Raw genomic sequence first — 57671 nt, forward strand, 5'->3', positions numbered from 1 at the left:
TGAAGTTTCTAAGTTTTTAATCGAAAAGCTTAACAGTTTTTAGTTGGCAATTTATAGTTTGAAATAGGCTGTTTACAATTATCAGTTTGGAATACGCTAACAAAAAACGAACTAAAGCCTCATTCCTCTTAAAAAATCTTCAACCAGCATTCGTTTCTTGCCTTCATATTGAATATCCAAAAGCTTTATAAAGCCATCTTTGGTAGCAAATTTTAGAAAGGTTTTTCCATCAGTTAAAAATCCGCCGGCTGCGATACCCGGTTCTTTATCTTCGATTTCTGCTTTAAAAATTTTAAGGGTTTTATCATTTAATAAAGTGAAAGCAGTAGGGTAAGGGCTTAACCCTCTGATAAGGTTGTGAACCTGTTGAGCAGGATTATTCCAGTCTATTTTACAATCATCCTTAAATATTTTGGGCGCATGTCTTAGAACTTCACTTTGTGGCTGCGGTTGTTCGGTAAAATTCCCTTCAGCAATTGCGGTAACCGTTTTAACCAGTAAGTTCGCCCCGATAATCATTAATTTATCATGTAATTCCCCTGCTGTTTCATCATTGGTAATAGGTGTACTATCACTAAGGATGATGTTACCGGTATCAATTTCGTGTGTTAAAAAGAAGGTTGTTACACCGCTTTCTTTTTCGCCGTTTATAATGGCATGATTAATAGGCGCTGCGCCCCGGTACTGAGGTAATAAAGAACCATGTAAATTAATTGTTCCTTTTGGAGGCATGTTCCAAACCACTTCGGGCAGCATTCTGAAAGCAACTACTACCTGTAAATCGGCCTGGTAAGATTTTAATTCTTCCAGAAAGCCTGGATTTTTGAGTTTTTCGGGTTGTAAAACAGGAATTCCTTTTTCTAGAGCATATTTTTTTACAGCACTTTCGTTAAGTTTTTGACCACGTCCGGCAGGCTTATCCGGTGCAGTGATTACGGCAACAATGTCAAAATCCGCTTTAACTAAGGCATCTAAAGAAGCAACGGCAAAATCGGGCGTGCCCATAAAAACTATTTTCATAAGAAAGTGTTGTGTTTCTAAAATAATGTGATTCTTCACATTAAGTTTTTTACAAAATAACTAAAAATAAATCATCCTGACAGGTTAAAATGATACAAGGCAAAGAGGTAGTTAAAGCGAGCGGACTGGTTTATGTAACCGATTCCATGCCTGGGATTTATCGGAAAGGCAAGCCGGGTAAATTCCATTATGAAGATAAAGACGGACATAAGATTACGGATGAAAAGCATTTGGCCAGGATAAAATCATTGGTTATTCCGCCTGCATGGCAGAATGTATGGATTGCCAATAAACCGAATGCGTATCTGCAGGTTACCGGAATTGATGCAGCCGGAAGAAAACAATATAAATACCATACCAAGTGGACCAGCAGGCGTTCGGATGATAAATATTTCAGGCTTCATGAGTTTGGGAAAGCTTTGCCCGATGCGAGAAAAAAATTAGCAAAAGATTTACATCGTAAAGAATTGGATGAACGGAAAGTTTTGGCCATTTCCGTTGATGTGCTGCAAAAAACTTTAATCCGTGTTGGAAATGAAAGTTATAAACAACTTTATGGTTCGTTTGGTTTAACCACTTTAAGGGATAAACATGTTAAAATAAACGGTAATAAAATTAATATTGATTTTATAGGCAAAAAAGGCGTAAAGCAAAATGTAGAATTGAATGACAAGTCGTTGGCCAGGCTGGTAAAAAAATGCCGTGATATTCCGGGTCAGGAGTTATTTCAATTTTATTCCAATGGAAAGGAACATAGAGGGATCGATTCTGGTAAAATAAATAATTACATCAAAGAAATAACCGGAAGTGATTTTACGGCAAAAGATTTCCGCACCTGGGGTGGAACACTGGAAGCTTTAAGGCAGTTTTCAAAATGCAGTGCCGACAAAAATTTTCAGTTGAATAGTAAAAAAACCGTTGTAAGCGTTTTAGATTGTGTAGCAAAAAAACTTGGTAATACCAGAGCCGTTTGCAAAAGTTCTTATGTTTATCCGTTATTGATTACCGCGTACGAAAATAACGAACTGGAAAAATACATGAAGAAAATGAATAACAATAAAACTGTTGGTAAACTTGGGTTAGAACATGACGAAAAAGTATTGCTGTCTTTCCTCAAATCGACGGGAAGTAAGTAAAAGCTTACACCACAAACATTCATTTTTCACATTAAGGGTAGCCTATGCTGATCCTATAAACCCTTAAAATGCAGTTTAAAAATTTTTTCACCCTGCTCCACTATATGCAGGATAATATTTCATGTTCATGATGCAGCCTATCATTTACTCTTTTGGTGCTTTCTTTATCGAATGAACCGGCTGTTCTTCGTTTTCCCTTTGTTTAGCAGGATTATCGGTTTTAACTGGTTTATTCGGCGAACTGTCATCAGGTTTTCTAACGGTTTTATTATCTACCGGTTTTCTTCCTTTTGGCACCTCTTCCTGATAATTACTTCCAGGTTTATCGCTTGTAACTTTTGGTCCGCTCATGTTTTTTAGGATTGAATTTGAATGACAGATGGATTGAATGCCTGGAAAGTGTCCAATGACTCAATCGTGATTATAGAAGAAGAACAATCGCCATTTACACATTGTTTTAATTGATTGTGTTATCAGCAAACTAATTCTACCTTCAATCCGTCTTTCATCAATCATTAGTTGTAGAGCAAATACTTCTTACGCATGGTTTTGTAGGCAGACAATCCAGGTTCCCAACTTGCTCTGATTTCCTTTTCACTTTTGCCGGCAATTATCTGTTGTCTGAAACTCGCAACACCAATTAACCGCTCAATTGGCATGGTCTGATTACTCAATTTGGAATTAAAAAAATCCTCCTTTTTAGGTGAAGCTTTATATAATTGAATAACCCAATCGATGTTTATTTTCCGTTCTTTTCTTAAAATGGAAATATCATAATTTCTTAAATCTATTCCGTAACAAAGCTCATCTTTAAATAATGGTGTTTCTGCCATTCCTTTTATTCCGGTAGGTGTATAAGAGAATTTGTAAATTCCTTTTAAATATGGTGCACCTATTACGGTAAAGGGAAATTGCGTTCCGCGACCGTGGTTAAGGTAAATTCCTTCAAATAGACAGGTAGATGGATATAAAAGAATTGATTGTTGCGTATTTAAGTTTGGGGATGGTTTAACAGGCAAAGTATATTCCATGTCATGATTATAATTCGCATTTTTGATAATTGTAATTTTGCATTTCGCTTTATCTTTTAACCAGCCCTCACCATTAAGCATTTGGGCATATTCGCCAATAGTTAAGCCATGGGCGATTGGAATAGGCTGAATGCCTATGCCTGATTTAAATTGCGGATCCAGAATCGGCCCATCAATTAAATAACCATTAGGATTTGGACGATCTAAAATCAGCAGTTCTTTATTATTTGCTGCACAGGCTTCCATAACGTGTTGTAAGGTATTTATATAGGTGTAGAAACGAACACCAACATCCTGTATATCAAAAACCATCAGGTCTATATCTGCGAGATCTTCCTGCGTTGGTGTGCTGTGCTTGCCATATAAAGAGACGGCTTTAATACCTGTTTTTGCATCAATAGCATCATCAACTTTAACGCCGGCACTTGCATCGCCTCTAAAACCGTGTTCAGGACCAAATATCTTTTGGATTTTAATACCTCGTTTTAATAAACTATCAACAGATGTTGCCCCGCCTATTATTGAAGTCGGGTTAACAACCATACCTATACGTTTTCCTTCCAGTAAGGGTAAATATTTTTCAGTTTGTTCTGCACCGGTTTTAATAGCAGGCAATTTTAAGTTATCTTTTATTAATGCTTTACGGTTTGCAGGGGTTTTGCTGCCCAGCTCCTGGTTTAAAGGTTTTTGCTCTTGTCCGCAAGCGGATACTGCAAGTAAAACAGATAAGGCAAAGCTGATGTATATTTTCATATTCAGAATAATTTTTAATCAATTAAATTAAAAACAAAACAATTTAACAATTTTTAAATTATTGTTAAACGCGTATTGATTATTTTACGAATGCTTATTTATTTTCAAAAATGCCATTTTTAAAAAGGATTTAAGCATTTTTGTTCCAACAAATTTATCAAATTGAATTTCGAGTATTTCATAGCCGGGCGAATCGCCATAAAATCAGAACGAACTTTTTCAAAGCTCATAGTGCGTATTGCCATTGCAGGTGTAATGTTAAGTCTTGCGGTTATGATTTTATCTATTGCCATAATCAAAGGCTTTAAAACTCAAATTCAGGATAAAGTCCGTGGTTATTTAGGGGATGTTCAAATCACCCGTTACGATTTAAATAATTCTTTCGAGCATTCGCCATTTGTTTTAGATGCCGAGACTCAAAAAAAACTCAAAAGCAATCCTGATATAGAATACTTTTATCCGTTTGCTACGAAGCCGGCTATTATTTCTGCAAATGAAGAAATAGAAGGCATAAACTTTAAGGGTGTCGACAAAGGCTATAACTGGGATTATATCAAACAACATATTATCAGCGGAACCATTATTGATTTTTCTGACAGTACTGCCGCTATGCAGGAACTCCTAATTTCTAGCTATACGGCAAACCGGTTGAAACTTAAAACCGGTGATGATTTTATTATGTATTTTGTTCAAAATCAGCTGCGGCCACGCAAATTTAAGATTGTAGGGATTTACGATATCGGTGTAGAGGATATTGATAAAGGATTCGTACTTGGTAACCTGAATATTATAAAGCGATTAAACAGCTGGAAAACAAATGAAATCGGTGGTGTTGAAATCAGAATTAAAGATTTTAATAAATTAAAAAACGTAGCAGATAGCATATTTGAAGAATTGCCGCAAAATCTGCGTTCTTATTCCATTAAAGAAAACTTTCAGAATATATTTACCTGGTTAGGGTTACTTGATGTAAATACAAGCGTTTTACTTATCCTGATGCTTATTGTTGGCGTTATAAATATGATTACCGCGCTTTTAATTATGATATTAGAGCGCACCAATATGATTGGCATGCTAAAATCATTTGGTGCAAGTAATTGGAGCATCATGAAAATTTTCCTTTACAATGCTGCTTATTTAATCGGTATCGGTTTATTGCTGGGTAATGTTTTAGGTATCGGTTTAGGATTGATTCAACAATCAACACATATTTTTAAGCTCGATCAATCTTCGTATTTTTTAGCTTATGCGCCAATAGAACTTCATTTTATTGATGTACTTGCACTAAATTTTATTACAGTTGTGGTGTGTTTAACTGTTCTATTAATACCTTCCTTATTAATCAGCAAAGTTTCGCCATTAAAAGCCATCCGATTTAAATAGGCTAATAGTTTCTTGCGATATCGAACGCGAAAACCTGAATAAGTTCTGAATGAGGTTTATACATGTTATTAAACATCGTTGCTACAACTTAACTTAGGATAAATGCACTACGACTAAGCTAATTTCCATTCTATACCCTGAACTGCAGAAATAATTTCGGTTCTCGGTTCGAGATTTAAATATGGGTAAGTAACCTTTGATAAATATAAACCTGTTGGATGTGCAGGTAACGAAAGTTTGGAAGCCTTGAGGTTTATCAGTTCACTTTCGAATTCATCAAAACTCAGTTCGCCTTTTCCAACCATCAAAATTTTACCCATTGTAATCCGAATCATTTTACCGAGAAAACGATTGCTGGCGATGTGAAATCTAAATCTGTCACCTTTTGGATTTACAAATAAATCAGCAGCCATCACATTGCAAATGGTATGTTCGTATTTATCCGGATGGGTACAAAAAGCCCGGTAATCTTTGTATTTAGGCAGTAGTTTTACTACCGCCTTCATTTTATCAAAATCGAGGTTTTTCAATTGGTAAAAAGAACTTTGATTACTTAAAAATGGATCTTTGTAAGTATGGATAAAGTAATCGTATTTCCGTTGAACGGCATCAAAACGGGCATGGGGCTTTCCTTCCATTTTAATAATGTCGAAAATTGCAATATTATATGGTAAAGCTTTATTTAAAATGTAGAGCAAATCAAAATCGAAGTCTTTTTCTATGTCTGCATGGAAAAAAAACTGACTTGCGTGTACATGTGCATCAGTTCTGCCGCAACCAATAATCGGGATGGGTGTTTTAAAGATTTTAAAAAGCGTTTGTTCTATAACTTCCTGTACGCTTTTAACGCCAGGTTGTTTTTGCCAGCCACTAAAATATTGGCCCTGATATGCAATATGAAAGAAATACCTCATTTTTCGAATTGCAATTTTACGGAAAATAAGCGGAGTAGAGGGGGCGTTATCGTTACAATAACTTAACTTTCTTTAACATTAAGCTATTCAAAGAAAAATATCTTTGAGTTCACCTGAAATAAAAGCCTGAAAATGTAAGCAACTATACCTGATTTAAATTCGAGAACAACCATGATAAGTTGCAATAATTTAATTTGGGATGAGCAGTTGCATTGTCAGATTTCGCTTCAATTAGCCGCAGAAGAACTTTTTGACTCCCTGGATGAACGCCTTCACCCTAAAGTATTTATGATTGGCGTTCGGATTGCTGATGATTCGAACAAAGCGTTTATTAATCTGGAATGTAAGGATTGCGATTACTGCGTTGCTGATTTTTTAAGCTTACAGGCCATTCCGAAAATTATTCATCCAACCCAGAAAGATGTTAAAATTGGTGTTTCAGCTTATGTGGCAAATGGTTATCTATCAAAAATTCAACAGGTTTTAAGAAATCATTCAAAGCGTAATGTTGTAGAAAGCTTTATTTCCAATCCGGCTTACATTAATGGATATCTGGTTTTTGTCGTTACGGAACTGAGTCGGGCTGTGATGAACACTTACTATACACTAACTAAAGATTTTTCAACTGCCGCTAAGACACTAAAGATAAGTCGTTCGTTTATCGAAAGTATCATCAAAACCTATCTGAATGCCAGTACAAATGCTTTAAAGGCAAAGTCGCAATCGGAATTTAAAATTTTATCTAAAAGCAGAGACGAACTGGTGAGCTCTGCAGCGCATGATTTCATGGTAACGGTTTCGGCTGCAGGGCAGAATACACAGCACCTTCATATGTTATACGACGCCTGCAATACCATTTCATCTTTAAAATATGAGGGTGAAGAGGGCTTAGGGAAAATGATTGTCGCCAGTATAAACCATAAAAATGTTGAATTAATTATTGCTTTGGAAGAGCCGATTCACATCAAGGATTTTAGAAAGGTCAGAAAATTTTTAGAGCTTGCTGACCATAAAAACCTGCTGATTTCTGATTCGGTTTTTATTTACGGATTAGGGAAACTTACGGGAAAATACAATTATCATGAAGAATCTTTATTTGTGATACATTTTACCAAACATTTCCATTGGGAGGTTTTGCATCATGATAAAATTATGCTTTCTGTCGCTTTCAGGATGCCGAGTTTCTACAGCGAACAAATTAATAAAGAGCGGTTTTATTCTACATTGAGCAGGGTTTTTAAAACTATTCAGCGGGGAAAACTGAACAAATTATGGGGAATTACGGTTGAGGCCACGAAGCAAAAACATGGTACAATTCTAGTAATTTCTGATGCCGCAAAGGAAGAATCCAGCAGGTTAGTTGATCAGTCTTTCAAAATAAAACCTGTAGTATTAACCAAAAATATGGTTCATCAGGTTACTTCAATTGATGGTGCCGTATTGCTAGATACAGATTGCTTTTGCCACGGAATTGGCGTTATTTTAGATGGAATTGCCAGTTCTTATGGCGACTCCTCGAGAGGAGCGAGGTTTAATTCAGCCGTGCGTTATTATGAATTTATGGAGAAAAAGGCAGGAATTGTGGTGGTGGTTATTTCTGAAGATGGCATGATAAACCTGATTCCGGAGTTAAAGCCACAGGTAATGCATTCCCATATTTTAAAAAAGATTGGAGAACTGAGAGCTTTGGTACATGCAGATTATAATGACAGGCGAAGATTTAATATTATTATGGAGTTTTTCAGCCATAATCATTTTTATTTCAGCGAAAAGGAATGCGAAGTGATTAATGCTTTAAAAGCAACTCTGGAACATAAATACAGATTTATTGATGGCGTTAAGATGATTTACGATAATTTTGAACCTAATAAGAAAATGAATTCATCTTATTACCTAAAAGAAATTAATCAACAGTAATATGAATTGTCCGTGCGGAAATAATTTGTTGTACAAAAATTGCTGCCAGCCTTACCATTTAAAAATCAGGATTGCGCCAACTGCCGAAGCCTTAATGCGTTCGCGATATTCGGCTTTTGTAGTGGCCGACGGGGATTATCTTTATGAAACCACACATACAAGCAAACGAAAGGGAAATTCGAAAAACGCATATCTAAAAAGCGCAAAAAATATTAAATGGATAAAGCTCGAAATCGTTTCGGCTGGTTTTGATACAGTAGAGTTTAAAGCTTTTTACCTGAATAAACAGTTTGAAACAGAAGTGCTGCATGAAAAATCCAACTTTAAATTTGAAGGAGGGAAATGGTATTACGTAGACGGGGTGTTTTATTAGAAATTCAGTCTAAAAGTCGTTAATTGCGAGGCACAAGGCAGTCCTTCTTTTTGTCTTAAGGTGTTTTTCTGTCAATGTAATAGGATTTACGTAAATCATAATCGCATATTTAATACAATAAGTGTGTTAAACATCAATATCCAGAGTAAGTTCTATTTTGCCGGAATTAGTTTGGTAAACATCTAAAGCAACTAAATCCAGGCCATAAACATCAAATGATTCGACTTCTGATTTTGAAAATTCCAAAAATTTTTCCCTGATTTCGATTAATAATAATTTTCTTGAGAAGCCAATTGATGAAAATAAATGAAAAGATGTTGGCTTCGCCAGCGGATAATCAACAGAAATCGTAATTTCATGCGCAGCAATTACAACTTCATCCGCATCAATAAGGTTTAAAATTTCTTCATTTGCCTTGCCAATGTTTACCCATGGAATAATCCCGCCATCAATGGTTTGTGTAGCGGTAACATTAAAAGTGATGATGTTAATCAGGTTTTTTGGGACTTGATTATCGTTTAGGGCTGAACTCATATTACAATTTCTTTGCCTCGTTCCAATAAATATCCATTTCAGCAAGTGTCATGTCTGCTAAAGCTTTGCCGTTTTCTTTGGCCTTGTTTTCTAAATATTGAAAACGCTTGATAAACTTTTTATTGGTTTTCTCCAATGCATTTTCGGGATTGATGTTGATGAAACGGGCGTAATTAATTAATGAAAAAAGCACATCGCCAAACTCAGATTCTGCTTTTTCTACGTCGATAGCAGTATTATCCTCTACATTAAATTCGGCTTTAAATTCTTGTAATTCCTCTTCAACCTTTTCCCAAACCTGATTTTTATTTTCCCAATCGAAACCAACACCACGCGCTTTTTCCTGAATTCGAGCAGCTTTGACCAAGGCCGGTAAAGAACCTGGAACACCCGCTAAAACGGATTTGTTTCCCTCTTTTAATTTAATTTGTTCCCAGTTCCGCTTAACATCTTCTTCGTTTTGCACTTCGATATCGCCGTAAATATGTGGATGGCGGGTAACCAGTTTATCGCAAACACCATTTAAAACATCAGCAATGTTAAAGTCATTTGTTTCTGAAGCGATTCTAGCGTAAAAAACCAGGTGCATCATTACATCGCCCAATTCCTTTTTAATTTCATTTAAATTACCCTCCAGAATGGCATCACTTAATTCGTAAGTTTCTTCGATAGTTAAATGGCGCAAAGTTTCCATAGTTTGTTTTTTATCCCATGGACATTGTGTACGTAGCGTATCTAAAACAGTGAGCAAACGGTTAAAGGCATCGGCAGGATTGTGTGCGGCAGCTGGAATCGGGTTATTAGGCATAGTTGTGTTTTTATGGTTCACCACAAAGGTGTAAAGACTACTAAGAAGATTTGCTATATATTTCTTAGATTTTGATAAAGGTGAAAATAAATCTTCGTGCCTTGGTGGTTAAATAATTTATTGAACGCTAAAGTACCAAACCTAAGTGATTAAGAAAAATGGAATTCTCGACGTTCACCACAAAGGCGCGAAGGCACAAAGAAGATTTGCTATATATTTCTTAGATTTTAATAAAGGCGAAAATAAATCTTTGTGTCTTGGTGCTTAATAATTTATCGAACGCCAAAATGCTAAATCCGGATAAAAATTCCCGGTAAATTGGCTGAAACACTCAAATCTCAGCTGCCAGCTTTTAGGCATCATTAATCTTTTTCCTCTAGTTTAATCTTTTTCGTAATTCTGTAAACACGTTTCTTTTTGTCTGGTTTATGTTCTTCGCCCATTAAAATTCCCCATGGTTTAAGCGTATCAACCCGGTCGAATATAATTTTAAGCATAGCTAAATAAGGAATACACAAAAACATACCTGATATGCCCCAAATCATTTCCCCTATTACGATACCGATAAAGGCAAACAAGGCATTTATTTTTACTTTGGAGCCTACAACCAAAGGCATTAACACGTTCCCGTCAACAGCATGCACACCAACAAAAGCAATCAAAACCAGTAAAACTTTACCGGCACCGGCCGTTGCAAAGGTGATTAAGCAACTGATAAGCAGCGCGAAAAATATGCCTAAGTATGGAACTACATTAAAAATACCGGCTACTAAACCCAAAAGAACAGCGTATTTAACGCCCAGTAAACTTAAAATTGCAATTATCAAAACAGTAACAATTAACATTTGTAAGAACAAACCAATAATGTATTTCTTAATGATGTATTGAATCTGACTAACGATTTCAGTTACCTTTTCTTTGTGTTCCTCTTTGAAAACTGATGTCAGAAATGTAAATAAAACCCTGCGGTAATTTAAAATGAAAAAGGTAAACAGCAATGTAAAACCTAAAAAAAGCAGTGTAGAGGAAAGTGTTGCTAATGTTGTAGCAACGATAGTTGCACTCGTTGCCAAAGCTTTTTCGGTACTGTCATTTAAATAAGCGAGCTGCTTTTCAGAATTCACATGGAATGTAGATGAAATCCACTTTTGCAATTCATGATAGGAAATGCTTGCTTTTTCTTTCAATAATGGCCAATCGGCCCATAAATCACTTAGTTGATTGCCAAAGAAATAGATAATTCCGCTAATTACCGCAATCATTAAAATCACGGAAACGATAGTAGACAAACTTCTTTTCAACTTAAATCGTTGTTCTAAAAAGCTGCCAACCGGTAGCAGTAAAATGGCCATCAGAAATGAAAATAGTAATGGCGCTAACAACGACTGCCCTAAAATGGCGATGTACGTTAAACTGATTAAACAGAACAGAACAAGTGCCAGTTTCGGGAGAAAAGATAGTTTTTCTTTCATGGTAATTTAAATCCTGTTTAATACAAAGTGCCCGATTAAATGTTTTACCAATCGGGCACTTAAATATAATGGATTATTCTTAATAGATGCTAGCTTTATCTAAAATCGAAATATCTTCTGTGTTTAACTTCAAATCAGCAGCTTCTTTAAATGATTTTAGCTGATTCAGATCCGTTACGCTTGCAATTGGAGCAGTGACGGATGGATGATGAATTAACCAGGCCAGAGCTACCGATGCTGGCTCAACACCATATGTTTGGGCAACTTTATCTAATCCCTCTAAAATTTTAAAACCTCTATCGTTCATAAATTTCTTTACTCCGCCACCCCGCTGACTTTTACTCAAATCATTTTCACTGCGGTACTTCCCAGTTAAAAATCCGCTTGCTAAAGAATAATATGTAACCACGCCTAAGCCATGGTCGAGACAAATTTTTTCATGTTCCCACTCAAATTCTTCCCTGTCGTATAAATTATAACCAGGTTGATAAACTTCATACCGGGGCAAATTATGACTGGCAGAGAAAAGTAAAGATTCTTTTAGTCTGTCTGCTGAGAAATTTGATGCACCAATCCAGCGTACCTTTCCGGCTTTAATTAGGGTTTCATAAGCACTTAAGGTTTCTTCAACAGGTGTCGATTCATCATCAAAATGAGAAAAATATAAATCGATATAGTCGGTCTGTAAGCGGGAAAGCGAATGTTCAACTTCGTTAATGATATAATCTTTTTTTAACGATTTTCCACTTCCCATATCAGAACCAACTTTGGTCGCAATAATAACTTCCTGACGTTTGTTGCTCTTTTTTAACCAGTTGCCAATAATGGTTTCCGATTCGCCGCCTTTATTTCCCGGCACCCAACGCGAATACACATCTGCAGTATCGATAAAATTAAATCCACTTTCTATAAAATGGTCTAATATTTCAAATGATTTTTGCTCGTCGATAGTCCATCCGAAAACGTTTCCTCCAAATACAATTGGCGCGATATTTAAATCTGTTTTTCCTAAGGTTCTTTTTTCCATGACATGAAATTTAATAGTGGTTTAACAAAGAAAGGATGTTGAGGTTTTAAACAGGGGTTGGAATTTGTCAGATTAGAAACCCGACTAATAAAAATTCGAAAAGCAATCCAGCATTTCATTTTAAAGTTCGACCCGTGTTACAGTACAAGTTTTTTTAACTCGGTCACTCTATGGTTTAAAGCAATTTTTTCATCGGTTGCAGATGCTTCGTGCCTCAGCATGACAATAATATTTAAGGAAGTGTTAAAAAAAGCTATCCGCTGCACCGGGTTTAGGTACTCCTGTTCTTGCTAATATTTAAGTTTTTTACTGGAAGATGGCCATCATCCATTTTACATCTTCCATCCACTACATCCCTTTAATCGCCCTAAGCATTTCTCTTTTTCCAGGCGCTCCAGGTAATTTCTCGATGTTAAAACCACAGGCCTTTACTGCTCGCTTAAGTTTTCCGGTAATTGCGTAAGTGACAAAAACGCCACCAGGTTTCAGGAAACTGCAAGCGTGAGCGATAATTTCATCGCTCCACATTTCAGGTTGATGCTGGACTGAAAAAGCATCATAGTAAATTACATCAAATTTTTTTTCGGTACCGAATTCGGCTAAAGTAGTATGTGGGATTTCCAATTCGCAAAGTGGGGATAACGTTTGTGATGATGTTAAACTTCTTTCATAGTTGGATATGAAAGCTGTCCAGATTTGTGAAGAAACGTAATTTGAGTAACCCGTTTGGTTGATTATATCTATTGTTAATGGAAAAGGTTCTACACTGGTGTAATCTAATTTGATATTGTTCTCGTTGCAATATTCGAAACTTAAGATAAAATTTAAACCTGTTCCGAAACCTACTTCCAAAACCGAAATTTCAGTTTTCCCCTCAGATATAAACTTTAAGCCTGCGTCAATAAAAACATGTTTGCTTTCTTGTAATGCGCCGTGTTTGCTATGGTAATGTTCGCCTATGGTTTCATTGTAAAGGGTATTTGAACCATCGGCAGTAAGGGTTAAAATATTCATGTATGTATCAGGATTTAAAAGATAAAAAGATTTTCAAGATAAGAAAGCAAAGGTAAACCAGGATTAATAGGATTTAAGATTTTAATAAAGAATTACTATTTTCGTTCTTCAAGAATTAAAGTGTAAACATAGTGAAATTCGTATTTGTTTACCCCAAAACCATAAACGCTAAAATGGATATCGAATCTTTTAGAGCATATTGTTTAAGTCTGCCGGGCACAACCGAAGGCATGAAGTGGGACCATCTTTGTTTCATGATTGAGGAAAAAATCTACGTTATTGTTGCTATTGATGAAGGAAGCAGGTTTTCTATAAAATGTAACCCTGATGATTTTGATGCATTAACGGCAAGAGATGGGATTGCACAGGCCTATCATCTGGCAAAGCGACAATGGATACAAGTTGAAAACCTGGATGTGTTAAATGATAAAGAGTTAAAAAGCAGAGTTGCCGACTCAAGAGCAATGGTGTTAGCCAAATTACCTAAGAAAACGCAAGCAAAATATGCTGAAAATTTATAATCGGCAGATAGCTCTTATTGTTTAGTGTCGGTATTCTTAATTCCTTTATCTGCATTTAATGCTTTCGATTTCATGATGTTAAAACGATACATTTCTTCAATACCCACAAGCTTTCTCGTGCATTTTTCAATATCAGTTCCTTTTTCCCATAAATAAGGTCGAAAGCTGTAGGTTTTTGTGCCATCCAGGTTATTGATAAATTCATTCCAGTTGCTCCAGCGTAAACCTTTGTAAAATTGGGATAAATCACTGTCAAAACAAAACACGAGAAATTCGCCATAACCTGCACCTAATGGTTGCCAGGTTAACGTATTTGGTTCGAGGTAATAAACATTTTTAATGTCTTTTCCCAAACCGCCATAATTAATCGCGAAAAAACCACCAACTGCATCATCAGCAACTAAAAGATAAGGCACATTATCACCATATTCTTTTATTGTTTTTCCTTTATTCCATTCAGCAATATTACGGTTTAGCTTTTCACTGCCCGAACCTAAAATTCTAATCCAGCCATTATCAACCATAATACCACCCGTATTATAAATTACTGACCCCAGTGTGGCATAGGTTGTTATTTGAGAATTATGCAATACTGCTTTGGCCATTGCAGAATCAACCGGTAAAACCTCAACCTTGTTTTTTGCGGAAGCGATCCACTTTTGAACAAGCGGCCAGGCTGGGTCCGTATTGTTTACTAATTTGTCAATACTTATCAGTTTATTTTGGGCTTTAACATTTAGCGAAAACAAAAACAGACTGAAAATAAAAATGACCTTAAATATTTTTTTCATGATTTAGGTGGTTCGTTCTCAAAGATAGAATGATAACTATGAATTAATAAAAGATAGCCTTGTTTATTTTTGAAAGGATCGCCATCTCCAATTTAATTGATAATCTTAATGCAAAATATCATGTGCCTGAAGATTTCTCCTTAAGTGTGAATAACGTGGCGCAGCATTAAAAGAGCCCTTTAAACAAAACGTCCCGATTTATTCGGGACGTTCGCATTATAGATTGATATTTATTTCGAGGATAAAATCTTTATAAGGCCTGGAATGGGGAAACCTTTTCCTTCAGCCTTTAAACCTTCAACCTTAAAACTACCACATTCTGATTCTGTCTTCTGGTTTTTTATATAATTTATCGCCGGGCTTAACATCAAATGCAGTATACCAGGCATCCATATTTACCGGTGCACCAATTGTACGGTAAGGGCCCGGTGAATGTGGATCAGTTTTAATCAATTGAGCAGCACTTTCCGGTAAAATATTACCTCTCCAAACTTGTGCCCAGGCTAAAAAGAAGCGCTGGTCTGGTGTGAAACCATCAATTTTTTCATTGCTCTGTCCTTGTTTAGTCATCTTGAAGGCCGTATAAGCTGCATTTAAACCGCCTAAATCGCCGATATTTTCGCCCATGGTTAGCTTACCAATTACATGAACGGTATCCAGAACAGTATAAGCATCGAATTGTTCACCTAAAGCTTTTGTTTTTTCTTCAAATTTTTTGCGATCTTCAGCTGTCCACCAGTTTTTCAGGTTACCTGAAGCGTCGTACTGACTTCCGCTATCATCAAAACCATGGCTCATTTCATGACCAATTACGGCACCAATTCCGCCATAATTTAAAGCATCATCTGCATTTGGATCGAAGAAAGGAAATTGCAGAATTCCAGCAGGGAATGTGATTTCATTCATTGTCGGGCTATAGGATGCGTTAACCGTTGGCGGCGTCATTCCGAAACGGTTACGATCTACAGGTTTACCCAACCTGCTAACATTTTCGTTGTAACCCCATTTACTAGCATTGCGTAAGTTTTGGAAATACGTATTTCTATTAATGTCTAAACCTGTGTAAGTTTCCCATTTAGTTGTGTAGCCAACTTTTGGTCTGAAAGCAGCAAGTTTTTCCAAAGCTTTTTTCTTGGTTTCATCGCTCATCCATTCCAGACCTTTAATTCTGATTTCGAATGCCTTGCGCAAATTAACAATCATTGCATCCATTCTCGCTTTAGCCTCAGGCTTAAAGTATTTGGCAACATATAACTGGCCTAATAATTCACCAATAATGCCATCGGTTAATGATGACATACGTTGCCAGCGAGGTGTTTGAACTTTTTGACCGGTTTGTGCCTGTTGGAAAGCAAAACTTGCTTTAACAAACGGAGAACTTAAACTTCCGGCAGAACCTTTTAAAATATTCCACTCTAAATAAGTTTTCCAGTCTGTTACAGAAACCGATTTCAACATACCATCTACACTTGCCAGAAATTTAGGTGAGGCAACTAACAAAGTATCCTGCCCTTTAATATTAAATTTTGGTAAATAAGCAGACCAATCAATATCAGGCGTTTTTTTATTTAATTCAGCAATAGTTAGTTTATTATAAGTTGCGTAAGGATCACGCATTTCCAAACGGCTCATTTGTGCTTCAGCAAATTGTTTTTCAATTTTAAAAACGGTTTCTGCTTTTTGTTTGGCAACTTCAGGTGTGCTTCCTGTTAAGGTAAACAGTGTAGTCATGTAAGTATTATATGCCTCGCGGATTTTAACACTTCTGGTATCATCTTTCAAATAATAATCACGGTCGGGCAAGGTTGTGCCACCCTGACTGATGTTAACCATGTATTTGTTTACGTTTTTGCGGTCTTGCCCAACGCCAACGCCAAACATTGCGCCGCCTAAACCATTAACCCGCATGTATGCAACCTGGTCTAAAACACCCTGGATATCTTTAATCTGTTGAATTTTAGCTAAATCAGCTTTGATAGGCGTATAACCTAACTTTTCGATAGTAACGGTGTCCATTGCGGCTGCAAAAAAATCGCCAACCCGGCGTTTTACAGACCCTGCAGGTGCAGATTTATCAGCAGCTGCGTCTTCTACAAGCGATTTTACCGCATTAATGTTGAAATCGCGAAGTTCGTTAAATGAGCCCCAGCGTGTTTCTTTAGCCGGAACAGGATTGTTTTTTATCCAGGTACCACTTGCGTAGGTGTAGAAATCATCTCCCGGCTTAACGGATAAATCCATATTTGCAGGGTCGATAAATTTTTTGGTGGTTTGTGCATTTGCAGAAAAGCCGGCAGCGACTATACCCAGTGCCGCAAAATATCTTTTCAAATTTTGGTATTTCATTCGCTTAAATAAGTTAGTTATAACAGCGAAATTTATGAAATACTAATTAATACTGAAACAATATATTAAGAATATTACTTATTAAACCAGTAGTAAATTTTTGCTAAACCTAAGCGCCTGATAAATTCGGATGGCGAGAAATGGAATTTCAGAGATTTCATCATTTTTAAATCTTATTACAGTATTAACATTTTTTAACATATTTTATTGTGTGGCTATAAAAAATTTCGTTATTAAGAATGATTCACAATAATGTGCTAAATTTGAAATATTGTATATTTAACCATACCGGATTCAGAGAAGAACGTTTGGCTTTCATTTCAAATCCAAAGGTTTTTATTAATTTATAAATGTTAATCACATCTTAATTGTGTTTAATTAACAAAGTTTAGCACTTTTATATATTAAACTTAAGCGCTAATACAATCAATAACTGCGTACAGAATAGTATTATAATGAGCCATACCCACGATAAAGAAGATAGCTGTTGCAGTAGTAAAGCACATCAACATACCCATTCCCATGTGCATGCACACAGTCACGATGACGATGAGCATGACCATGGTGGCGACCCATCGGCTATCAAAACCTACTTACCTGCTATAGTTACTTTAGTGATGTTGCTTATCGGCATTGCTTTTGACAATATTTTCAGGGTAGAAGCTTTTAAAATAATCCGTCCCTATTGGTATATCGTTGCGTATTTGCCTGTCGGTATTCCTGTTTTGCAGGAAGTATGGGAAACCTTTAAAGCCAAAGATTTCTTTACTGAATTTTCTTTAATGTCTATTGCTACCATTGGTGCATTTGGCATTGGCGAATATCCGGAAGGGGTAACCGTAATGCTTTTTTATACCATTGGAGAACTTTTTCAAATGGCTGCGGTAAATAGGGCAAAAAGAAATATTGCTGCCCTGCTCGATGTACGTGCAGATGTAGCCAATGTATTACGTAACGGTAAATACGAAAATGTTAAACCCGAAAAAGTAGAAATAGGTGAAATTATTCAGATTAAAGCGGGGGAGAAAATTCCACTGGATGGTGAAATGCGCTCAGAAAAAAGCAGTTTTAATACCGCTGCGTTAACCGGCGAAAGCAAACCTAAAACCATCAATAAAGGTGAAAATGTACTGGCGGGAATGCTAAATTTAGATAAAGTTATCGAAATAAAAGTAACAAAAGCTTTTGCTGATAGTGCCTTATCCCGCATTTTGGAAATGGTTCAAAATGCGACAATACGTAAAGCTAAAACGGAGTTGTTCATCCGCAAGTTTGCAAAGATTTACACACCAATAGTTTTTTTCCTGGCGCTGGCATTGCTTACCATCCCTATTTTAATTTTGGGCAGCGAATATCATTTCCAAACCTGGTTATATCGTTCGCTGGTTTTTCTGGTTATTTCTTGCCCTTGTGCATTGGTGATATCCATTCCGCTGGGTTATTTCGGCGGAATTGGTGCAGCATCGGCCAGTGGCATTCTGTTTAAAGGTTCCAACTTTTTAGATTTAATTACAAAGCTTAATATAGTTGTAATGGACAAAACAGGAACACTTACCAAAGGTGTTTTTAAAGTCCAAAAGGTCGAAAGTAATATTGAAGAAAAAGATTTTCTGAATTATTTAACTGCTATTGAAGCAAAATCTACCCATCCTATTGCCAAAGCCATTGTAGAGTTTGTTGGCGAAACAGCAATGCATCCTGCAGACAATATCGAAGAAATTGCCGGAATGGGGTTAAAAGGAGCGGTTAATGGTAAAGAAATTCTGGCCGGAAATGTTAAACTTTTAGAGAAATTTAACATCGATTTCGATTTAAAAATTACTGATATTGAAGAAAGCATTGTGGCAGTAGCAATAGGCGGAAAATATGTAGGTTACGTTTTAATTGCCGATGAAATTAAAGAAGATGCGGCAGAAGCCATAAAACAACTGCATGCCAATGGCGTAAAACAAGTAGTTATGTTGAGCGGTGATAAAACTTCCATTGTTAAAAAAGTTGCCGGTGTTATAGGTATCGATTCTTTTTTTGGCGATTTACTGCCAGAAGATAAAGTGGCCAAACTGGAAGAAATTAAAAAGGATAAAACAAAAGTTGTGGCTTTTGTTGGTGATGGCATAAATGATACGCCAGTTTTAGCCATCAGCGATATTGGTATGGCAATGGGTGCAATGGGAAGCGATGCCGCTATTGAAACTGCGGATGTGGTGATTCAGACAGACCAACCTTCAAAAATTGTTACCGCAATTAAAATTGGTAAAGCTACCAGAAATGTGGTAATCCAAAATATTTCCTTAGCTTTTGCCGTAAAAGCATTGGTTTTAATTTTAGGTGCCGGGGGTTTGGCAACGATGTGGGAAGCTGTTTTTGCCGATGTTGGTGTCGCATTTTTAGCAATTTTAAATGCAGTAAGGATTCAGAAGATGAAATTTTAACAAACTCATTTTAAGGAAAGGTTTAAATACTATAAATTTTAGTATATTTGAGTATGTCAGAACCAGTCCCTTACAAAACGGATTTGCATGACGGCCCGGTTATGCAGTTTAATGATATCGATGTATCATTAACTTATAGCTATGCAAATTATCTTAACTGGCTTTTCGAAGACAGGGTAGAGCTCATTAAAGGAAAAATCTTTAAAATGAGTCCTGCGCCGTCGAGATTGCATCAGGAAATTTCGATTAATTTGTTAAAACCTTTCCTGAATTTTTTAGATGGCAAACCTTGTAAAGTTTATTCTGCTCCATTCGATGTTCGATTTCCAAAAGAAAGTAAAGCAGATAAAGACGTATTCACCGTCTTACAGCCCGATATCTGTGTAATTTGCGATAGAAGTAAACTGGATGCCAGAGGTTGTATTGGTGCGCCTGATATTGTAATCGAAATCCTGTCGCCGGGAAATAATAAAAAAGAGTTGCTGAATAAATATCAGGTTTATGAAGAATTCGGCGTGAAAGAATATTGGGTGGTTAGCCAAAGCGACCAAAGTATTTTAATTTATACGCTAAACGATCTGTGTAAATTTCAACCTTCTAAAATATTTACACTTAGTGAAAAAATTACCTCGTCTGTTTTGCCGGGTTTTGAACTGGTTTTAGATGAGGTTTTCGGAGATTTGGATTAAAAGCTTATTTGTATTGTTTTCCAAATTCTTCAACTACGTCTTTTAATGTCTTTCTTCGTTTTCTTTGAACCAAACCAGAAAGCTCCGGTTAATTTTCCAATCTGCATCAAAATGTGGCTAAAAAATAATACCTCATATTTTGTATGTTTTTGTAACCTTTAGTGATTACAGTTTAATCGTTTAATGGCTCGGAATGTCAGTTATATCTGCTTGTATACTAATTTGGTGAGTTTATTTTGGTTTCTCGGTACAAGCCTGAATTTCTAAACCTGATTGAAGTGTAAAGCCCACAGCGCAGCGAGGACTTGCAACGAAAAGCAGGACTGGCTTTAAAATGAAAAGCGGATACTGCTTTCCGAATTGATTTAATATAAAAATTATAAATAGAAACACCCTGCCTTTCAGACGCCCCTCCGGGAGTGGGAACTGCATGCCGCCAAACTTCAGCATTCTTTGCTTTAGTCTTTCAACTTTGGGCTTTCAGCTTAATTAGCTATTTTTGGGCTTTTAATATAATTCATGAGCATTTCCACACATTACAATCCTGCAGAAACAGAAGATAAATGGTATAGCTATTGGCTGTCGAAAAAGTTTTTTCACTCAGAACCTGATGAGCGTGAGCCTTACACCATCGTCATTCCGCCGCCAAATGTTACAGGAGTGCTGCACATGGGGCATATGTTGAACAATACGATTCAGGATGTTTTGGTTCGTAAAGCCCGTATGCAGGGTAAAAATGCTTGCTGGGTTCCGGGAACTGACCATGCATCTATTGCTACCGAGGCGAAAGTGGTAGCCATGCTGAAGGAACAAGGCATCAATAAAAAAGACCTTTCCCGTGAAGAATTCTTGAAATATGCATGGGAATGGAAAGAGAAATACGGCGGGATTATTTTAGATCAATTGAAGAAACTTGGAGCAAGCTGCGATTGGGACCGTACGCGTTTTACAATGGAAGACGACCTTTCTGAAGCCGTTATCGATTCGTTTATTCACTTGTATAAAAAAGGCTGGATTTATCGCGGCATCCGTATGGTGAATTGGGACCCGGCCGGTAAAACAGCGGTTTCGGATGAGGAGGTTATTCGTAAGGAAGTAAACCAGAAGTTGTATTATATTAAGTATCAAGTATCGAGTAGCAAGTATCAAGAATCAAATAGCAAGAATCAAGAAGAGCCGGAGTACTTAACGGTTGCGACTACTCGTCCGGAGACAATTATGGCTGATGCAGCGATTTGTATCAACCCGAACGATGAACGTTTTACGCACCTGAAAGGCAAGAAAGTTTTTGTGCCTTTGGTTAACCATGAAATTCCGGTTATTGAGGATGAATACGTAGATATTGAATTTGGTACAGGTTGTTTAAAAGTTACGCCAGCGCATGATTTGAACGATTATGAGTTGGGTGTGAAACACAATTTGCCTGTTACAGATATTTTGAACGATGATGGAACTTTAAATGAATTGGCAGTTATTTTAGTAGGCGAAGACAGGTTTGTTGCCCGTAAAAAGATTGCTAAAATGTTGGAAGAGGCCGGTCATTTAGACAAGGTTGAAGATTATAAATCGCAGGTTGGTTTCTCTGAACGTACCGATGCGGCCATCGAACCAAAGCTTTCTATGCAATGGTTTGTGAAAATGAAAGAAATGGCTCAACCAGCTTTGGATGATGTTTTGAATGGTGAAGTAAACCTGATTCCGAATAAATTTGAGAATACTTACCGCCACTGGATGGAAAACGTGCGGGATTGGAATATTTCCCGTCAGCTTTGGTGGGGGCAAAGGATTCCGGCCTGGTATGATGATAAAGGAAACTGGGTTGTTGCTAAAACTAAAGATGAGGCTCTCGAGGAATTCTGGAAGAAAAAACATTTGGATGAGAGCTGTTTTGAAGCGGAAAAAGCCGGATTTAAACATCAGCTAGAGCCCTTTTTAAGGCAGGATGAAGATGTAATGGATACCTGGTTTTCTTCTTGGCTATGGCCGATATCTGTTTTTGATGGATTTAAAAATCCTGATAATGCAGCTATTAATTACTACTATCCAACCAATGATTTGGTTACGGCACCGGAAATTTTATTCTTTTGGGTGGCTCGTATGATTATGGCCGGACACGAGTTTATGGGCAAAAAACCATTTACGAATGTATATTTAACCGGTATTGTTCGTGATAAATTGGGGCGTAAAATGTCTAAATCGTTAGGTAATTCGCCAGACCCGATTGGACTGATTGAAAAATATGGGGCCGATGCGGTTCGTGTGGGCATGTTAATGTCATCACCTGCGGGCAACGATTTAATGTTCGATGAAGGTTATTGCGAACAAGGACGTAATTTCGCATCGAAAATATGGAACGCTTTTCGCCTGGTTAAAGGCTGGGAAGTTGATGAGCAATTAGAAAACCCGAATACACAAGCAATCTCCTGGTTTGAAAACCGGTTTAATGAAGCTTTAGTAGAAATTGAAGCTAACTTTAAACAATATCGTTTATCGGAAGCTTTAACAACCACCTATAAATTGGTTTGGGATGATTTCTGTGCCTGGTACCTGGAGATGGTTAAACCTGCGTATCAGCAACCGATTGATGCCGAAAGTTATAAAGCGACCATCGCATTTTTTGAAAATATTATCAGGTTGCTACACCCGAATATGCCTTTCTTAACGGAAGAGCTATGGCACGATGATTTATTTGGGGAACGCGGTGAAATGGATTGTTGTATTGTTGCTGAATTTCCGAAGGGTGGAGCAATTGATGAGAAATTACTGAAAGATGCTGAAATTATCAAAACGGTTATCGCTGAAGTCAGAAATGTTCGCAACCGGAAGCAAATTTCACCAAAAGAGGCTTTGCCTTTAAGTTTAAAAGTAAATTCCGATATCGACTATGAAAAATGGCTAAATATTGTTTTCAAATTAGCTAATGTTTCAGAAGCTGAAATTGTAAATGATAAAATCGCCGGTGCAACGGCTTTTATGGCCGGGAAAGATGAATTTTTCATTTCCTTAACTGAGAATATTGATGTTAATGCTGAGCGGATTCGCTTAAATGCTGACCTGGTTTACCTGCAAGGTTTCTTGAAAGCTGTTGATGCAAAACTTGGAAACGAGCGCTTCGTGCAAAATGCTAAACCTGAAATCATTGCAAATGAGCGTAATAAAAAAGCCGATGCTGAAGCTAAAATCAGGATAATTGAAGAAAGTTTGGAACTATTGGGGTAGATTTTCTGTATAATAAACCTTATAAATTTGGCGAAGTCCTTTAGAATTTATTTTCTAAAGGACTTTGTTTTTTAAGCGGTTGTTATCCGGGATTCATTTTATGATCTTAATATCACTTAATGGTCGGTAAGATAAGGAATTGAATTCAGTATCGCGCTTATCCTTTAATGATGCGAAGTTTCTAAATTGTTACCAAACCATTCATAATCTCTAAATTTAAAATCCTATTTTGTGATGATGAAACTTTAGCTTTCTAACCAAATCTAAACCTATTATTTGCATTGAATTGCAATTGGGTATTTTCTGAATAAATTTAATGACCAACCTGATTTGTAATGAAATTAAAAACAACACTTGTCTTACTTTTATTTTCAACAATATTATTTAGTTTTCAATCGGGCAAAAAGCCTTATATCCGCCTGGGTATCGTAGCACCAATAGAAAAAGATAGTTTAATATTTGCATCCGGTTTTAAAATGTTTGGTGAATCTGTTGGCAAAATGATTTCTCCGGCTTTATCAGAAGAAAAATTTAAACAAAATCTCGATTTAATCAAAAAAGCAAAAGGCAAACTTTATATGTGCAACGTTATGTTTCCTGGTCAGATGAAAATTGCAGGACCTGATGTTATAGAGCAAACGGTTTTAACATATGCAGAGGGTTTATTTTCGAGGGCGGAACAAGCAGGTGTTGGCGTAATTATTTTAGGAAGCGGCACTGCGCGCAGATTACCAGATAATTATGATGTGAACAAGGCGCAGGCAGATTTCGTTTCTTTGTTTAAAAAAATTGCAGTATTAGCGGCGAAACATAAGGTTAAAATAGCACTCGAAAACCTGCAAAGCTCGGAAACAAATTTTTTAACGAGTTTGAAATCTGCAGCAGAAGTTGTCAGGTTGGTTAACCATCCGAATTTTAGACTTAATGCGGATATTTTTCACATGCGTCGCGAGGGCGAATCGCCTCAAAGTATTATTGATGCAAAAGATTTATTGATTCACTGTGAAATTGCCGAAAATGAGGCAAGAACCCTACCGGGTATTAAGGGTGATGACTTTAAACCTTACTTACAGGCGCTGAAAAAGGCGAAGTACAAAGGTCCGATATTTATAGAAGCGAATACAAATTTTTCGCCATCTGATATTGCATTATCCTTTAAATTTTTAACCAAAGAAATTGAAGCCGTTTATGCGGATTAATAATACATTCATTTGCCATTTATAAAAACCATTATATGGAAAATTCTAGAAGAAAATTCATTAAACAATCGGCGATATTTGCAGCAGCTACCTACGCAGGCACAATGGGAATGAGCGCCAAAAGTTACGGAAGAATTATTGGCGCAAACGACAGGGTTCGTGTGGGTGTTGTCGGTTTTTCTGATCGTTTCAAAGACGCACTTTTGCCCAGTTTTTTAAACCATAACAAAGAACTAAATTTTGATATTGTCGGTCTTTCCGATTTATGGAATTATCGCAGAGATTTAGGAATTGCCCATTTAAAAGAAAAGCTCGGTCATGATATTAAAGCTTTCCGAAATAATGATGAGCTTTATGCAAGCAAAGATTTAGATGCGGTCATTATCAGTACAGCAGATTTTCAACATGCGTTACACCTTATTGAAGCAGTTAAAGCCAATTGTGATGCTTATGTAGAAAAGCCATTTGCGGAAACGATGGACGACGCTAAAGCGGCGCTAAAGGCTGTTAAGGCAACCGATAGAATTGTTCAAATTGGTTCACAACGCAGAAGTGGAGAGAATTATGCAAATGCAGCCAAATATATTCAGGAAGGAAAATTCGGCCCGATTACCGCAGTAGATTTGGTTTGGAATGTAAATCAACCAGGCCGCTGGCGCAGACCGGATTTAGTGGCTAAGCTTAAGGAAGAAGATATCGATTGGAAACGATTTTTGTTAAATCGCCCGAGTGAAGCATTTGATCCCCGGAAATATTTAGAGTATCGTTTATTCTGGCCTTATTCGTCAGGAATGCCCGGTCAGTGGATGTCTCACCAGATTGATACCGTTCATTGGTTTACCAATTTAAAACACCCGCGAAGTGTAGTCGCTAATGGGGGTATTTATACCTGGAAAGATGGTCGCAGGAACTGGGATTCGATGGTTGCTGTTTTTGATTATGGTCAGCCAAATTCGGAAGATGGATTCCAGGTTACCTTTACATCGAGAATGCAAAACAGCGTTGGCGATGTAGGTGAGGTGTATTACTCAAACGGTGGAGAATTGAACCTGATTACGAATAAAGTTTCTCCAAAAGGCGGATTAAAAGAAAAAGAAGCCGCTGCCATGGGTATGAAGGCTAATCTTTTACCTGAATTTGATTTAAGTAAAACAGAAGTCAAAGCTGCAACGGGTGCAAGTATGGGTGGCGACCCGTTAACTTCCGGACACATGAGAAATTGGATGGAATGTGTACGCAGTCGCAAAACACCAAATGCACCTGTGGAAGCCGGTTACTCGCACTCAATTGCCAATATCATGACCAATGCTGCGGTTCGTACAGGAGCAAAATCGGTTTTTGACGAAAGCAGACAAGAAGTAATGGCAAACGGAAAAGTTTTTAAATATTAGTTTGTTCACCAACTAAGAAAACCAAGACGATGTTAATATTAACCAGGTAGTCTTAGGTGTCTAAGGAGGTAAAATTGAAATGAAGCAATCGTAAATTTTAAATATTAATTAACATCAACACCTAAGACACCTTAGAAAACCTAAGATGATTTTACTAAGGTGCTCTTAGGTATCTAAGGTGGTAAACCATATAAAATCAACATGTTAAAAATCAAAAAATATAGCATTCTGGCGCTATCCTTAATCAGTTTAACAGCCGCTGCACAAAAAGCAAAGCCGCTTTTCGATGGTAAAACCTTAACCGGCTGGAAGGCCGTTGCTGGTGCAGCACCATACAAAGTTGAAGATGGAGCAATTGTTGGCACCATGACTAAAGGCACACCAAATTCATTTTTAATTACCGAAAAGGAATATGGAGATTTTATTCTTGAGCTGGATGTAAAGTTAGAAGGCGAAACCACAAATTCAGGTATTCAAACCCGTAGCCATATTAAACCGGAAGGAAATAACGGCAAGGGATTAGTTTTTGGACGGCAGGTGGAAATCGACCCGACGGCAAGGGCATGGACAGGCGGTGTTTACGATGAAGCCAGACGATTATGGTTATACCCTTTAGAGTTAAATCCATCGGCAAAATCCTTATATAAAAAGAATGAGTTTAATCATTATCGCATTGAAAATATAGGTAACGAACTCAAAACCTGGGTAAATGGAATGCCTGTTGCTTATGTGATTGATACCTTGGATAAATCAGGTTTTATCGGTTTGCAGGTGCATGGCATAGGAAATGAATTGGGGAACGATGGTAAAAAGGTTTACTTCAAAAACATCAATATCCAAACCGAGGGCTTAAAATCCAAAGCTTTTTCAAAAGGGATTTATACCGTGAACCTAACCCCAAATACTTTGTCTGCTTACGAAAAATCGGAAGGTTATAAATTACTTTTTGACGGAAAAAGCAATGCTGGCTGGATTGGCGCTTACAAAACAGCTTTCCCGGAGAAAGGCTGGAAAATTGAAAATGGTGTAATTAGCGTAGAGCCATCCGGTGGTTCAGAATCGACCAATGGTGGTGATATTGTAACCAAAGAAGAATTTTCAGCTTTCGATATGTCGTTCGAATTTAAACTTACACCCGGGGCAAATAGTGGTGTGAAATATTTTGTTACGCTGAGCGAAAATAATAAAGGTTCGGCAATCGGTTTGGAATATCAGGTTTTGGATGATGAATTGCATCCTGATGCTAAATTAGGCAGAGATGGCAATCGCACTTTAGCATCCTTATATGATTTAATTACGGCAAAAAAAGAACCACGTTACCTTCGCCCGATTGGCAGCTGGAACAACGCCCGTTTAATCGTTTATCCAAATAATAAAGTTGAACATTACCTAAATGGCGTAAAAGTCCTGGAATATGTTCGTGGCTCGGACGAGTTTAAAAAATTGGTTGCCATAAGTAAATATAAAGACTGGAAAAATTTTGGCGAGGCTCCAAAAGGACATATTTTACTTCAAGACCACGGCAATAAAGTTGATTTCAGAACTATAAAAATTAAGAAACTATAAATGCATCGTCGTTCGTTTATAAAAAAATCGGCATTATTCGGATCAGGTGTTTTGGCTGTAGAAAATGTGCTGGCTAACCTTAGTTTAAATCGGGAAAAAATTATAAATGTCGCCATGATTGGCTGTGGAGACAGGGGAAAAGGTGTGCTTTCCGTTCTCAAATCCATGCCTTCAAAATTTAATATTGTTGCTTATTGCGATGTTCTGGATTTTCGTTTGGAAGAAACTAAAAAGTATGTTCCGACATCTGCTAAAGCCATCAAAGATTATCACAAGGTACTGGATGATAAAACAATTGATGCAGTTTTTATTGCAACGCCATTAAGTGAACATTTCAAAATTGCTAAAGATGCCGTGCTTGCAGGAAAGCATGTATACGTGGAAAAAACCATGACTTACAATATCGAGCAGGCTTTGGAATTGAGCAATCTGGTTTTAAAATATCCCAGACAAGTTTATCAGGTGGGTTATCAATATCGTTATTCCCCATTATATTTCAGGGTGAGGGATATGATTAAAACCGGTTATTTAGGTAAAGTTTCGCAGGTAGATTGCCGGTGGGACAGAAATGGAAACTGGCGCAGAACAGTAAACGACCCGAAACTCGAACGACAGATTAACTGGCGAATGTATAAAGATTATTCGGGCGGATTGGCTGCTGAACTACTTTCTCATCAAATCGATTTTATTAACTGGGCCTTTGAAACGCAGCCCGATACAATTACCGGAACCGGCGGAATAGATGTTTTTAAAGACGGGCGGGAAACTTACGATAACATTCAAACCATTCTTCGGTATGATAAAACAGGAATGATTGGCAATTTCGGTGCAACTTGCGGCAACGCACACGATGGTTATCTTTTCAGGATAAAAGGTACAAAGGGTTCGGTATCTCTACTAACAAATACAGGCATTTTTTATCCCGAACCGGAAACAAAGAAAGAATTAGGTATTGTTGATGGCGTTACCGGTGCAAGTAAAATCGTAGTTAATACCGATGGCGGAATCCCGATTTTAGATAAGCCAACAATTGATGGTACAAATTATGCCCTGGAAGAATTTTATGAATCGATTATCTCCGGAAAAATTCCTGCATCAAACGTAAAAACGGGAACACAGGCAGCGATTTGTGTAGCCATGTGTAACGAGGCAATTTATTCAGGTAACAAACAATTGTGGAAGCAGGAATATAGTTTGTGAGATTTTGTCATCCTGAGGCACAAAGGATCTGCCTTCGATGAAATAGATCCTTCGTACCTCAGGATGACAGCATGGGGCGGAGAGCATTGCTGTATAAATATTCAAGCTACAAATCCGGATAATCCGGCATTTCAGTCGTAAAAACAAAACTGCCCTTTTCTAAATCCATTTTTGCATAAATATGCTGTAAACCATTGGTTAACACAATCCATTTGGCCTGGTGAATGGAATTATACCTGGAGGCCTGTTCAAAAACCGATGGCGTAATTTTAACCTTCGGGGCTTTGCACTCAATAAGCATTAATTTTTCGCCTGCAGAGTTATAAACCAAAATATCACTACGCTTTTGCAATTGATTTAAAACCAGTCCACCTTCAATCCGGATTAAAGTTTTCGGGAATTTCTTACCTGCGATTAAATCCTGTATGAAATGTTGCCGAACCCATTCTTCGGGCGTTAAAACCAGGTGTTTTTTCCTTAACTCGTCGAAAATAAAAACCACATCATCCTTTTGGGTAATTTTAAACGGATATGGAGGAAGATTAAGCGGAGTAGGGTTAAACATTTTCAGTTGAAAGTTTTCAATGGGCAGATTCCCGTTAACAATTTAGCGATAAATCAATTTATAAATTATGAGCAACACCAAAGTTAATATTGTTTATAAACATTTAATAAATCCTAAAAGCTAAATTGTAATTTTACCGCAATGACTGCCGCCGAAATTATTAAAGATATCAAAGCCCGAAAGTTTAAGCCCGTGTATTTACTACATGGAGAAGAAGCTTATTATATCGATCAGGTAACTGAATATATTGAAGATAAGTTATTAAGTGATGCTGAAAAAGGTTTTAACCAAACCGTTTTGTATGGAAAAGACACCGATATGGCAACGGTTTTAGGTGCAGCAAAACGATATCCGATGATGTCGGACCATCAGGTTGTGATTGTTAAAGAAGCGCAGGATTTAAAATGGGCAAAAGAAGAAGGCAACAGTAAAGAAGCCGAATTTGTACTTAATTATTTCGAAAAACCATTGCCAAGTACAATTCTCGTTCTTGCCTTTAAGTACGCCAATTTTGATAAACGGAAAAAAATTTATAAAGCTATAAGTAAAAGCGGTTTAATTTTTCAGTCAGATCCTGTCCGTGATTATAAACTCGTTCCATGGATTGAAGACTTTGTTAAGGAAAAAGGTTATAAAATAGATCAGCAGGCATCTGCCTTGATGGCTGAATATTTGGGTACAGATTTATCTAAAATTGCCAACGAGATAGAGAAGCTGATGCTTAATGTTTCTAAAGATGTGACGATTAATACAGATTTGGTTCAAAAAAACATTGGCATCAGTAAAGAATATAATGTGTTCGAATTACAAAAGGCACTGGCTGTGCGAAATGTGCTTAAGTGTAATCAAATTATAGATTATTTTGCAAGTAATCCAAAGGCCAACCCAACGGTGATGGTTCTGGCAAATTTAGGTGGTTATTTTACTAAGCTTTTAAAATATCACTACGTTCCAAATAAAGCTGATGCCGCTTCGGTACTGGGTGTTCCGCCGTTTTTTATTAAAGATTATGAAGTTGCCGCAAGAAATTACAACACAGGAAAAGTTTTCCAGGTAATCAGTTTACTTCGGGAATACGATTTAAAAAGTAAAGGATTAGACAGCAGTGGAAATGTTGATGACGGACAACTTTATAAAGAGCTGATTTTTAAAATTATACACTGATAAGTTAATTGTTAATCGTTTAAAACCGTTAATCGTAAAATTGGTTAATTATAGTTTAAATGAAATCGTTAAATTGTAATGCCCGTCACTTAAACAGTCTTACAATAAAACAACTAACGAAATAACCAATATGCTACAAGGACTAAGAACTATCGTTTATTATGTCGGCGATTTAGCTGCAGCCAAAGAATGGTATAAAAACATATTCGGAATAGAACCTTATTTCGATGAGCCATATTATGTTGGATACAATATTGGCGGTTTCGAATTAGGCTTAAATCCGGATGATTCTGGTTTTAGCAACGGCAACCACTCGATTACTTATTGGGGTGTAAAGGATATTAAAGAAACCTTTTCTCGTTTCGCAGAACTAGCAGTTGAAATTCATGAGCAGCCTGATAATGTTGGCGGACCGGTTTGGGTTGGAAGTATCTTTGATCCTTTTGGAAACGTAATCGGACTGATAGAAAATCCTGAATTTTCGTTATAGAATCATTTTTCTCGTAAAAAACAGTTAATTAAAGCTTTGTAACTTAAAAGTTATTTCAAATCCGGTATGAAAGTGTAAATGCAGACTATATTTACCTTCAAATTAACTAATTTGTTATGAAGAAAAATTTACTCAGCATTTTATTTGCTGTTTCTGCCGTGACTTTTGCCCAGGCGCAAGTGCGGCAGGGTAATGCAGTTGCAACTACCGATTCTACCAGAAGAGCTCCGGGTGCAGCCTTAGGTTCGGGCGTTAGAGCACAACCAAAACCTTACGACCAGGTTATTACAAGCAAAACATCTACCAGGAGAGGGATGATAACCACGCATAAATTAGAAGATAAATTTTTCTTTGAAATTGCGGATTCAACATTAGGTAGAGATATTTTAGTGGTAAGTCGTATTTCAAAATCAGGTGCAGAAGTGAGAGCAGCACAAGGTTATGCGGGCGATCAAATCGGAAGCTCAGTTATCCGCTTCGAAAAAGGGCCTAACAACCGCATTTTTATGCGTAAAATAAGTTACAGAACTTATGGTCCAGATAGTACAACATCCATGTATCAATCCTTAAAAAATTCAAACATTCAGGCTATTGCAGCTTCATTTAATATTGCTGCTTACACGCCTGATAAAACCGGGAGTGTTATCGACGTTACAGATTACCTAAATAGTGATAACGATATTTTCTATTTCAGTTCGCCTGCATCAAAAACACGTTTTAGATTAGGGACTCAGCTTGCTGATAGAAGCTATATCCAAAGCTTAAGGAGTTTTCCAACAAATGTTGAAATCAGTACCGTTAAAACTTATAGTTTAACAGCTGCTCCGAATCCTTTCGGTGGGGCTGCTCCTTCTGCTGGTATGGGCGGTGGCGCTCCTGCAGGTTCATCAACAATTGAATTAAATACATCGTTGGTTATTCTGCCTAAAGTTCCGATGAAAGCCCGTTATTTTGATCAGCGTGTAGGTTACTTCGCTGTTGGTTATACCGATTTCGACTTAAATCCTCAGGGGGTTAAAGAAATTGAATTGATCAAAAGGTGGCGGTTAGAACCAAAACCACAGGATTTGGCAAAATATAAACGCGGCGAATTGGTTGAGCCAATTAAACCGATTATATTTTATATCGACCCGGCTACGCCTAAAAAATGGATACCTTATTTAAAAGCTGGTGTAGATGATTGGGCTAAGGCTTTCGAAAAAGCAGGTTTCAAAAATGCAATTATGGCAAAAGAAGCGCCAACTGCTAAACAGGATTCTACCTGGAGTATTGATGATGCACGCCATTCGGCTATTGTTTACAAACCATCAGAAATAGCGAATGCAAGCGGTCCGAGTATTTCCGATCCACGTAGTGGCGAGATTATGGAAAGCCACATCAACTGGTTCCATAACGTACAAAAACTGGTTCACGACTGGTATATGATTCAAACGGCGGCTGTTGATCCAAGGGCCCGTAAAATGACTTTCAGCGATGAGTTAATGGGCGATTTAATTCGTTTCGTTTCATCTCACGAGGTTGGTCATACTTTAGGATTACGTCATAACTATGGTTCGAGTTCTACTGTTCCAACAGAAATGCTTAGGGATAAGAAATGGGTAGAAGCAAACGGACATACGCCATCTATTATGGATTATGCCCGCTTTAACTACGTTGCGCAGCCGGAAGATAACATTTCATCGAAAGGTTTATACCCTCGCATTGGCGATTACGATAAATGGGCAATCGAGTGGGGGTATAAATACTTCCCTGAAACGAAAAATGCGCAGCAAGAAGTTCCGATCCTAAACAAAATGACCATCGAATCTGCAAAAAACCGCAGATTATGGTTCGGTACAGAAACTAACCCAGATGATCCGCATTCGCAAAATGAAGATTTATCTGATAATGCAATGAAAGCAAGTACTTACGGTATTAAAAACTTAAAAGTAATTTTAGCTAATCTGCCAGCGTGGACAAAAGAACCTGCTGACGGTTATGATAATTTAGCAAACATGTATGGTCAGTTAACTACCCAATTTGGTCGCTATATGGGCCATGTTGCTAAAAACATCGGTGGTGTTTATGAAAACCCAAAAACAGTTGAGCAGGCAGGGCCGGTTTACGAACGCACACCAGCTGCAACGCAAAAAGAAGCAATAAGTTTCTTAGATGCTCAATTGTTTAAAACACCAATGTGGATGATTGATAAACCGATTTTAGATAATATCGATGAGAATGGTTTAGAGGTTATTGGCAGATTACAAAGCACAACAATTAACAGGTTATTAGGTACAAACACTTTAACCAAGTTAATTTCAGCAGAAGCAGCTGATGGTGCAAGTGCTTACAAAATCACTGATTTGTTTACTGATTTAAATGGTTCAATTTTTACAGAGTTAAAATCTAATCAGCCAATTGATGTTTACAGAAGAAACCTTCAGAAACTTTACGTCGATAAATTGATTTCGATTGTTAAACCAGCCTCTGCACCAACAGCTGTAAATGCCATACTTGCAGGTGGAGGCAGAGGTGGTGCTGCTCAAGGCGGACTAACAGCTTCTCAAAGCGATGTATTATCTGTTGTTAAAGGCGAGTTAAAAGCGTTAGATGATATGATTAAAACCAGTGCAAATGCTGCAACAGGTTTGAGTAAATATCATTTAGAAGATTTAGCAGGTAGAATTGATGATGCCTTAGATGCTAAAAGCAAATAAATAAATAATCCTAACGAATGAAAAGGCTTCCTGATTTAGACTCAGGAAGCCTTTTTTATGTAATAACGGTAAAATGCGATCAGTTTCTTTAAGCCTTTTAATTTTTTTAAAGTTATTTTGTTTAAAAACAGGGTTTGTGCTATAAATTGGTGTAAAGTTAAATCTGATTTAGTTTCCATAATTTCTTTCATTAATTGTAAATTCGGAACTTAAATTATTTGCATGAAACATTGGTTAGTAAAATCAGAACCTTTTAAATATAGCTGGGAAAAATTTAATGAAGATGGCCGTACCTTTTGGGACGGTGTGCGTAATTACCAGGCCAGAAATAACCTTAAAGATATGAGTGAAGGGGATTTGGTACTTTTTTACCACAGTAATGAAGGAAAAAACGTGGTAGGCATTGCTAAAGTGGTAAAAGAATTTTATCAGGACCCGACAACTGACGATGCCAATTGGGTTGTAGTTGATTTATCACCCGTCGAATCCTTAAAAAATCCGGTTTCCCTGGAGCAAATTAAAGCTGAAGAAAGTCTGAAAGACATTTCGCTGGTTCGCCAGGGAAGGTTATCTGTTATGCCTTTAAAAGCGGAAGAATTTGATAAAATTTTAGAAATGGGCAGCTAAATTAGGCTTTAAAAAATAAAGCTTTTAATTCGCTGGCATCATCAGGACTCATTTTTCCGCCTAAAACCAAACGCAATTGCCTGCGACGTAGTGCGCCATCAAAAAGGGATATTTCTTCTTCGGTTTCAGGAACCAATTCAGGAACAGGAATAGTACGTGCACTTTGGTCTACGGCGACGAATGTATAATAAGCTTCGTTGCTTTTTTGCCGTGCGCCACTTGGAATATTTTCCGCCCAAACATCAAGTCTTACCTCTACCGAGGTGTTGAAAGCACGGGTAACTTTTGCTTCAATGGTAATTACATCACCAAGCTTTATCGGATGTTTAAAAGAAACATTATCCACAGAAGCGGTTACAACAATTCGGTTACAGTGTTTTTGGGCAGATATGGCGGCAGCAATATCCATCCAGTGTAGCAAACGACCACCCATCAGGTTGTTTAATGTGTTGGTGTCATTCGGTAATACCAACTCATTCATTATTGTAAAACTTTCTTTGGCAAATTTCTTCTTTAAACTCATATTCGAGCGCAAAAGTACGTAAAAGACCGGTTAAAATTGCACAATTTTCTTAATTTGAAAAATTGAATCTAAAGCTGCTGACATCAGTATTTTAGGATCAATTAACCCTTCAAAAAAAACAATCGCATAATTATCATGTTATCTTAACAAATATTTAAAATTGATGCAGAACCAAACCATTATCCAATTTTTTCATTGGTATTATAACGAAGAACAAAATCTATGGACTAAAGTTGCTGTTGAAGCACCGCGTTTGAAAGAAATTGGTATAACATCCGTTTGGTTGCCGCCTGCTTATAAATCAAATAATGCAGCCTACGATGTTGGTTATGCCGTTTATGATTTGTTCGACTTAGGGGAGTTTGACCAAAAAGGTGCGGTTCATACAAAATATGGCACCAAAGATGAGTACATAAATGCGATTAATGCTTTACACGATAACGGTGTTTGTGTTTTAGCAGATATCGTTTTTAATCATAAAGCAGGGGGTGATGAACTTGAGAAAGTTAAAGTCAGAACGGTAAACCCGGATAACAGGAACGAGTTTACCAGTGATGTTTTTGAAATTGAGGCATGGACCAGATTTACATTTCCTGGCAGAAAAGGAAAATACTCTGAATTTATATGGGATCACCTTTGTTTTAGTGGCGTAGATTGGGCTGAAGATTTAAAAGAAACGGCTATTTATTCTATTCAGAATTACCTTGGCGAAGGTTTTGAAAAAGTGCCTTCTACAGAGCTCGGAAACTACGATTACCTGATGTTTAATGACATAGATTACAGAAACCGGGCAGTAATCGACGAATTGAAATATTGGGGCGAATGGCTGGTTGAAACCACAAAAATAGATGGTTTCAGATTAGACGCGGTAAAGCACATCAATCCTGATTTTATTATAGAATGGCTTGATCATTTAAACGAAAAATACAATCGGGAATTTTTTGTAGTGGCTGAAGATTGGAATGTGGTTGATATTGAAGGACAGCTTGAATATATCGATATTACCGGCGGCAGAACACAAATTTTCGATTCACTGCTGCATCATAATTTTTACCTGGCAAGTCAGGAAGTAAACCAGTTTGATATGCGTACCATTTTCGATAAAACCCTGGTGCAGATAAAGCCTGAACTTGCGGTTACTTTTGTTGATAACCATGACTCTCAACCGCTACAGGCCTTAGAATCTTATGTTGAATTTTGGTTCAGGCCACTGGCCTATGCAATGATTTTATTACGCGAGCAAGGTATTCCATGTTTGTTTTTCCCCGATTTATATGGTGGGATTTATGATGATAAAAATAAAGAGGGCCAGGACGTGCATATTGATCTGGCAGTTTTACCCGAGTTAGAACCAATGTGTAAAATCAGAACTGCTGCAGCTTATGGCTTGCAACGCGATTATTTTGACCATGGGAATTGTGTCGGGTGGACAAGAGAAGGTGATGAGGAGCATGAAAATAGTGGTCTTGCCGTTTTATTAAGTACCGGAGATGAAGGATTTAAAGAAATGGAGATCGGCGAAAAATTTGCAGGTAAAACTTTTATTGATGCGTTAGGTTATCGCGAACAGGAAGTTATAGTTGATGAAAATGGCCGGGCCGAATTTCATTGTAATGCAGGAGGTGTTTCTGTTTGGATTTTAAAAACAAATTAGATTGTTACATTTATCTGTCTGAAACCTTATTGCTTAAATTGGTGTAACCTACCAGCGTTTCCCAGCGTGCACCCGGACGGCGGTAATAAACAAAAATTTGGTAACTGTTTTCGGTTTGAAAAAAAGAACCCTCGAAAGGTTGGGTCTCCACAGTTTTAGTATCATTATTAAACCATGCGTACTCATAGTCGTAGAGCCCTTGTTTAAGTATTATATTCGCATAAAACTGCTTTCTGCCCGCATCATAAAGCAGTTTGTTTTCCTTGCTTAAAGTAAAGTTGTTAAAACGGCCTACCACATATGCTTCACCGTTTGTAGCCGGAGCAGGCGCATTTAAGGTAAACAATACACCCATATATTCTGCTTCGGTTTTATCATCCCGACCGTCGGTATTTCGAATAAAGTAATTTCCATTTTCATCAAATTGATTGGCAAAAGCACCAGCACTTCTCGGCGCATCCTGAAAAAGCATTACGCTTACTGATTCATTGTCGCGGTAAATATCTTTCACATTATCTCCTTTAAAACGTAAACTTCTGGTATCGAACTTTCTAAATTCATTATTTCCCCAAAAGTCGTTCGTATTCAAATCATTATAAACCAACTGATTTGGTCGGATAAAAGACGGTCTGGTGTTTATTATCGAAGTATTTGAATTAAAATTTTGCATCACCACAGCTTTTAAATCCTGATAAGGATTTGGAATAGCTATAGAATGGTTAATGGTGAAGTTTATCTTTTGCTTACTATTTCTATCGGAAACTTGCATCGAATTTGTAACCTCGGCTGCAACAGCCATCTGACTGTCTAAAATATAAAAGCGCTGTGAAATTACCGGCTGATTTTTATCGCCGTCTAAATAAACTTTTAAAACATAATTGCCGCCAATTTTTGGCTGAATTTGAGTGTTTGGTAACGTAAGGTCATAGTGTGTGTATTTTCGGGTTGTATTAGAAGAATAACGGTAATTAACTATTCTGTCACTATCAAATCCCTGTAAATAATCAATAGATGAGATTCTTGATGATTGCCAGTCTGCTGCGCAATGTTCTACAGTGTACCAATAGTTTTTAGTTCCTCCGAGTAGATCGTCGAATGAAAAAGCAATTGTTTCTGAGGAGTTTAATAGGATAACCGGAATGCTTTGTTCTTTATTGCTGTTATAGCACAAAACTGTTTTAATATTCGGCAGGTAAATTTTGTTTTCGTTGGTAAAGGTTCTATCGTTTTGAGCAAAGGTTAGTATGGGTATGAAAAATAAAAGTATAATGATTAGTTTTTGCATGGTTAAAAGTACAGAGTATTAACCACAGATAAAAAGGATTTACACCGATATTTTTTGCCGGATTTAAAAGTTCGCTACGGAACACGCCTTCGTTCCGCAGACAGGGATCTGTACGGAATAACTAAAAGACTTTTCTGTGTTGCTGTGCTTCCGGGCAAAAACAATGGCATAGAAAAAACCGCAGAAAAATCTGCGGTTAAATAATGATATAAATTGCCATAGCCGATGAAAATCGGCTTCGGATCCGGTAGCTATCGTATGAAGAATTTTAACTATCCTTCCAACGCCATAATCTCAGCAGCTAAGCTTTCCCATTTAGTCTGACTGTTGTCTAAATCCTGTTTTGCAGCTAAATAACGTTTATTTGCTTCAGCTAATTTATCTGCTTTGCCATAAACATTTTCATCAGCCAATTCAGCTTCGATGTCTTTAACCGATGCTTCCAGTTCAGAAATTAAAGTTTCTGTCTTTTTTAACTCATCATTCAGTTTTTTTAACTGGTTAACTGTATTTGGCGCAACAGGCTTTGGTTCTTCTTTTTGTTTTTCAGGCATTTTAACCGGAATAGGTTTCGATGCCGGAATTATACGTTTGCTGTTCCATTCCTCGTATTCGGCGTAAGTACCTGGATATTGTTTAATTTTCTCGTTTTCAATAAACCAGATTTTATTTGCCACATTATCCAGGAAATACCTATCGTGAGAAACTGCAATAAAAGTTCCTTCAAACTGCTGTAAAGCCTGAATTAAGATATTAACCGACTGGATATCCAGGTGGTTGGTCGGCTCATCCAGAATGAGAAAGTTCGAATCTGTTGTTAAAGATTTCGCTAAGGCAACACGAGATTTTTCACCTCCTGATAACACCTTGATTTTCTTGAAAACATCGTCGCCCGTAAATAGGAAACAACCTAATATGCTACGCAATTCAGTGTCTGAATGTTTAGGCGCAAAAGCCTGTAATTCTTCTAAAATTGAATTGCCTAAGTGTAACGATTCAAGCTGGTGCTGTGCAAAGAAAGTGGTGGTAACATTGTGTCCTGTTTCACAAAAGCCTTCAAACTTTTCAGTACCGGCAATCATTCTTAATAAAGTCGATTTACCTTTACCATTTGCACCAATTAAGGCAATTTTATCACCTTTTTCAATTACAGCCTCTGCATCTTCCAAAATATGAACATTTGGATAATGTTTGGTGGCATGTTCGATACGCACAACATGGCGGCCTGATGGTTTGGTGAATTTAAAGCTGAAGTTAACCGTTGGGTTATCATCATCAACATCATCCACACGTTCCATTTTATCTAAAGCTTTCATACGCGATTGCGCCATTTTTGCTTTCGAAGCCTTTGCTTTAAAACGTTCAATTAAGCGTTCTTCCTGCTTAATTTTAGCCTGTTGATTTTTAAATTCTCCCTTTTGGATTTCACCACGCAAGGCCTTTTCTTCTACATAAAAACTGTAATTACCGGCATAAACAGTTAGTTTTCCTTTACGCGATTCAACCGTACGGTTTACAATTTTATCTAAGAAATACCTGTCGTGAGATACGATTACAATTGCCCCTTCAAAGCCCATTAAATAGTTTTCCAGCCATTTAATCGACGGTAAATCCATGTGGTTGGTTGGCTCATCAAGCAATAAAATATCAGGATTTTGAAGCAGGATTTTCGCCAGCATAACGCGCATACGCCAACCCCCTGAGAAAGTATTCAGCGGGCGTAACTGGTCGGCGGTACTAAAGCCCAGACCAGCCAGAATCTCGTTGGCTCTGTATTCGATGTTATAACCATCTAAAGCCTCAAATTCCTGCTGTTTATCACTCAGTCTATATAAAACCTCCTCACTATAGTCCGTTTCAATTTTTTTCAGCAATTCTTCAATTTCATCATGCAACTGGTTCTGGCGCTCAAAAGCCTCCATGGCCACATGCAAAATGCTATGGTGAGAATCGTAAGAAAGTAAATCCTGGTTCAGATAGCCAATTTTCAAGTCTTTAGACATCGAAACTGTACCCGAGCTCGGTGCATACTCACCTACAATAATTTTTAAAAGTGTTGATTTTCCCGTCCCGTTGGCGCCAATTAAGCCGGCTCTATCGCCAGGTTTAATGTGCCAGTTCGCTTCATCATACAAGGCCCTTGAGCCAATCAGGAATGTTAAATTATTTATTGAAATCATTTCGGCTGCAAAAGTACGAATTTTTAAGGCTTGTTTTATGTCGAAAATCAAATAGAAATTAAGGCGTTGATTTCGATTTTTATAAAAGAAAGGCAGTTGGTTTTACTCATGTTTGTTGCTCTTCGCTATCCTTCTCAAACCCATCAGGTTTTTGGAATTTGATGAATTTAATTAAAAATATTTATGCTAAATCAGGTTCCTGAATAAATGCAGTACTTGCAGGTTGGATTGCAATAGGGCTTGGTCGTTATTGCAGGACCGACAACTTAATGTAATCCCTTTGCTGAAGCAAGAAGGCAATGAAAATCTTAATATATTTGATTTCAAAGCCTGCAAACATGAACAACGAAAACATTAAAATAATCGGTAAGGAAATCCTTTCAGATAACTGGTATACATTGAATAAAATTACATTCGAGTACCTAAAGCAGGACGGAACTCGCGAAATTCAAAATCGTGAAGCTTACGATAGAGGTAATGGCGCAACTATTTTACTCTATAACAAAGCAAATCAAACTGTAATCCTGACGCGTCAATTTCGCTTGCCAACTTACATCAACGGGAATGATAGCGGACTATTAATTGAAACTTGTGCAGGTTTGCTGGATAAGGATAATCCTGAAGTTGCTATTAAACGCGAAACTGAAGAAGAAACCGGTTATCAGATTAGGGATGTCAAAAAAGTTTTCGAGGCCTATATGTCGCCAGGTTCAGTTACTGAAATGCTTTATTTTTTCGTAGCAGAATACTCAAAAGATATGAAAGTAAGCGAAGGCGGTGGTCATCATGAAGAACAAGAAAATATTGAGGTTTTGGAACTGCCTTTTGCTGAAGCTTTGAAAATGATGAAAACCGGCGAAATTAAAGATGGCAAAACGATTATGCTTTTGCAGTACGCACAAATTAATGGGTTGATGAGCTAACTCAGCTCCGTGCTTGCGGTGAACGAAGCAAATCTAAAACTATGGCGATGCGATGTAATTGTTCAAATATTTTTCTGCTGTGGTAGAAATGACAATCGAATATTTAATTGCAATTTCTTTTAAAATCGGTAATAATAAATTTTGATTTCAATAAATTCTATTTATATTTGTACTGTAATAAAAATAATTACAGAATGAACAATAGCCGCTTTCCTGTGTCTTTACATATTTTAACTTTGCTGAATGATGCGAAAGGAACACTTGTAAGTTCTGAATATTTAGCAGGCAGTATTAATATTAACCCGGCTTTGGTGCGAAAAGAAATCATGAATTTGCGTAAACATGGTTTTGTTAACAGTAAAGAGGGGAAAGGTGGTGGTTCTTTTTTAGCCAAAAATGCAGCGGATATTAATTTGGGAGAAGTTTATAAAGCAGTTAAAAACAGTGATATTCTGGGACGAAATAAAAACGAACCTAATCCAAAATGCCCGATTGGAAAACAAATCAACCAACATTTAAATACGCTTTATAGTGATGTGGAAAGTACCTTGATAATGAATTTATCAAAGCAAACCTTAGCTGATTTTGCACTGAAATTCAAATAATTTTTTTTGCATAAAACTGTAATAAAATATATTACAATATAGTTTGTTAACAACGAACAACGAACAACGAACAACGAATATCGAATAACGAACAAAGTCAATTATCAATTAATTTAAATAACATGAAAGTAGCATTAATAGGCGCCTCAGGATTTGTAGGTAAAGCCCTTTTAAACGAGTTAGTAAGCCGTGGAAACGACGTAATCGCCATTGCCCGCGATACTGATAAAATTGAAAATACAGACGAGAAAGTAACCAAAGTTGCTGTTGATGTTTTGGACACGGAGAAATTAGCACAAACTTTGAAAGGTGCTGATGCCGTTATCAGTGCATTCAATGCAGGCTGGACTAATCCAAATCTTTATAACGCTACAATAGCGGGCGCAGTAGCCATTCAACAAGCAGTTAAAGCGTCGGGTGTAAAACGTTATATTTTTATTGGTGGTGCAGGTACGCTGCAAATTGACGGTAATCAGTTGGTGGACGGTCCGCAATTTCCTAAAGAAATTTATCCTGGTGCATCTGCTGTCAGAGATTATTTTAATACTTTAAAACAAGAAAAAGAATTGGATTGGTTGTTTTTCAGTCCTGCAATTGAAATGCACCCGGGTATTACCATCGGTCGTACAGGACAATATCGTTTAGGCAAAACTTCTCCGGTTTTTAATGAAGAGGGACGTTCCATTCTGTCAGTAGAAGACTTAGCTATCGTTCTTGCCGATGAATTGGAAAATAATGCACACCACCAGGAGCAGTTTACAGCAGCATATTAGGTGATGTAAGATGTGGTGATGTAAGATGGATGAGGGAAAAAGGAATGCGTATTATTTTCAGATTTATGATTTTTTAAGCACATTTTCCATTTTACCTTTTCCATCTTCCATTAAGTTATTATCTTCGTTCCTATGTATCGCCTTATTAAACCAATATTCTTCAAATTTGACCCTGAAAATGTACATTATTTTGTAGTTAAGCGGTTAAAGTGGTTTAATGATAAGTTTCCCCTCGGAAAAACCATTATTCGCAGCAGTTTTGATGTTCATATTAAAGGCCTGGAGAGAGAGGTTTTTGGAATTAAATTCCGGAATCCTGTGGGTTTGGCTGCGGGTTTTGACAAAAACGGAGAATATGTGGAAGCACTTAATAATCTTGGCTTTGGTTTTGTAGAAGTTGGTACCGTTACACCGATGCCTCAGCCCGGAAATGATAAGCCACGCATGTTCCGCTTGCCGAATGATGAAGCCTTAATTAACAGGATGGGATTCAATAATAAAGGTGTTGATGTAATGGCAGAACGTTTACGTATGCTTAAGGATAAACATCCTGATATTGTTGTTGGTGGAAATATCGGTAAAAACAAGGCAACGCCAAACGATGACGCAGTAAGCGATTATATTAAATGTTTTGATAGATTGTTTGATGTTGTCGATTACTTTGTTGTTAATGTAAGCTCTCCGAATACGCCGGGTTTACGGGAATTACAGGAAAAAGAACCGCTTAAAAAAATATTGAACACACTTCAGCAACGCAACCGTAAAAATGACGTTTCACGCCCTATTTTATTAAAAATTGCGCCTGATTTAACAGATGCCCAACTTGACGATATTATTGAAATTGTTGCTGAAACGAACATTGCCGGCATTATTGCGACCAATACAACCATCAGCCGGGAAAACCTGGCAACAGAAAAGACACTGGCGGGGGAAATGGGTGGCTTAAGCGGTAAGCCGGTTAAAGAACGTTCTACTGAAGTAATTAAATATCTCTCAGAAAAATCGAACAAGGCTTTTCCAATAATAGGTGTCGGCGGAATCCATTCTCCTGAAGACGCCCGGGAAAAATTAGATGCCGGTGCAAGTTTGATTCAATTATATACGGGATTTATCTATGAAGGCCCCGGATTGATTAGATCGATTTGTAAATCATTAATTAAATAATTCTCTTTTAATCTTTTGGTTCCCATAGTTGAACCTTATTTCCTTCGGCATCAAGGATATGGATAAATTTTCCATAGTCGTAAGTTTCAATAGTATCTACCAGGGTTACGCCTTCCTTTTTTAATCCATCAACAAGCCTCGCTAAATTTTCAACCCTGTAGTTAATCATAAAATCTTTGGTAGATGGTTCGAAATATTTGGTCTTTTCCGAAAAGGGAGTCCATTGCGTTTGGGCCTTCTTTGTACTGTCTGTATCCTCGTACCACTCAAACGTTGCACCATATGGATTTGTATTTAAACCCAGGTGTTTCTGATACCATGCAGTCATCTTTTTGGGGTCTTTGCATTTGAAAAAAATACCGCCGATACCGGTTACTTTTTTCACTTTTGCTTCATCAGGTTTTGTAAGTGCTGATTTAAATGCAAAACCCGACAGGAAAGAAACGGTAATTGTCAGAATCAGGAATGATGTCTTTTTCATTTTATTTGCTTTGGAATTTCTGATAATATTTATTTCTGTTTACTCAGCATTGCGTTTATCCAGCTAGGGGCAAACGGCGAGGTACAGCCTTTTGAAACCGGGTAATCTCTGTAAACGCCGAGTTTTTCTGCAATGGCTAACACTTTCTCTCTGTAAATGGGGTGATGAATTCCGATTTGAACTAAGGCCGAATTCATCGTCCATTGCACTTCTGGTGCTGCCTGTGCCAATTCAGATTCGATCCTTTCAAGTATTGCCGGGATGTTTATGCCTTCCGAATCTCTTGCAATACGTCCGCTGGTCAAGCTCCAGCCTGCCCGGGCAAGCATTACATCTTTGGCATTCATCCACTTTTCACGAAACTGCTCTTTATCAGCATATTCTTTAATAATATAATTATAAAACCAATCTGCGGCCCAGGTAAATTGTTCTGATGAAACCATCTGTTCTATTTCAGTAGCAGATAATTCTTTTGGGTTAAGAATTAAAATGGCAAGCATCCTGGCATCAATGTTTTCGGTTTTCCAGAGTTCGAGTGCTAATGCATGATCGGTTTTAATTTTTTTTGCCAGTGTTCTGATATCACCCATTTTAACACCGAAAAGATTTTCACGGGCACCAATTTTTAGGTGTTGTTTACGAACTTTCTCATCAGCAAGGGATTCCAGTGTTGAAAGCGTTTCTTTAAGATCCATATTATTCAGTGTTTAAAATTAACTTTTTAACGGTATAATATATTTTATCATTAAGGCGTTAAGGAAGTTAAGTTTTTGTGAATCAATTTTTAATATTCACAGTTATTGCGATTTCAAATTTATCTAATTTTTAGCGCATAAAAAAAGCATCCTTTGATCAGAAGGATGCTTAAATCTTTAAGAAGAATTTTTCTAAAAACTATTTTGCCAAAGCAGCTAAAACAGCGTTGTTTTTAGCTAATTGATCATTTTTAGGTTGCGCAGAGCGGCTTCCTAACTCAACGTTAGTTGCTCTTTTTAAAAAATCTACCTCTTGGTGAGCTGTATTTTTATTTCTTCTGTCTTTTCTTTTTAATCTGGTAACTGCCATGGTAATAACCTTTTAATTATTTTATTTGTACAAATGGAGGTCGAGAGCGGATTCGAACCGCTGTAGAAGGTTTTGCAGACCTCTGCCTAGCCACTCGGCCACTCGACCCTTAAATTCAAGGCTGCAAAAATAGCAATTATTAGTTAGCCCGCAAATATAAATGAATAATTAATGTTATTAATTTTGAGTTCTTGCAATTTCTGAGCAAAATACTGCTGCACTGATGGCTACATTTAATGATTCCCCATCGCCAATTCTTGGTATGGTAACGGGTTGTGTAATTTTCGAAATTATTTCTTCAGTTATCCCTTTTCCTTCGTTACCTAAAATAATTAACCCTTCCTGTCCCCAATCCGTTTTATAAATAGAATGTCCGTTAAGCAAAGCGCCGAATACCGGAATCGGATTAGCTGTTAAAACAGAAGAAAGGTTTTCATAATAAATATTTACCCTGGCTAATGAACCCATAGTTGCCTGAACGGTTTTTGGATTATAAACTTCCACACAATCTTCTGAGCAAATGATATTCTTAAATCCAAACCAGTCGGCCGTTCTGATGATGGTGCCCATATTACCCGGATCCTGCACGCCATCGAGTACAATCGTAAACTGATTTCTAAAATTTTTTAAATCAAATAACTTGTTTTCCGGTAGGTGTATAACCGCTAAAAATCCTTGCGGGGTTTGTAAAGTACTAATCTTACTCAATTCAGCGTTGTTTACTTCAAATAAGTTTATATTTGCGGGTAATTTAGGTAACAAATTATATTGTTCACTAACGTAAAATAAGGTATGAATCCGGTAAGCAGATTGTATAAATTCCCTGATAGATTTTATACCTTCAACCAGAAATAATCCATTTTCTTTACGGTATTTTTTTTGATGTAACGACTTAATAAAACTAATCTGAGATTTTGAAAGCATACCAATTCTTTAAATATTTTAAACTGAAAAGCCCTGCAATATTACTATTTATTATTGTTTTAATACAGGCCTGTTCATCAACTAAATACATTCCCGATTACCAGGCGATAGTAAAAAAAGTGACTATCGACAGCGTAGACGCTAAATTTGAAGAGCAGGCGTACAATTATGTTCAAAAAGACATCCGCCCATCTTCTTCCTTTAGTATTAATGTTCCACTTTATAATTTTTTCAATACCAAAGACGGCCGGTATAAAACAACGGGTATTAAGCCATTCGGAACGCCACCTGCAATTTTAGACAGTACATTGGTTGAAATATCCAGAACCCAGATTCAAAAATTCTTAAATGGTAAAGGCTACTTTCAGGCAAAAGTTACCGCAGATATAAAAGTTAAGGAAAAGAAAGCTGAAGTGAATTTTAAAGCCGATCCAGGTCCTGCTTCTTTTGTTCGAAAAGTTATCGATTCGATTTATACCCCGGGCATTAAAGAAGTTTATCGTACCGAAAAGCCAAAGTTTACCCACCTGCATCAAGGTATGCAATACGATTCAGATTCCCTGTCGTACGAAAGGGAGCAGATTTACAGGGTAATGAAAGAAAACGGTTATTTTAGCTTTCTCAGGCCATATGTAAATTTTGATGTTATTGAAACTGCAGATGTTAAAAAAGTAGATTTACGGTTAAACGTTACAAACCCGCCAAATGGAAACCATAAGCAATATAATATCGGAACAACCTATATGATTATTGCACCAAGTCCGGATGGCTTTCCTGATTCGCTCAGAAATTATGTAAATAGAGACACAACCCGCGGAATATCTTATACTGATTTATCGAAACGATACAGAAGGAATCCAATTCTTCGTTACGATTTTTTGAAGAAGGGTGAAGTTTATGACCTGAGGAATGAGAACCTTACTTACGACAGGTTATATGAATTAAATATTTTTAAAAACGTAAAAATTGACTACTACAACCCGGATAGTACTTCAAATAAAATAAATCCTATTATTTTACTAACGCCTCAAAAAGTAATGAGCAACCGGGTGGAAGGTGAAGTGCCCTTTAACGGTGGTACGGTTGGCTTTAACCTGAGTAATACCTACACGAACAATAATCTTTTCAGAGGGGCCGAACGCTTTGAATTCCAGATTAAAGGCGGGCTTCAGTCCAGAATTGGAAATGGTACATCGCCATTTAAAGATATTTATCAAAGAGATTTCTCTGTTAGTGCCAGTGTAAGTGTTCCACGTTTAATAATTCCGTTTTATAAGCCTGTGCTGGGTGCCAATGGAATGCCTCATACAACTTTTTCATCCAGTTACATTTATGCGCTGCAGAAAGATGTTTCAGTGCGCCGGATATTTATAAATTCGATAACCTACGATTGGGTTGAAACCAAATCAAAACTTCATTCATTTACGCCATTAAACTTTGAGTATAGGTTTGGTAACCTCGATCCGTCGCTTGATCTGACTACTGTTCAGAATAATCTTTATTATTCTACTTTGCTTGCAAGAAAAGATCTGACATTGGGGATGAAATATACTTATACTTTAAATGCAAATAAGCTAAATCAATTAAGAACTTTTGTATACTTAAGGGCGGGTATGGATATTGCAGGTAATCTTTTACAAGCGATTTCAAATTTTAATAACAGCAAACATAACCCTAATAATTACCTGGATGCAGATTCAGTAAATAGGGACTATGCAAAAATCCTGGGGTTACCTTACAATCAATATTTAAGACCTGAGCTTGATATCAGATGGTATAAACATCTGGGAGGCGACAGGCAGTTTGTTGCAAGAATGAATGCGGGTATTGCATATGCATATGGAAACTCCGTTTTAATGCCATTTGAAAAAAGATTTTTCGCAGGTGGTTCCAGTGGAATTCGAGCCTGGCAAGCCCGAACAATAGGTCCGGGAAATTACAATAGAGCCTCCCTGCCATCAGATACCGTAAGGAGAGCGGTTTTTGGGTTAGATCAATTAGGGGATTTAAGAATCGAGACTAATTTTGAATACCGTACCATGTTGCTTCGTAAGTTTTTCGGAGGTGTTTTAAAGGGTGCCGCTTTTGTTGATGCGGGTAACATCTGGAACTTAAATGCAGATGAAGGTGAAGAAAAAATGTTTAAGTTAAGTAAACTCGTTCAGCAGTTAGCAATCGGCACCGGTGTTGGTTTAAGATACGACGTACAATACTTTGTTTTCAGATTTGATATCGGTTTAAAACTTAAAGATCCTCAGTTTTCAGGTTCTGATCAATGGGTAATCCGTAAATTTTTATCAGGTGCCCGCGATTTTAAAGATACATTTAACGCAACACATGCGCCAGATACTTATCGGTTTCTTCAATATAACTTCGGTATAGGCATGCCCTTTTAGTTTAGTCGAACAGGCTTAGGGCTTTAGGTTGCCCATCAGGATTTTTAAATGGAAATTCTTTATAAGGCCTCCATCTTTTATCCAGGTGCTTGTATACGGAGAAGCCGCTAACCGTAAATGTTCGCTTAAAGTTTTTGTCTTTATATTCATCCATTATCAATTGATAAACCGGAAGTTTTACATCTTTAAAAGCAATTGTAAGGTGCGGCGTGAATTTCATAACGTCCTTTGCCGGAATTATGTTTAATGGTTTAAGTGCTGCTTTAATTTGAGCCTGCAATTTCATGATGTTATCATTTTGCACAACATCGATATAAACGGTATGAGGGGCAAAAGAACTAAAATTTCTTAAAACCTGTTCAAATGCATCCAGATAAGATGCATCTTCTAAAACTTTAAAAAACTTCTTCTCCTGCTCATACGATGAAATTTTAACCGGATTGTAAAGCGTAATGTGCGCCGGACGTTTCAGCGATTCAAATACACTGTATTTTTCAGAAATGTTATTCCTGATTTCATCAATATCTTCAACAATCGGTGCCGGGGGAATCAGGCAAACTAGAAACAGATTTTCCATACAGCTAAAATACTAATATTTTTAGTATTTTAGCTGTATTTGAAGAGAAAATTAAAATAAATTCTTTAATCCATCAAAAATGCTCTCGAAAAAAGTTGCCAGGTTTAACCCGTTGCTGTGGTTAAAATAAACAAAGGCCAGAAAAATAATAACAGCAAAGATGATTAGTTTGCGAAATGCAAACGCTAAAATAACCAGTACGATTGGAATGATGAAAAGCCATAAACTGTTTATCGGATAAGGTGTTAAGTCTGTATCTTTTTTGTAAACATAAACCAATTTGCTGTGCGTGCCCGAATCGTTTTGATGCTTTAAATAAACAAAAGTAGAACGTTCTATCGGCAATGGAAGTACCGCTATGCCATCATTAAATTTAAGGATTTGGGTAAAACCGCTGACACTGAACGTATAAATTCCGTTAATGTTTTCATTTGGAACATCAAGCGAATCTGCAGCAATGATGGCCAGTTTATTGTTTTTAAGCAGGTTTTCTTTAACGATAAAGTTATTAATTGCCGCAGTTTGAGCAAAACCAAAAAAGCCGGACAGGCAAAGAAAAATTAAGATAAATCCTCGTTTCATTCTATAGAACGTTTATTGTAAATTAAATAGCCAATATGCAATAATACACCATTTCTTTTAATCGCATCATTATATAAATTATAACTTAAACTTACAGGGCCAACCGGCGTATGGTAAACAAATCCTGCAGTACCGGCATACCTGATTTTAGTAATCGCTTTTGCATAAGCTACATCCTGTAAATTATTAAGTTCATATTCTTTATGCGGCAAAAATAAATAGCCTTCTAATCTAAAATCGAGATTTTTTCTGACACTGAAAATATTTTTTATTCCGCCCGCGGCATAAGTAGACGCCCTGAACTTATCCAAAAATAGCGATCTGCTGTCTTGTAATGGATAAAAAGCCGGTGAAGCCAATAAAGTTGAATAATAATTATTAAATAGAGGTTGGTTTGAAATTACACCTTCTATTAAATAACCTAATGTGTATTTTTTTAAATGCAGAAAATAATTTTCCTGGGTAAGTTTTACGCTCACCCATTGCCTTAAATGCGTTGATGGTTTAATGGTATTTGCCGGTACAATATTCCTGAATATGTTACCGGGGTTATAGTTTTCCCTTCCGGTTGTAAAATTAAAACTAAGCATAAAACTTTGCCCCCTGGTGGCGTATTGTTTTCTGTTCAAAGAATTCTTTTCGAGATTTAAGGAGCCTTTAAAACCATTAAAAACAGTTTGGTCAAGCAAGTCGCCTACCGCAAACGTACTGTTCGGGCTGTATTCATCCTGGTTGTTAATAAACGCTGAATGCAGCACTATTTTTGTGTTGTAATTAAGTGGTACACCCATCATCAGATCTATCTTTCTGTCTGCTTGTTCGATGTATATCGGATGTGGGTTTTCAATAAAAATCTGGCTGGTGTTATAAAAATTCCAGTGATTATAGGTTAATTCTGCACCTAAAAATAAAGGTAGTTTTGTCGGGTAATCCACTCGTCCGCTTACCTGAACGGATTCATAAAAACGGCCGGAATAAAAACTTGTTCCAAAAGTATATGCTTTTCTGTTCAGGTAATTATACTGCGCACCCAAAAATACATTACTGATGGGCCTTGTAGAAATGTTTCCACCTAAATCCAGTTTAAAGCTTTTTTTTGGCTGTGCTACAATTTCAAAGGTATAGCTGTCTGTGGTGGGTTCATAAACTATTTTCGGGTAAATCGTTTCGAACGTCTGATCAGCTACAAGCTTGTAATACCCTCTTTTAATATCCTGCAAGTTAAAGGTCTGCTTATCACTTTTAAACAGGCGTTCTACATATCGTTTTTGTTGTTCGTTAACACCGCTTACTATAATATTACTGAAAACGAAATCCGGTTTTTTCTTATTAAATTTTGCTCTTCTTTTCGCTAAATCCTCATCGCTTACACGTCTGCTGATTAAGGCCTTTATTTTATCCATATCGGCCATTGTTGCATCGTAACCTTTTTTTATAAGATCTTCTACAGGAGAGAAATTCGTAACACTGTAATCCGTTAAATCAGGTTGAATGTAAACACCATTTTTGCCAACCATTGTAGAATCCGATTTCGACAGGAACATAAAAACCAGAAATCTGTTCATTAAACGTTCGTCATTGTTTTTTGGGTATTCATTATAGGTTTTAGATGAAACGTTTGCGCCGATAATGTAATCGGGTTTAAATTCCTTTTCCATAACATCGGCAGGGAAATTATTGTATAATCCTCCGTCAAAAACATATTTGCCATCTAATTTTATCGGTCGGTAAATGATAGGAACCGTCATGGTTGCCCGTACCGCTTCGGCCAAACTACCTTTACCAACGGTTATGCTTTTTTGCGAAAGTACATCGGCTACCATACAACGGAACGGAACAAACAGATTGTTAAAATTATCTTTGGAAACAGCCGATGCTTGCGAAAAAAGTTCAAGGAAAGCAAAATTTAGCGGGATATCATTAATCAGATTGGAGCGAAAACTGAAATGAAAGCCGGTATCAATAGCAACTTTTGCAGTTAACATAGATGCATTCGATGCATTTTTTTCAAAAAAATAGGTGTAGTCACTGGTGTATCTTCCATTTACCCAGTTTTGGAATTCATCACCTAGGGCAATCTTTTCGATTTGAGCCGGTGAATAGCCGGCAGCATACATAGCACCTACAATGCCACCCATTGATGTTCCGGTAATGTAATCTATTGGAATATGATTTTCTTCAAGCGCCTTTAATGTGCCAATGTGTGCCAATCCTTTTGCACCGCCGCCGCTAAATACAAGACCAACCTTTTGCGCATGCAATTGAGTACAGCACAAAACGAGAAGTAGCAGCAAAAATCTTTTAAAAGTTAACACCCTCTAAAAATAAGGTTTTCTTTTAAAATTTAGTTCAGTATAAAAATGTTATATGTTAAAAATGTTGCAAAACTTACCCAAAGGATGTAAGGAATGAATATTAAGCCGGCCCATTTGTTTATTCTATAAAACACCAGTGCATTGATAATAATAATTGTTAACAGTAAAATTATTTCGGCTAAAGCAAATCCAATTTCATGAAGATAGAAAAATAGAAATGACCAGGCTAAATTTAATATCAGCTGAATTAAGTAAACCGCTACCGTTCTGGGAAAGTGTACAATTTTATCACGCCTGATCCAAACCAGGTAGGCTGCAATTCCGATTAAAACGTAAAGCGTTGTCCATACCGGCGCAAACAACCAGTTTGGTGGATTAAAAGAGGGTTTATTCAACGTGGGGTACCAGGTTTGAACAGATTTTGCTGTCGCCCAGCCACCCAGTGCACCAACGCCTAACGTTATTGCAATATTTATAATAAATGCTACCGGCTTGAATTTCATTTCACAAATTTCAGCTTAAACAAGCATAAAACCTAAATGTTTTATCACCTTCCAACAGCGGGAACTACAGGTAAACTTTCATTGTCTTCATTGCCCGTACTTTGAACGGCGAATAGGTAATTGTCTTTACTATATGGTAAGCGCATCTCTGTAGCGGTGGTGAAAAATTTCTTTTGCCAAACCGGGCTGCTGGTTTCACGCATTAAAACATAATAACCTTTTATGTTGCCGGTTAGTGGTGCCTTCCAATACAGAAAAGTAGAATTACTTAAGTTTTTAACATCTACCTTAACTTCTGTTGGCATTGACGGCGCTTTCGCAAGGTTAGCAAGAACGGCAATGTTAACAGCTGTGTTTTTTCTTAAATACTCGAAATCCATAAATTCAATTAAGTCGCCATATTTAATGCCTTTTTCTGTTCTTAAATCCTGGTGCTGATGGTCGAAATTTTCGTTCATTTCTGTAATCCTTACCGCAGTGAAACCATTTTCCACGAAGGGTGTATGATCGCCGCCACGAAGAAATCTGTCATTGCGATAAATTAATTTTATTTCTAACTGATCAACATAACGCTCACCGGTTTCTTTAACATAACGGGCCAGCTGTCTGCTTTTACCGTCGTTTTCTAATCCAAACTGACGGATATTTTTGGCGTTTTTATCCAATTCGTAGGATGGTAATCCTTCGCTAAAAACCCGAAGTTTTGTATTATCAATAATTTGAGTTTCGCTTGCATTATTACTGCCAATCATATCATTGTTTAGCATTGCTTCTATATTCCAGCCCTCTTTTTTTGCTTTAGCAGCCATAAAGCCAGAACCTAATAAAGATTGTTCTTCGCCACTAACAGCTACGAAAATTATGGTTGCAGGAAATTTGTATTGACTCATTATTCTGGCAGCTTCAATAACACCGGCTACGCCACTTCCATCATCGTTAGCACCCGGCGCATCACTCACCCGGTTCATAACATCCGTAACCCGGCTGTCGAGGTGTCCGCTTACAACGAAGACCCTTTTATCATTTGCGTCTGTTCCTTTTAAAATGGCAACAGCATTACCCAAAATAATTTGCTGATCCACACGCTTTCCATCGGGCTTTATGGTTACCGTATCTAAAAAAGCGGTTAACCTGCCATCGCCTTGTTTGGCAAACTGAATAAATTTATTCACCACCCAATTTCTTGCCGCACCAATGCCCTTTGTTTTACTTTTCGTATCGCTGATGGTGCTCCTTGTTCCAAAAGCAACCATTTTATTGATGTAAGATTTTAAGGAGTCCGGATTAACAGATTTAACCATTTTATCGATATCCGCATTTCGGTTAACAATTGTTTGCGCTTTTACGAAAAGGGTTAATCCACTAAAAAATAAGATTGTAAATAGTTTTTTCATCTGGAATATTTAAGAAAGCTAATGTATTGAATTCGCAGAATTGTTTTGAGTGGAAATAAACAATTCCTGTAACAATTTAAACATAAAATAGCTATAATTTAAGACATCGATTTTGTAAGCTGATGACAGAAAGTAAAAAAAATGAAAATTATTCATTAATCATTCGATTTGGTGCTTAACTTTATAAAAAATATGCTTTAAGTAAATATTTATATCTTTATAATAAAGTTAATCGCCCCTTTTTAAAGATGTTACTTCCAAAACCACTGTTAAATGGATAAGTTTCCCGTAAACCTGACTTCAGCAAAATGCGAACTGTTAGACAGGATACTTCAGGAATTTAAATATGAGGAATATATCAAAACAGATCGTGTTTTGCATGTTTTCAGGGGTAATGCCATTTTGGCTTCAGAATATCTTCAGTTACTTAACCAGTTAAATTTAATTGTGCTTATTGGTGAGGTGCCTGGTCATCCGCTTCCTGCATTGATTGGTAAACAATCGGGTCTTGAAATATTTTTAAGTGAAGGCGGCTTTATGAAACGTCTTGAATTAAAGAAAATGCAGGAAGAAACAGGTAAAAGTATACTTGAACTGCAAAAAGAAATTCTCGATTTACGGAACCAGCTTGCGGCCTGTCGCGAACTTATTGCAAAACAGGAAATGGCCATGCTCGATATGGATGCGGAATTACGAAGACTTGAAGCCGGTATGGAAAACGAAGATTTTTCTTAATCAGGAAGACCATCTCTTGTAGCGTTTTTATGTAACCTTTCGTTTTAGCAAAAAAAACCAAGTATGATCACGAAAATCTTCAGCACCTGCGCTTTATTAGTTTTACTTTCGTTAACACTGGTTTCTTGTAAAAAGAAAAATAAGGAGATGAATTTACCTGTAGATGCTTTAACAGGTACATGGCAGGAAATAACAACAGGTTATAACCGCGTGTTGATTTTTGAACCTGGCGGTAAAATAACAATACTGATTAAAAACAGTCAATATGCCGACTGGCATATCAAACTGACCGGAAAATATATTATTAATGAAGATAATCTGTCGGCAACTATTACGGAGCAATCAGAAAAACAAAGTTCCGGTTCCGTTATAACTAATCCTGTAAATATTCGTTGGTTTGATCAAGGTAAGTTTAACATCAAAAACTTTGTACTGACTGTAAATTATAAAACCTATCCGGCCGATGCGCCCGTTGATACAGAATCGAAATTTAATAAAATAGTTCCCATCGATTAATAGCAATTGTTTTATTGCGCTTTTTTTACACCTTCTGAGGTCATGATGATTCTTTTTAAGGATCCGTCGCTGTTGTAGTTTAAATAATCGATGCAAACCGATCGCCTGTAACTTCCCCCATCGGTGTTAATCGCTCCGTTGTGGTAAATAAAATATGATTTTCCTTTAAAATCAATTATGGATTGATGGTTTGTATTTGAATTACCGGCAATTTCATTTAAAATTCCTTTATAAATCCATGGGCCGTTAATGTTTTTACTCATCGCATAAACTATTTTTTCCGGGAAACCCGATGCATAAGAAAGATAATACCAGTTTTTATGTTTATGAACCCAGGGTGCTTCTGTAAAACCAGGCACATCGACAGTTTTAATCGGACCGTCCAGTTCAACCATGTTTTCTTTTAATTTTGCATAGTAACATCTTTGATTGCCCCAGAATAAATACGCTTGCCCATCATTATCAATAATTACCGTCGGGTCAATATCATCCCAGGAAATATCCACGGCGGTAGTCATGTCATTTGTAATTAAAGCTTTCCCTAAAGCGTCTTTAAATGGTCCGCGTGGGTTATCTGCTACAGCAACACCAATTGATTTGCCTCTGATGGCAGCATGTTCTGTGGCAACATACCAGTAAAATTTACCATTTCTTTCTATTACCTGCGATGCCCAGGCATCATCCTTTGCCCATGCAAAATCTTTAACGTTCAGTGGCGATTTATGTTCCTTCCAGTTAACCATATCGGCCGAAGAATAACAAAGCCAATCGTGCATTTCATATGTATTTTTAGATTTCGGGGCAACATCATGCCCGGTATACAGGTAAACGGAATCGCCATAAACAAAGGCCGCCGGGTCGGCAGTATACTTATCTGTTATTATCGGGTTTCCCTTCGATACGATAAATTTTTCCTGCGTAAATCCTTTTAAGTTAATTGTTAAGCAAGCGATTGCAATAAATAGAACGCTCAATTTTCTAATCAATTTTAATCTGTTTGGCATCATAATTTTGGTTTTATGAATTCTGTTTTGTCGTTTATATCTGGAAAAGCTACCCGCTAAATGTATAGATTTAAAATAATAAATGTTATTAAAACGATTATTATTCATCGCTCTCGGGGCAGGACCTGCTGAATACGGAAAATTTAAAAGGCTTGCACAGCCCAGATATTCACCGATTTTGCCCTGTTTTTGCTATTGCTTTTTGCTTTAAACTTTAAAGTATATTTTTGGGTATACCCTGCTCAATCACAAAGACTATGTTTTTGAATAAAATTACTTGTAAATCGCCCGTAAAAATATATCATGTAATATGTATTTGTACGCTGATTTTCTTTAATTGTTATCAACTTCAGGCACAATCGCCCTGGATAGCACTTGGTAAAAAGCCGTCAACCTTACAACTCGAGAAGGGTTTTTCTGCTTTTGATGCCGGAGACTTCATGCTTAAATTAGTTAAGTCTTCGCAAACTGTTGCGGCTTTGGCTCCAAAAATGGTTAAGGATTTTGATTTTGTTCCGGGCGATAGTTTAAAAGTAAGAAGTTCGGATGGCCTTTATCACTTAGGTGATATAAATTTAAGATTGAAATCGGGCAGTGAGGGCAACTGGAAAAGTTACAGCACAGCCGCAAAGCGAAGTCCGGTAAAAAATATTGAAATGGCCGGCGTACTTGCTGCCGCCGATTTAACGGAAACATTAGCCGCCGATATCCCTTTAACGATAAAAAGAATCTGGGAATTGAAGGATGGTAAATTGGTGCTCCGTTTTGAAATAAGCAATAAAACCAATCAAAATGTAGAGATTGGCGCATTGGGCATCCCGATGGTATTCGACAATATCCTGGATGGGAGAACGCTTGAGCAGGCGCATGCAAAAAATGTTTTTTACGACCCATACATCGGTCAGGATGCCGGTTATCTGCAGGTAACCCGATTAAGCGGGCATGCACCTTCATTAATTGTAGCGCCATATGGAAAAACACCTTTCGAAGCCTATAACCCATTAAATGATGATAAAACCCCAAGGGGAATTGCATTTGAAGGTTTCTATGAATGGATGGTTTACAGTAAGGCTTATGCTGAAAACGAGTGGAAAAATGCAGCGCAATGGAATATACCTTCATCAGCTATTCTTAAACCAGGTGAAACAAAAAATTACGGACTTCAATTTATATTATCCGGAACAGCAAGGGATATAGAAAACCAGCTGATTGCCAATCATAAACCAGTGGCAGTGTCTGTTCCGGGTTATGTGCTTCCTAAGGATGTGGAGGCTAAACTTTTTATTAACTATAACAAAAAAATTAAATCGATTGCTGTTTTTCCTGCTGAGGCTTTACGCATAAAAGCGATTGGCTCAACTAAAAATGGCTGGAAGAGTTATGCCGTTAAAGGAAGTATTTCAGGCAGGGCCAGGTTAACCATTACCTATGCTGATGGATTAGAACAAACCATAAATTATAAAGTAATTGAACCTGAAACTGAAGTAATTGCGAGTTATGGTAATTTTTTAACGACTAAACAATGGTTTGATAAGCCTGATGCGATTTTTAAACGAAGTCCTTCGGTAATCACTTACGATTACGAAAAGCAACAGCAGGTGATTCAGGATAACCGGGCGTGGATTGCCGGATTAAGTGATGAAGGTGGTGCAGGTTCGTGGCTGGGCGCAATGATGAAGCAATTGGTCCACCCTGAAAAAGCGGAAATCGATAAATTGAAACAATTTGTAGATACGGTATTATTTGGCCGAATTCAGCTAAAAGATGGTCCTGAGAAATATGGCGTAAGAAAAA

General features: G+C 37.1%; 51 protein-coding genes and 1 tRNA gene (2 of these 52 cut by a window edge). 26 read left to right on the forward strand and 26 right to left on the reverse strand.

The genetic code is table 11. The annotated features are described in order from the left end of the window. Positions 1-43, forward strand: partial view of an aminotransferase class IV gene (locus O0931_RS02205; protein WP_269413915.1) — the 3' end only. It extends 797 nt beyond the left edge of the window; the window shows 43 of its 840 coding nt (coding positions 798-840); its start codon lies beyond the left edge, outside the window; it ends in the stop codon at positions 41-43. Between the two features lie 68 nt (positions 44-111). Here O0931_RS02205 and fmt read toward each other — a convergent pair whose 3' ends face one another. Then, entirely contained in the window at positions 112-1020 is a 909-nt protein-coding gene (fmt, locus tag O0931_RS02210; protein WP_269413916.1) for a methionyl-tRNA formyltransferase, read from the reverse strand. Positions 1021-1109: 89 nt separating this feature from the next. Between fmt and O0931_RS02215 the strand changes: the two genes are divergently transcribed. Further along, positions 1110-2156, forward strand: a complete 1047-nt coding sequence (locus tag O0931_RS02215; protein WP_269413917.1) for a DNA topoisomerase IB — start codon at positions 1110-1112, stop codon at positions 2154-2156. 144 nt (positions 2157-2300) lie between these two features. On the opposite strand, the gene O0931_RS02220 is transcribed toward O0931_RS02215, so the two are convergent. Both O0931_RS02220 and O0931_RS02225 read right to left on the reverse strand, forming a co-directional pair. After that, positions 2301-2507: a hypothetical protein gene (locus tag O0931_RS02220; protein ID WP_269413918.1), complete on the reverse strand. Its 207-nt coding sequence runs from the start codon at positions 2505-2507 to the stop codon at positions 2301-2303. 164 nt (positions 2508-2671) lie between these two features. After that, positions 2672-3940, reverse strand: coding sequence for an exo-beta-N-acetylmuramidase NamZ family protein (locus O0931_RS02225; RefSeq protein ID WP_269413919.1), 1269 nt, complete (start codon positions 3938-3940; stop codon positions 2672-2674). A 162-nt stretch (positions 3941-4102) separates the two neighbouring features. Between O0931_RS02225 and O0931_RS02230 the strand changes: the two genes are divergently transcribed. Beyond that, positions 4103-5323: an ABC transporter permease gene (locus tag O0931_RS02230; RefSeq protein WP_269413920.1), complete on the forward strand. Its 1221-nt coding sequence runs from the start codon at positions 4103-4105 to the stop codon at positions 5321-5323. Positions 5324-5436: 113 nt separating this feature from the next. Here the strand turns inward: O0931_RS02230 and O0931_RS02235 are convergent, their stop codons facing one another. Continuing rightward, entirely contained in the window at positions 5437-6237 is an 801-nt protein-coding gene (locus O0931_RS02235; RefSeq protein ID WP_269413921.1) for a tRNA pseudouridine synthase A, read from the reverse strand. A gap of 171 nt (positions 6238-6408) precedes the next feature. Here O0931_RS02235 and O0931_RS02240 point away from each other — a divergent pair, with 171 nt between their 5' ends. Beyond that, positions 6409-8154, forward strand: a complete 1746-nt coding sequence (locus O0931_RS02240; protein ID WP_269413922.1) for a DNA integrity scanning protein DisA nucleotide-binding domain protein — start codon at positions 6409-6411, stop codon at positions 8152-8154. A gap of 1 nt (position 8155) precedes the next feature. Continuing rightward, a complete protein-coding gene (locus O0931_RS02245; protein WP_269413923.1) occupies positions 8156-8527 on the forward strand; it encodes a YchJ family protein in 372 nt (123 codons plus the stop codon). A 126-nt stretch (positions 8528-8653) separates the two neighbouring features. On the opposite strand, the gene O0931_RS02250 is transcribed toward O0931_RS02245, so the two are convergent. The 5 genes from O0931_RS02250 to mnmC2 form a co-directional block, all read right to left on the reverse strand. Further along, a complete protein-coding gene (locus O0931_RS02250; protein WP_269413924.1) occupies positions 8654-9061 on the reverse strand; it encodes a hypothetical protein in 408 nt (135 codons plus the stop codon). Between the two features lies 1 nt (position 9062). Next, entirely contained in the window at positions 9063-9869 is an 807-nt protein-coding gene (gene mazG / locus O0931_RS02255) for a nucleoside triphosphate pyrophosphohydrolase (protein ID WP_269413925.1), read from the reverse strand. Positions 9870-10231: 362 nt separating this feature from the next. Beyond that, positions 10232-11341: an AI-2E family transporter gene (locus O0931_RS02260; protein ID WP_269413926.1), complete on the reverse strand. Its 1110-nt coding sequence runs from the start codon at positions 11339-11341 to the stop codon at positions 10232-10234. Between the two features lie 79 nt (positions 11342-11420). Continuing rightward, the gene (locus tag O0931_RS02265; RefSeq protein WP_269413927.1) at positions 11421-12368 is read right to left on the reverse strand and encodes an aldo/keto reductase; all 948 of its coding nucleotides are present in this window, start codon (positions 12366-12368) and stop codon (positions 11421-11423) included. A gap of 348 nt (positions 12369-12716) precedes the next feature. Continuing rightward, the gene (gene mnmC2, locus O0931_RS02270; RefSeq protein WP_269413928.1) at positions 12717-13382 is read right to left on the reverse strand and encodes a tRNA (5-methylaminomethyl-2-thiouridine)(34)-methyltransferase MnmC2; all 666 of its coding nucleotides are present in this window, start codon (positions 13380-13382) and stop codon (positions 12717-12719) included. 131 nt (positions 13383-13513) lie between these two features. Here mnmC2 and O0931_RS02275 point away from each other — a divergent pair, with 131 nt between their 5' ends. After that, positions 13514-13903: an MmcQ/YjbR family DNA-binding protein gene (locus O0931_RS02275; RefSeq protein ID WP_269413929.1), complete on the forward strand. Its 390-nt coding sequence runs from the start codon at positions 13514-13516 to the stop codon at positions 13901-13903. A 14-nt stretch (positions 13904-13917) separates the two neighbouring features. Here the strand turns inward: O0931_RS02275 and O0931_RS02280 are convergent, their stop codons facing one another. Together O0931_RS02280 and O0931_RS02285 are read right to left on the reverse strand one after the other, a co-directional pair. Next, positions 13918-14694: a DUF2625 domain-containing protein gene (locus O0931_RS02280; RefSeq protein WP_269413930.1), complete on the reverse strand. Its 777-nt coding sequence runs from the start codon at positions 14692-14694 to the stop codon at positions 13918-13920. 309 nt (positions 14695-15003) lie between these two features. Continuing rightward, entirely contained in the window at positions 15004-17040 is a 2037-nt protein-coding gene (locus O0931_RS02285) for a M13 family metallopeptidase (RefSeq protein WP_269413931.1), read from the reverse strand. A gap of 455 nt (positions 17041-17495) precedes the next feature. Between O0931_RS02285 and O0931_RS02290 the strand changes: the two genes are divergently transcribed. The 7 genes from O0931_RS02290 (at position 17496) to O0931_RS02320 (ending at position 28736) form a co-directional block, all read left to right on the forward strand. Further along, on the forward strand, positions 17496-19472 hold the full coding sequence (locus O0931_RS02290; protein ID WP_269413932.1) for a heavy metal translocating P-type ATPase: 1977 nt from the start codon (positions 17496-17498) through the stop codon (positions 19470-19472). 53 nt (positions 19473-19525) lie between these two features. Next, complete coding sequence (locus O0931_RS02295; protein ID WP_269413933.1) at positions 19526-20161, forward strand: Uma2 family endonuclease; 636 nt, start codon at positions 19526-19528, stop codon at positions 20159-20161. A 519-nt stretch (positions 20162-20680) separates the two neighbouring features. Further along, a complete protein-coding gene (locus O0931_RS02300) occupies positions 20681-23380 on the forward strand; it encodes a valine--tRNA ligase (protein WP_269413934.1) in 2700 nt (899 codons plus the stop codon). Positions 23381-23715: 335 nt separating this feature from the next. Next, positions 23716-24579, forward strand: coding sequence for a sugar phosphate isomerase/epimerase family protein (locus O0931_RS02305; RefSeq protein WP_269413935.1), 864 nt, complete (start codon positions 23716-23718; stop codon positions 24577-24579). A 35-nt stretch (positions 24580-24614) separates the two neighbouring features. Further along, positions 24615-25970 (forward strand): Gfo/Idh/MocA family protein, encoded by a 1356-nt coding sequence (locus O0931_RS02310; RefSeq protein ID WP_269413936.1) that lies wholly within the window; start codon positions 24615-24617, stop codon positions 25968-25970. A 201-nt stretch (positions 25971-26171) separates the two neighbouring features. Further along, positions 26172-27536, forward strand: coding sequence for a 3-keto-disaccharide hydrolase (locus tag O0931_RS02315; RefSeq protein ID WP_269413937.1), 1365 nt, complete (start codon positions 26172-26174; stop codon positions 27534-27536). Then, positions 27537-28736 carry a Gfo/Idh/MocA family protein gene (locus tag O0931_RS02320; RefSeq protein WP_269413938.1) on the forward strand — a complete coding sequence of 400 codons (1200 nt, stop codon included), beginning with the start codon at positions 27537-27539 and terminating at the stop codon, positions 28734-28736. It abuts the gene before it with no gap. 106 nt (positions 28737-28842) lie between these two features. Here the strand turns inward: O0931_RS02320 and O0931_RS02325 are convergent, their stop codons facing one another. Then, on the reverse strand, positions 28843-29301 hold the full coding sequence (locus tag O0931_RS02325; RefSeq protein ID WP_269413939.1) for a type I restriction enzyme HsdR N-terminal domain-containing protein: 459 nt from the start codon (positions 29299-29301) through the stop codon (positions 28843-28845). 141 nt (positions 29302-29442) lie between these two features. Between O0931_RS02325 and holA the strand changes: the two genes are divergently transcribed. The 4 genes from holA (at position 29443) to O0931_RS02345 (ending at position 34278) form a co-directional block, all read left to right on the forward strand. Further along, a complete protein-coding gene (holA, locus tag O0931_RS02330) occupies positions 29443-30465 on the forward strand; it encodes a DNA polymerase III subunit delta (protein WP_269413940.1) in 1023 nt (340 codons plus the stop codon). Between the two features lie 130 nt (positions 30466-30595). After that, complete coding sequence (locus O0931_RS02335; protein ID WP_269413941.1) at positions 30596-30955, forward strand: VOC family protein; 360 nt, start codon at positions 30596-30598, stop codon at positions 30953-30955. Positions 30956-31071: 116 nt separating this feature from the next. After that, complete coding sequence (locus tag O0931_RS02340; protein ID WP_269413942.1) at positions 31072-33651, forward strand: zinc-dependent metalloprotease; 2580 nt, start codon at positions 31072-31074, stop codon at positions 33649-33651. Positions 33652-33873: 222 nt separating this feature from the next. After that, positions 33874-34278 (forward strand): EVE domain-containing protein, encoded by a 405-nt coding sequence (locus tag O0931_RS02345; protein WP_269413943.1) that lies wholly within the window; start codon positions 33874-33876, stop codon positions 34276-34278. A gap of 1 nt (position 34279) precedes the next feature. Here O0931_RS02345 and O0931_RS02350 read toward each other — a convergent pair whose 3' ends face one another. Further along, positions 34280-34801 (reverse strand): acyl-CoA thioesterase, encoded by a 522-nt coding sequence (locus O0931_RS02350; protein WP_269413944.1) that lies wholly within the window; start codon positions 34799-34801, stop codon positions 34280-34282. A 163-nt stretch (positions 34802-34964) separates the two neighbouring features. Here O0931_RS02350 and O0931_RS02355 point away from each other — a divergent pair, with 163 nt between their 5' ends. Continuing rightward, complete coding sequence (locus tag O0931_RS02355) at positions 34965-36455, forward strand: alpha-amylase (protein WP_269413945.1); 1491 nt, start codon at positions 34965-34967, stop codon at positions 36453-36455. A gap of 10 nt (positions 36456-36465) precedes the next feature. Here O0931_RS02355 and O0931_RS02360 read toward each other — a convergent pair whose 3' ends face one another. After that, a complete protein-coding gene (locus tag O0931_RS02360) occupies positions 36466-37740 on the reverse strand; it encodes a type IX secretion system plug protein (protein ID WP_269413946.1) in 1275 nt (424 codons plus the stop codon). 272 nt (positions 37741-38012) lie between these two features. Then, complete coding sequence (locus O0931_RS02365) at positions 38013-39920, reverse strand: ABC-F family ATP-binding cassette domain-containing protein (protein ID WP_269414555.1); 1908 nt, start codon at positions 39918-39920, stop codon at positions 38013-38015. A 338-nt stretch (positions 39921-40258) separates the two neighbouring features. On the opposite strand from O0931_RS02365, the gene nudK reads away from it, so the two are divergent. From nudK to O0931_RS02385, 4 genes are all read left to right on the forward strand, one after another. After that, positions 40259-40843, forward strand: coding sequence for a GDP-mannose pyrophosphatase NudK (gene nudK, locus O0931_RS02370; protein ID WP_269413947.1), 585 nt, complete (start codon positions 40259-40261; stop codon positions 40841-40843). Between the two features lie 194 nt (positions 40844-41037). Further along, a complete protein-coding gene (locus O0931_RS02375; protein WP_269413948.1) occupies positions 41038-41448 on the forward strand; it encodes an Rrf2 family transcriptional regulator in 411 nt (136 codons plus the stop codon). A gap of 107 nt (positions 41449-41555) precedes the next feature. Further along, complete coding sequence (locus O0931_RS02380; protein ID WP_269414556.1) at positions 41556-42221, forward strand: NAD(P)-dependent oxidoreductase; 666 nt, start codon at positions 41556-41558, stop codon at positions 42219-42221. Positions 42222-42353: 132 nt separating this feature from the next. Continuing rightward, positions 42354-43385, forward strand: coding sequence for a quinone-dependent dihydroorotate dehydrogenase (locus tag O0931_RS02385; protein WP_269413949.1), 1032 nt, complete (start codon positions 42354-42356; stop codon positions 43383-43385). 7 nt (positions 43386-43392) lie between these two features. Here the strand turns inward: O0931_RS02385 and O0931_RS02390 are convergent, their stop codons facing one another. From O0931_RS02390 to O0931_RS02410, 5 genes are all read right to left on the reverse strand, one after another. Next, complete coding sequence (locus O0931_RS02390) at positions 43393-43866, reverse strand: VOC family protein (protein ID WP_269413950.1); 474 nt, start codon at positions 43864-43866, stop codon at positions 43393-43395. Between the two features lie 29 nt (positions 43867-43895). Continuing rightward, entirely contained in the window at positions 43896-44561 is a 666-nt protein-coding gene (locus O0931_RS02395; protein ID WP_269413951.1) for a DNA alkylation repair protein, read from the reverse strand. 199 nt (positions 44562-44760) lie between these two features. Beyond that, complete coding sequence (locus O0931_RS02400; RefSeq protein WP_056870951.1) at positions 44761-44931, reverse strand: hypothetical protein; 171 nt, start codon at positions 44929-44931, stop codon at positions 44761-44763. A 34-nt stretch (positions 44932-44965) separates the two neighbouring features. After that, positions 44966-45039 (reverse strand) — tRNA-Cys (locus tag O0931_RS02405). A 69-nt stretch (positions 45040-45108) separates the two neighbouring features. Then, complete coding sequence (locus O0931_RS02410; protein WP_269413952.1) at positions 45109-45855, reverse strand: TrmH family RNA methyltransferase; 747 nt, start codon at positions 45853-45855, stop codon at positions 45109-45111. Here O0931_RS02410 and tamL point away from each other — a divergent pair. Then, on the forward strand, positions 45846-48251 hold the full coding sequence (tamL, locus tag O0931_RS02415; protein WP_269413953.1) for a translocation and assembly module lipoprotein TamL: 2406 nt from the start codon (positions 45846-45848) through the stop codon (positions 48249-48251). The two genes, O0931_RS02410 and tamL, sit on opposite strands and share 10 nt — an antisense overlap. 1 nt (position 48252) lies before the next feature. Here tamL and O0931_RS02420 read toward each other — a convergent pair whose 3' ends face one another. From O0931_RS02420 to O0931_RS02440, 5 genes are read right to left on the reverse strand one after another with little or no spacing between them, the layout of a single operon-like run. After that, on the reverse strand, positions 48253-48828 hold the full coding sequence (locus tag O0931_RS02420; RefSeq protein WP_269413954.1) for a 2'-5' RNA ligase family protein: 576 nt from the start codon (positions 48826-48828) through the stop codon (positions 48253-48255). Positions 48829-48879: 51 nt separating this feature from the next. Beyond that, complete coding sequence (locus O0931_RS02425; RefSeq protein WP_269413955.1) at positions 48880-49410, reverse strand: hypothetical protein; 531 nt, start codon at positions 49408-49410, stop codon at positions 48880-48882. Then, a complete protein-coding gene (locus O0931_RS02430; protein WP_269413956.1) occupies positions 49407-51704 on the reverse strand; it encodes a patatin-like phospholipase family protein in 2298 nt (765 codons plus the stop codon). Before O0931_RS02430 ends, O0931_RS02425 begins: the two co-directional genes overlap by 4 nt. 50 nt (positions 51705-51754) lie before the next feature. Further along, complete coding sequence (locus O0931_RS02435) at positions 51755-52228, reverse strand: TspO/MBR family protein (RefSeq protein ID WP_269413957.1); 474 nt, start codon at positions 52226-52228, stop codon at positions 51755-51757. Positions 52229-52272: 44 nt separating this feature from the next. Then, a complete protein-coding gene (locus O0931_RS02440) occupies positions 52273-53622 on the reverse strand; it encodes a M28 family metallopeptidase (protein ID WP_269413958.1) in 1350 nt (449 codons plus the stop codon). Positions 53623-53895: 273 nt separating this feature from the next. Between O0931_RS02440 and O0931_RS02445 the strand changes: the two genes are divergently transcribed. Continuing rightward, the gene (locus tag O0931_RS02445; protein ID WP_269413959.1) at positions 53896-54357 is read left to right on the forward strand and encodes a hypothetical protein; all 462 of its coding nucleotides are present in this window, start codon (positions 53896-53898) and stop codon (positions 54355-54357) included. Positions 54358-54420: 63 nt separating this feature from the next. Continuing rightward, a complete protein-coding gene (locus O0931_RS02450; protein ID WP_269413960.1) occupies positions 54421-54873 on the forward strand; it encodes a hypothetical protein in 453 nt (150 codons plus the stop codon). Between the two features lie 11 nt (positions 54874-54884). Here O0931_RS02450 and O0931_RS02455 read toward each other — a convergent pair whose 3' ends face one another. Continuing rightward, the gene (locus O0931_RS02455; RefSeq protein WP_269413961.1) at positions 54885-55880 is read right to left on the reverse strand and encodes a glycoside hydrolase family 43 protein; all 996 of its coding nucleotides are present in this window, start codon (positions 55878-55880) and stop codon (positions 54885-54887) included. A 254-nt stretch (positions 55881-56134) separates the two neighbouring features. Here O0931_RS02455 and O0931_RS02460 point away from each other — a divergent pair, with 254 nt between their 5' ends. Further along, positions 56135-57671: the 5' portion of a DUF5695 domain-containing protein gene (locus O0931_RS02460; protein WP_269413962.1), read on the forward strand. Its footprint extends 1223 nt past the window's final position; the window shows 1537 of its 2760 coding nt (coding positions 1-1537); it begins with the start codon at positions 56135-56137; the stop codon falls past the right edge of the window.

The sequence above is a fragment of the Pedobacter rhodius genome (assembly GCF_027213645.1).
GTDB classification, from domain to species: domain Bacteria; phylum Bacteroidota; class Bacteroidia; order Sphingobacteriales; family Sphingobacteriaceae; genus Pedobacter; species Pedobacter rhodius.

Bases quoted from the DNA above. Each gene is read 5' to 3' on its own strand.
- fmt (WP_269413916.1), bottom strand. From the start codon at position 1,020: ATGAAAATAGTTTTTATGGGCACGCCCGATTTTGCCGTTGCTTCTTTA.
- O0931_RS02215 (WP_269413917.1), top strand. From the start codon at position 1,110: ATGATACAAGGCAAAGAGGTAGTTAAAGCGAGCGGACTGGTTTATGTA.
- O0931_RS02220 (WP_269413918.1), bottom strand. From the start codon at position 2,507: ATGAGCGGACCAAAAGTTACAAGCGATAAACCTGGAAGTAATTATCAG.
- O0931_RS02225 (WP_269413919.1), bottom strand. From the start codon at position 3,940: ATGAAAATATACATCAGCTTTGCCTTATCTGTTTTACTTGCAGTATCC.
- O0931_RS02235 (WP_269413921.1), bottom strand. From the start codon at position 6,237: ATGAGGTATTTCTTTCATATTGCATATCAGGGCCAATATTTTAGTGGC.
- O0931_RS02240 (WP_269413922.1), top strand. From the start codon at position 6,409: ATGATAAGTTGCAATAATTTAATTTGGGATGAGCAGTTGCATTGTCAG.
- O0931_RS02245 (WP_269413923.1), top strand. From the start codon at position 8,156: ATGAATTGTCCGTGCGGAAATAATTTGTTGTACAAAAATTGCTGCCAG.
- O0931_RS02250 (WP_269413924.1), bottom strand. From the start codon at position 9,061: ATGAGTTCAGCCCTAAACGATAATCAAGTCCCAAAAAACCTGATTAAC.
- mazG (WP_269413925.1), bottom strand. From the start codon at position 9,869: ATGCCTAATAACCCGATTCCAGCTGCCGCACACAATCCTGCCGATGCC.
- O0931_RS02260 (WP_269413926.1), bottom strand. From the start codon at position 11,341: ATGAAAGAAAAACTATCTTTTCTCCCGAAACTGGCACTTGTTCTGTTC.
- O0931_RS02265 (WP_269413927.1), bottom strand. From the start codon at position 12,368: ATGGAAAAAAGAACCTTAGGAAAAACAGATTTAAATATCGCGCCAATT.
- mnmC2 (WP_269413928.1), bottom strand. From the start codon at position 13,382: ATGAATATTTTAACCCTTACTGCCGATGGTTCAAATACCCTTTACAAT.
- O0931_RS02280 (WP_269413930.1), bottom strand. From the start codon at position 14,694: ATGAAAAAAATATTTAAGGTCATTTTTATTTTCAGTCTGTTTTTGTTT.
- O0931_RS02285 (WP_269413931.1), bottom strand. From the start codon at position 17,040: ATGAAATACCAAAATTTGAAAAGATATTTTGCGGCACTGGGTATAGTC.
- O0931_RS02290 (WP_269413932.1), top strand. From the start codon at position 17,496: ATGAGCCATACCCACGATAAAGAAGATAGCTGTTGCAGTAGTAAAGCA.
- O0931_RS02295 (WP_269413933.1), top strand. From the start codon at position 19,526: ATGTCAGAACCAGTCCCTTACAAAACGGATTTGCATGACGGCCCGGTT.
- O0931_RS02300 (WP_269413934.1), top strand. From the start codon at position 20,681: ATGAGCATTTCCACACATTACAATCCTGCAGAAACAGAAGATAAATGG.
- O0931_RS02305 (WP_269413935.1), top strand. From the start codon at position 23,716: ATGAAATTAAAAACAACACTTGTCTTACTTTTATTTTCAACAATATTA.
- O0931_RS02310 (WP_269413936.1), top strand. From the start codon at position 24,615: ATGGAAAATTCTAGAAGAAAATTCATTAAACAATCGGCGATATTTGCA.
- O0931_RS02315 (WP_269413937.1), top strand. From the start codon at position 26,172: ATGTTAAAAATCAAAAAATATAGCATTCTGGCGCTATCCTTAATCAGT.
- O0931_RS02320 (WP_269413938.1), top strand. From the start codon at position 27,537: ATGCATCGTCGTTCGTTTATAAAAAAATCGGCATTATTCGGATCAGGT.
- O0931_RS02325 (WP_269413939.1), bottom strand. From the start codon at position 29,301: ATGTTTAACCCTACTCCGCTTAATCTTCCTCCATATCCGTTTAAAATT.
- holA (WP_269413940.1), top strand. From the start codon at position 29,443: ATGACTGCCGCCGAAATTATTAAAGATATCAAAGCCCGAAAGTTTAAG.
- O0931_RS02335 (WP_269413941.1), top strand. From the start codon at position 30,596: ATGCTACAAGGACTAAGAACTATCGTTTATTATGTCGGCGATTTAGCT.
- O0931_RS02340 (WP_269413942.1), top strand. From the start codon at position 31,072: ATGAAGAAAAATTTACTCAGCATTTTATTTGCTGTTTCTGCCGTGACT.
- O0931_RS02345 (WP_269413943.1), top strand. From the start codon at position 33,874: ATGAAACATTGGTTAGTAAAATCAGAACCTTTTAAATATAGCTGGGAA.
- O0931_RS02350 (WP_269413944.1), bottom strand. From the start codon at position 34,801: ATGAGTTTAAAGAAGAAATTTGCCAAAGAAAGTTTTACAATAATGAAT.
- O0931_RS02355 (WP_269413945.1), top strand. From the start codon at position 34,965: ATGCAGAACCAAACCATTATCCAATTTTTTCATTGGTATTATAACGAA.
- O0931_RS02360 (WP_269413946.1), bottom strand. From the start codon at position 37,740: ATGCAAAAACTAATCATTATACTTTTATTTTTCATACCCATACTAACC.
- O0931_RS02365 (WP_269414555.1), bottom strand. From the start codon at position 39,920: ATGATTTCAATAAATAATTTAACATTCCTGATTGGCTCAAGGGCCTTG.
- nudK (WP_269413947.1), top strand. From the start codon at position 40,259: ATGAACAACGAAAACATTAAAATAATCGGTAAGGAAATCCTTTCAGAT.
- O0931_RS02375 (WP_269413948.1), top strand. From the start codon at position 41,038: ATGAACAATAGCCGCTTTCCTGTGTCTTTACATATTTTAACTTTGCTG.
- O0931_RS02385 (WP_269413949.1), top strand. From the start codon at position 42,354: ATGTATCGCCTTATTAAACCAATATTCTTCAAATTTGACCCTGAAAAT.
- O0931_RS02390 (WP_269413950.1), bottom strand. From the start codon at position 43,866: ATGAAAAAGACATCATTCCTGATTCTGACAATTACCGTTTCTTTCCTG.
- O0931_RS02395 (WP_269413951.1), bottom strand. From the start codon at position 44,561: ATGGATCTTAAAGAAACGCTTTCAACACTGGAATCCCTTGCTGATGAG.
- O0931_RS02400 (WP_056870951.1), bottom strand. From the start codon at position 44,931: ATGGCAGTTACCAGATTAAAAAGAAAAGACAGAAGAAATAAAAATACA.
- O0931_RS02410 (WP_269413952.1), bottom strand. From the start codon at position 45,855: ATGCTTTCAAAATCTCAGATTAGTTTTATTAAGTCGTTACATCAAAAA.
- O0931_RS02420 (WP_269413954.1), bottom strand. From the start codon at position 48,828: ATGGAAAATCTGTTTCTAGTTTGCCTGATTCCCCCGGCACCGATTGTT.
- O0931_RS02425 (WP_269413955.1), bottom strand. From the start codon at position 49,410: ATGAAACGAGGATTTATCTTAATTTTTCTTTGCCTGTCCGGCTTTTTT.
- O0931_RS02435 (WP_269413957.1), bottom strand. From the start codon at position 52,228: ATGAAATTCAAGCCGGTAGCATTTATTATAAATATTGCAATAACGTTA.
- O0931_RS02440 (WP_269413958.1), bottom strand. From the start codon at position 53,622: ATGAAAAAACTATTTACAATCTTATTTTTTAGTGGATTAACCCTTTTC.
- O0931_RS02445 (WP_269413959.1), top strand. From the start codon at position 53,896: ATGGATAAGTTTCCCGTAAACCTGACTTCAGCAAAATGCGAACTGTTA.
- O0931_RS02450 (WP_269413960.1), top strand. From the start codon at position 54,421: ATGATCACGAAAATCTTCAGCACCTGCGCTTTATTAGTTTTACTTTCG.
- O0931_RS02455 (WP_269413961.1), bottom strand. From the start codon at position 55,880: ATGATGCCAAACAGATTAAAATTGATTAGAAAATTGAGCGTTCTATTT.